The 45,327-nt window shown below is 50.0% G+C and carries 48 protein-coding genes, 1 tRNA gene and 4 pseudogenes; 25 read left to right on the top strand and 28 right to left on the bottom strand.

Going from position 1 to position 45,327, the window contains the following annotated elements; genetic code table 11:
• Positions 1–3 precede the first annotated feature (3 nt).
• The 7 genes from sufA (at position 4) to ldtE (ending at position 6,669) form a co-directional block, all read left to right on the top strand.
• Positions 4–372, top strand: coding sequence for a Fe-S cluster assembly scaffold SufA (gene sufA, locus A31E_RS15620; protein WP_000367150.1), 369 nt, complete (start codon positions 4–6; stop codon positions 370–372).
• Positions 373–380: 8 nt separating this feature from the next.
• Entirely contained in the window at positions 381–1,868 is a 1,488-nt protein-coding gene (gene sufB / locus A31E_RS15615) for a Fe-S cluster assembly protein SufB (RefSeq protein ID WP_001516322.1), read from the top strand.
• 9 nt (positions 1,869–1,877) lie between these two features.
• Positions 1,878–2,624, top strand: coding sequence for a Fe-S cluster assembly ATPase SufC (gene sufC, locus A31E_RS15610; protein WP_016248669.1), 747 nt, complete (start codon positions 1,878–1,880; stop codon positions 2,622–2,624).
• Positions 2,599–3,870, top strand: a complete 1,272-nt coding sequence (sufD, locus tag A31E_RS15605) for a Fe-S cluster assembly protein SufD (protein ID WP_000907679.1) — start codon at positions 2,599–2,601, stop codon at positions 3,868–3,870. The genes sufC and sufD overlap by 26 nt, the downstream gene beginning before the upstream one ends.
• Positions 3,867–5,087 (top strand): cysteine desulfurase SufS, encoded by a 1,221-nt coding sequence (gene sufS / locus A31E_RS15600; RefSeq protein WP_000144599.1) that lies wholly within the window; start codon positions 3,867–3,869, stop codon positions 5,085–5,087. The genes sufD and sufS overlap by 4 nt, the downstream gene beginning before the upstream one ends.
• A gap of 12 nt (positions 5,088–5,099) precedes the next feature.
• The gene (gene sufE / locus A31E_RS15595) at positions 5,100–5,516 is read left to right on the top strand and encodes a cysteine desulfuration protein SufE (protein WP_001516323.1); all 417 of its coding nucleotides are present in this window, start codon (positions 5,100–5,102) and stop codon (positions 5,514–5,516) included.
• A gap of 148 nt (positions 5,517–5,664) precedes the next feature.
• Positions 5,665–6,669 carry a L,D-transpeptidase LdtE gene (gene ldtE / locus A31E_RS15590; RefSeq protein WP_016248670.1) on the top strand — a complete coding sequence of 335 codons (1,005 nt, stop codon included), beginning with the start codon at positions 5,665–5,667 and terminating at the stop codon, positions 6,667–6,669.
• A 63-nt stretch (positions 6,670–6,732) separates the two neighbouring features.
• On the opposite strand, the gene lpp is transcribed toward ldtE, so the two are convergent.
• From lpp to A31E_RS26385, 3 genes are all read right to left on the bottom strand, one after another.
• A complete protein-coding gene (gene lpp, locus A31E_RS15585; RefSeq protein ID WP_000648420.1) occupies positions 6,733–6,969 on the bottom strand; it encodes a murein lipoprotein Lpp in 237 nt (78 codons plus the stop codon).
• A 310-nt stretch (positions 6,970–7,279) separates the two neighbouring features.
• Complete coding sequence (gene pykF / locus A31E_RS15580; RefSeq protein WP_000751442.1) at positions 7,280–8,692, bottom strand: pyruvate kinase PykF; 1,413 nt, start codon at positions 8,690–8,692, stop codon at positions 7,280–7,282.
• 7 nt (positions 8,693–8,699) lie between these two features.
• A complete protein-coding gene (locus tag A31E_RS26385) occupies positions 8,700–8,894 on the bottom strand; it encodes a protein YnhH (protein WP_242664678.1) in 195 nt (64 codons plus the stop codon).
• 338 nt (positions 8,895–9,232) lie between these two features.
• Between A31E_RS26385 and fumD the strand changes: the two genes are divergently transcribed.
• The 3 genes and pseudogenes from fumD to A31E_RS26060 form a co-directional block, all read left to right on the top strand.
• Positions 9,233–9,442 (top strand): fumarate hydratase FumD, encoded by a 210-nt coding sequence (fumD, locus tag A31E_RS15575; RefSeq protein ID WP_000528337.1) that lies wholly within the window; start codon positions 9,233–9,235, stop codon positions 9,440–9,442.
• 122 nt (positions 9,443–9,564) lie between these two features.
• Positions 9,565–9,633: pseudogene (locus A31E_RS26390) on the top strand (hypothetical protein); the annotation flags it as partial.
• A gap of 54 nt (positions 9,634–9,687) precedes the next feature.
• A pseudogene (locus A31E_RS26060) lies at positions 9,688–9,834 on the top strand (hypothetical protein); the annotation flags it as partial.
• An 11-nt stretch (positions 9,835–9,845) separates the two neighbouring features.
• On the opposite strand, the gene A31E_RS15570 reads toward A31E_RS26060, so the two are convergent.
• The 3 genes from A31E_RS15570 to A31E_RS15560 form a co-directional block, all read right to left on the bottom strand.
• Positions 9,846–11,450 (bottom strand): FAD-NAD(P)-binding protein, encoded by a 1,605-nt coding sequence (locus A31E_RS15570; protein WP_016248671.1) that lies wholly within the window; start codon positions 11,448–11,450, stop codon positions 9,846–9,848.
• A 125-nt stretch (positions 11,451–11,575) separates the two neighbouring features.
• On the bottom strand, positions 11,576–11,881 hold the full coding sequence (locus A31E_RS15565) for a monooxygenase (RefSeq protein ID WP_001516325.1): 306 nt from the start codon (positions 11,879–11,881) through the stop codon (positions 11,576–11,578).
• A gap of 109 nt (positions 11,882–11,990) precedes the next feature.
• Positions 11,991–12,067: transfer RNA gene (locus tag A31E_RS15560), tRNA-Val, on the bottom strand.
• A 307-nt stretch (positions 12,068–12,374) separates the two neighbouring features.
• Between A31E_RS15560 and A31E_RS15555 the strand changes: the two genes are divergently transcribed.
• Positions 12,375–13,631 (top strand): AIDA repeat-containing protein, encoded by a 1,257-nt coding sequence (locus A31E_RS15555; RefSeq protein ID WP_016248672.1) that lies wholly within the window; start codon positions 12,375–12,377, stop codon positions 13,629–13,631.
• 40 nt (positions 13,632–13,671) lie between these two features.
• On the opposite strand, the gene mdtK is transcribed toward A31E_RS15555, so the two are convergent.
• Entirely contained in the window at positions 13,672–15,045 is a 1,374-nt protein-coding gene (mdtK, locus tag A31E_RS15550) for a multidrug efflux MATE transporter MdtK (RefSeq protein WP_001174974.1), read from the bottom strand.
• Between the two features lie 215 nt (positions 15,046–15,260).
• On the opposite strand from mdtK, the gene A31E_RS15545 reads away from it, so the two are divergent.
• A complete protein-coding gene (locus tag A31E_RS15545) occupies positions 15,261–15,887 on the top strand; it encodes a riboflavin synthase (RefSeq protein ID WP_000493961.1) in 627 nt (208 codons plus the stop codon).
• A gap of 59 nt (positions 15,888–15,946) precedes the next feature.
• Here A31E_RS15545 and cfa read toward each other — a convergent pair whose 3' ends face one another.
• Both cfa and punC read right to left on the bottom strand, forming a co-directional pair.
• On the bottom strand, positions 15,947–17,095 hold the full coding sequence (gene cfa / locus A31E_RS15540; RefSeq protein WP_000098885.1) for a cyclopropane fatty acyl phospholipid synthase: 1,149 nt from the start codon (positions 17,093–17,095) through the stop codon (positions 15,947–15,949).
• A gap of 290 nt (positions 17,096–17,385) precedes the next feature.
• Positions 17,386–18,597: a purine nucleoside transporter PunC gene (gene punC / locus A31E_RS15535; protein WP_016248673.1), complete on the bottom strand. Its 1,212-nt coding sequence runs from the start codon at positions 18,595–18,597 to the stop codon at positions 17,386–17,388.
• 112 nt (positions 18,598–18,709) lie between these two features.
• On the opposite strand from punC, the gene punR reads away from it, so the two are divergent.
• Positions 18,710–19,642: a DNA-binding transcriptional activator PunR gene (gene punR / locus A31E_RS15530; protein WP_000269487.1), complete on the top strand. Its 933-nt coding sequence runs from the start codon at positions 18,710–18,712 to the stop codon at positions 19,640–19,642.
• Here the strand turns inward: punR and purR are convergent.
• Positions 19,639–20,664 carry an HTH-type transcriptional repressor PurR gene (gene purR, locus A31E_RS15525; protein WP_000190977.1) on the bottom strand — a complete coding sequence of 342 codons (1,026 nt, stop codon included), beginning with the start codon at positions 20,662–20,664 and terminating at the stop codon, positions 19,639–19,641. The two genes, punR and purR, sit on opposite strands and share 4 nt — an antisense overlap.
• 298 nt (positions 20,665–20,962) lie before the next feature.
• On the opposite strand from purR, the gene cydH reads away from it, so the two are divergent.
• Together cydH and A31E_RS15515 are read left to right on the top strand one after the other, a co-directional pair.
• Positions 20,963–21,052 (top strand): cytochrome bd-I accessory subunit CydH, encoded by a 90-nt coding sequence (gene cydH / locus A31E_RS15520; RefSeq protein ID WP_000102278.1) that lies wholly within the window; start codon positions 20,963–20,965, stop codon positions 21,050–21,052.
• A 165-nt stretch (positions 21,053–21,217) separates the two neighbouring features.
• Positions 21,218–22,387 carry an MFS transporter gene (locus A31E_RS15515; RefSeq protein WP_000701022.1) on the top strand — a complete coding sequence of 390 codons (1,170 nt, stop codon included), beginning with the start codon at positions 21,218–21,220 and terminating at the stop codon, positions 22,385–22,387.
• Positions 22,388–22,533: 146 nt separating this feature from the next.
• Here A31E_RS15515 and sodB read toward each other — a convergent pair whose 3' ends face one another.
• Together sodB and mepH are read right to left on the bottom strand one after the other, a co-directional pair.
• Positions 22,534–23,115 (bottom strand): superoxide dismutase [Fe], encoded by a 582-nt coding sequence (gene sodB / locus A31E_RS15510; RefSeq protein ID WP_000007276.1) that lies wholly within the window; start codon positions 23,113–23,115, stop codon positions 22,534–22,536.
• A 127-nt stretch (positions 23,116–23,242) separates the two neighbouring features.
• Positions 23,243–24,070 (bottom strand): peptidoglycan DD-endopeptidase MepH, encoded by an 828-nt coding sequence (gene mepH, locus A31E_RS15505; RefSeq protein WP_001516328.1) that lies wholly within the window; start codon positions 24,068–24,070, stop codon positions 23,243–23,245.
• A gap of 334 nt (positions 24,071–24,404) precedes the next feature.
• On the opposite strand from mepH, the gene grxD reads away from it, so the two are divergent.
• Positions 24,405–24,752 carry a monothiol glutaredoxin 4 gene (grxD, locus tag A31E_RS15500; RefSeq protein ID WP_000108172.1) on the top strand — a complete coding sequence of 116 codons (348 nt, stop codon included), beginning with the start codon at positions 24,405–24,407 and terminating at the stop codon, positions 24,750–24,752.
• A gap of 48 nt (positions 24,753–24,800) precedes the next feature.
• Here the strand turns inward: grxD and A31E_RS26395 are convergent.
• The 5 genes and pseudogenes from A31E_RS26395 to nemR all read right to left on the bottom strand — a co-directional run.
• Positions 24,801–25,172: pseudogene (locus tag A31E_RS26395) on the bottom strand (hypothetical protein); the annotation flags it as partial.
• 95 nt (positions 25,173–25,267) lie between these two features.
• On the bottom strand, positions 25,268–25,915 hold the full coding sequence (rnt, locus tag A31E_RS15495; protein ID WP_001282288.1) for a ribonuclease T: 648 nt from the start codon (positions 25,913–25,915) through the stop codon (positions 25,268–25,270).
• Between the two features lie 102 nt (positions 25,916–26,017).
• Complete coding sequence (gloA, locus tag A31E_RS15490; RefSeq protein ID WP_001237802.1) at positions 26,018–26,425, bottom strand: lactoylglutathione lyase; 408 nt, start codon at positions 26,423–26,425, stop codon at positions 26,018–26,020.
• Positions 26,426–26,505: 80 nt separating this feature from the next.
• A complete protein-coding gene (nemA, locus tag A31E_RS15485) occupies positions 26,506–27,603 on the bottom strand; it encodes an N-ethylmaleimide reductase (RefSeq protein WP_000093624.1) in 1,098 nt (365 codons plus the stop codon).
• Between the two features lie 41 nt (positions 27,604–27,644).
• Entirely contained in the window at positions 27,645–28,244 is a 600-nt protein-coding gene (gene nemR / locus A31E_RS15480; protein ID WP_001032896.1) for a DNA-binding transcriptional regulator NemR, read from the bottom strand.
• A gap of 102 nt (positions 28,245–28,346) precedes the next feature.
• On the opposite strand from nemR, the gene A31E_RS0122495 reads away from it, so the two are divergent.
• From A31E_RS0122495 to sodC, 3 genes are all read left to right on the top strand, one after another.
• Positions 28,347–28,586 (top strand): DUF1289 domain-containing protein, encoded by a 240-nt coding sequence (locus A31E_RS0122495; protein WP_024191872.1) that lies wholly within the window; start codon positions 28,347–28,349, stop codon positions 28,584–28,586.
• 48 nt (positions 28,587–28,634) lie between these two features.
• Positions 28,635–29,531, top strand: coding sequence for an aldo/keto reductase (locus A31E_RS15475; RefSeq protein ID WP_000250649.1), 897 nt, complete (start codon positions 28,635–28,637; stop codon positions 29,529–29,531).
• Between the two features lie 79 nt (positions 29,532–29,610).
• Positions 29,611–30,132, top strand: coding sequence for a superoxide dismutase [Cu-Zn] SodC (sodC, locus tag A31E_RS15470; RefSeq protein ID WP_000819798.1), 522 nt, complete (start codon positions 29,611–29,613; stop codon positions 30,130–30,132).
• Here sodC and A31E_RS15465 read toward each other — a convergent pair.
• Genes A31E_RS15465 through A31E_RS15455 form a run of 3 tightly spaced genes read right to left on the bottom strand, consistent with a single transcriptional unit; the run spans position 30,129 to position 33,237 of the window.
• The gene (locus A31E_RS15465) at positions 30,129–32,141 is read right to left on the bottom strand and encodes an FUSC family protein (protein WP_016248674.1); all 2,013 of its coding nucleotides are present in this window, start codon (positions 32,139–32,141) and stop codon (positions 30,129–30,131) included. The genes sodC and A31E_RS15465 overlap by 4 nt on opposite strands.
• Entirely contained in the window at positions 32,141–32,998 is an 858-nt protein-coding gene (locus A31E_RS15460) for an efflux RND transporter periplasmic adaptor subunit (RefSeq protein ID WP_000023825.1), read from the bottom strand. Before A31E_RS15460 ends, A31E_RS15465 begins: the two co-directional genes overlap by 1 nt.
• Before the next feature lie 2 nt (positions 32,999–33,000).
• The gene (locus tag A31E_RS15455; protein ID WP_000670973.1) at positions 33,001–33,237 is read right to left on the bottom strand and encodes a DUF1656 domain-containing protein; all 237 of its coding nucleotides are present in this window, start codon (positions 33,235–33,237) and stop codon (positions 33,001–33,003) included.
• Positions 33,238–33,437: 200 nt separating this feature from the next.
• Here A31E_RS15455 and slyA point away from each other — a divergent pair, with 200 nt between their 5' ends.
• The gene (gene slyA / locus A31E_RS15450) at positions 33,438–33,872 is read left to right on the top strand and encodes a transcriptional regulator SlyA (RefSeq protein ID WP_001516330.1); all 435 of its coding nucleotides are present in this window, start codon (positions 33,438–33,440) and stop codon (positions 33,870–33,872) included.
• A gap of 46 nt (positions 33,873–33,918) precedes the next feature.
• On the opposite strand, the gene slyB is transcribed toward slyA, so the two are convergent.
• Positions 33,919–34,386 (bottom strand): outer membrane lipoprotein SlyB, encoded by a 468-nt coding sequence (slyB, locus tag A31E_RS15445; RefSeq protein ID WP_000597202.1) that lies wholly within the window; start codon positions 34,384–34,386, stop codon positions 33,919–33,921.
• Positions 34,387–34,660: 274 nt separating this feature from the next.
• Between slyB and anmK the strand changes: the two genes are divergently transcribed.
• From anmK to pdxY, 5 genes are all read left to right on the top strand, one after another.
• The gene (gene anmK, locus A31E_RS15440) at positions 34,661–35,782 is read left to right on the top strand and encodes an anhydro-N-acetylmuramic acid kinase (protein ID WP_016248675.1); all 1,122 of its coding nucleotides are present in this window, start codon (positions 34,661–34,663) and stop codon (positions 35,780–35,782) included.
• A gap of 84 nt (positions 35,783–35,866) precedes the next feature.
• Complete coding sequence (mliC, locus tag A31E_RS15435; protein ID WP_000480882.1) at positions 35,867–36,196, top strand: C-type lysozyme inhibitor; 330 nt, start codon at positions 35,867–35,869, stop codon at positions 36,194–36,196.
• A 58-nt stretch (positions 36,197–36,254) separates the two neighbouring features.
• Positions 36,255–36,911 (top strand): pyridoxamine 5'-phosphate oxidase, encoded by a 657-nt coding sequence (gene pdxH, locus A31E_RS15430; RefSeq protein ID WP_016248676.1) that lies wholly within the window; start codon positions 36,255–36,257, stop codon positions 36,909–36,911.
• 128 nt (positions 36,912–37,039) lie between these two features.
• Positions 37,040–38,314 carry a tyrosine--tRNA ligase gene (tyrS, locus tag A31E_RS15425; protein WP_001516333.1) on the top strand — a complete coding sequence of 425 codons (1,275 nt, stop codon included), beginning with the start codon at positions 37,040–37,042 and terminating at the stop codon, positions 38,312–38,314.
• 60 nt (positions 38,315–38,374) lie between these two features.
• Positions 38,375–39,235: a pyridoxal kinase PdxY gene (pdxY, locus tag A31E_RS15420; RefSeq protein WP_000789755.1), complete on the top strand. Its 861-nt coding sequence runs from the start codon at positions 38,375–38,377 to the stop codon at positions 39,233–39,235.
• Positions 39,236–39,278: 43 nt separating this feature from the next.
• Here the strand turns inward: pdxY and gstA are convergent, their stop codons facing one another.
• The 7 genes and pseudogenes from gstA to A31E_RS15385 form a co-directional block, all read right to left on the bottom strand.
• Positions 39,279–39,884, bottom strand: a complete 606-nt coding sequence (gstA, locus tag A31E_RS15415) for a glutathione transferase GstA (RefSeq protein WP_000765734.1) — start codon at positions 39,882–39,884, stop codon at positions 39,279–39,281.
• 105 nt (positions 39,885–39,989) lie between these two features.
• Positions 39,990–41,492 (bottom strand): dipeptide/tripeptide permease DtpA, encoded by a 1,503-nt coding sequence (dtpA, locus tag A31E_RS15410; RefSeq protein ID WP_000100948.1) that lies wholly within the window; start codon positions 41,490–41,492, stop codon positions 39,990–39,992.
• A gap of 609 nt (positions 41,493–42,101) precedes the next feature.
• The gene (nth, locus tag A31E_RS15405) at positions 42,102–42,737 is read right to left on the bottom strand and encodes an endonuclease III (RefSeq protein ID WP_001030339.1); all 636 of its coding nucleotides are present in this window, start codon (positions 42,735–42,737) and stop codon (positions 42,102–42,104) included.
• Positions 42,737–43,432, bottom strand: a complete 696-nt coding sequence (rsxE, locus tag A31E_RS15400; RefSeq protein WP_001289639.1) for an electron transport complex subunit RsxE — start codon at positions 43,430–43,432, stop codon at positions 42,737–42,739. The genes nth and rsxE overlap by 1 nt, the downstream gene beginning before the upstream one ends.
• Positions 43,433–43,435: 3 nt before the next feature.
• On the bottom strand, positions 43,436–44,056 hold the full coding sequence (gene rsxG / locus A31E_RS15395) for an electron transport complex subunit RsxG (RefSeq protein WP_000920812.1): 621 nt from the start codon (positions 44,054–44,056) through the stop codon (positions 43,436–43,438).
• A 3-nt stretch (positions 44,057–44,059) separates the two neighbouring features.
• Positions 44,060–45,118: an electron transport complex subunit RsxD gene (gene rsxD, locus A31E_RS15390; RefSeq protein ID WP_016248677.1), complete on the bottom strand. Its 1,059-nt coding sequence runs from the start codon at positions 45,116–45,118 to the stop codon at positions 44,060–44,062.
• A pseudogene (locus A31E_RS15385) lies at positions 45,119–45,327 on the bottom strand (electron transport complex subunit RsxC); the annotation flags it as partial.

Raw genomic sequence — 45,327 nt, forward strand, 5'->3', positions numbered from 1 at the left:
TCGATGGACATGCATTCAGGAACGTTTAATCCAGAGGATTTCGCCTGGCAAGGCTTAACGCTAACACCGGCAGCGGCAGCACACATCCGTGAGTTGGTGGCGAAGCAGTCGGGCATGGTCGGCGTGCGATTAGGTGTTAAACAAACGGGCTGTGCGGGCTTTGGCTATGTACTCGACAGCGTCAGCGAGCCGGACAAAGACGATCTGCTGTTTGAACACGACGGCGCGAAGTTGTTCGTCCCGCTGCAAGCGATGCCGTTTATTGATGGCACGGAAGTCGATTTCGTTCACGAAGGACTTAATCAGATATTCAAATTTCACAACCCGAAAGCCCAGAATGAATGTGGCTGTGGCGAAAGCTTTGGGGTATAGGCGGTACTATGTCTCGTAATACTGAAGCAACTGACGATGTCAAAACCTGGACCGGCGGCCCACTGAATTATAAAGAAGGATTCTTCACCCAGTTAGCCACTGATGAGCTGGCTAAGGGCATAAACGAAGAAGTGGTGCGCGCAATTTCGGCTAAGCGTAATGAGCCAGAATGGATGCTGGAATTTCGGCTCAATGCCTACCGCGCATGGCTGGAGATGGAAGAACCGCACTGGCTGAAAGGCCACTATGACAAGCTGAATTATCAGGATTACAGCTATTACTCGGCACCATCGTGCGGTAACTGTGATGATACTTGTGCGTCGGAACCTGGTGCCGTGCAACAAACGGGTGCGAACGCTTTTTTAAGTAAAGAGGTGGAAGCGGCATTTGAGCAGTTGGGCGTACCGGTGCGTGAAGGCAAAGAGGTGGCGGTGGATGCCATTTTCGATTCTGTTTCGGTTGCCACCACCTACCGTGAAAAACTGGCAGAGCAAGGGATCATCTTCTGCTCCTTTGGCGAAGCGATTCATGAACACCCGGAACTGGTGAGGAAATATCTCGGCACTGTGGTGCCAGGTAATGACAATTTCTTTGCCGCACTCAATGCGGCAGTAGCTTCCGACGGTACGTTTATTTATGTACCTAAAGGTGTGCGCTGCCCAATGGAACTTTCGACCTATTTCCGTATTAACGCGGAAAAAACCGGGCAGTTTGAGCGCACTATTCTGATAGCCGACGAAGACAGTTATGTCAGCTACATCGAAGGCTGCTCCGCACCAGTGCGAGATAGCTATCAGCTACACGCGGCGGTGGTGGAAGTCATCATCCATAAAAACGCCGAGGTGAAATATTCCACGGTGCAAAACTGGTTCCCAGGCGATAACAATACTGGCGGTATTCTCAACTTCGTCACCAAGCGCGCCTTGTGTGAAGGAGAAAACAGTAAAATGTCGTGGACGCAATCGGAAACCGGTTCAGCGATTACCTGGAAATACCCAAGCTGCATTCTGCGCGGCGATAACTCAATCGGTGAGTTCTACTCGGTGGCGCTGACCAGTGGCCATCAGCAGGCTGATACCGGCACCAAGATGATCCACATCGGTAAGAACACCAAATCGACCATTATCTCGAAAGGGATCTCCGCAGGGCACAGCCAGAACAGTTATCGCGGCCTGGTGAAAATCATGCCAACGGCAACCAATGCGCGCAATTTCACTCAGTGCGACTCAATGCTGATTGGCGCTAACTGCGGGGCGCATACTTTCCCGTATGTCGAGTGTCGCAATAACAGCGCGCAACTGGAGCACGAGGCGACTACGTCGCGCATTGGCGAAGATCAGTTGTTTTATTGCCTGCAACGCGGGATCAGTGAAGAGGACGCCATCTCGATGATTGTTAACGGTTTCTGCAAAGATGTGTTCTCTGAACTGCCGCTGGAATTTGCCGTTGAAGCACAAAAACTCCTCGCCATCAGTCTTGAACATAGCGTCGGATAAGGAATAAATATGTTAAGTATTAAAGATTTACACGTCAGCGTGGAAGATAAAGCTATCCTGCGCGGATTAAGCCTCGACGTTCGTCCAGGTGAAGTTCACGCCATTATGGGGCCAAACGGTTCGGGGAAAAGTACCTTATCGGCAACGCTTGCCGGGCGCGAAGATTATGAAGTGACGGGGGGGACGGTTGAGTTTAAAGGCAAAGATTTGCTTGAGTTGTCACCGGAAGATCGTGCAGGTGAAGGTATCTTTATGGCCTTCCAGTATCCGGTGGAAATCCCTGGCGTCAGTAACCAGTTTTTCCTGCAAACGGCGCTCAATGCGGTGCGCAGCTATCGCGGCCAGGAAATACTCGACCGCTTCGATTTTCAGGATTTGATGGAAGAGAAAATCGCCCTGCTGAAAATGCCGGAAGATTTATTAACCCGTTCGGTTAACGTTGGGTTTTCCGGGGGCGAGAAAAAGCGCAACGATATTTTGCAAATGGCCGTGCTGGAGCCGGAACTGTGTATTCTTGATGAGTCGGACTCCGGGCTGGATATTGACGCATTAAAAGTGGTTGCTGATGGTGTGAACTCGCTGCGTGATGGCAAACGCTCGTTCATCATCGTTACGCATTACCAGCGCATTCTTGATTACATCAAACCTGATTATGTCCATGTTTTGTATCAGGGGCGAATTGTGAAATCCGGTGATTTCACGTTGGTCAAACAACTGGAGGAGCAGGGTTATGGCTGGCTTAGCGAACAGCAGTAACATGCTGCAACAGTGGCATCACTTGTTTGAGGTCGGAGGGGCGAAACGCTCCCCGCAAGCACAGCAGCATTTACAACAACTGCTGCGTACCGGACTGCCGACACGTAAACATGAGCACTGGAAATATACGCCACTGGAAGGACTGACCAATAGCCAGTTTGTCAGCATTGCGGGTGAGATATCCCCGCAACAGCGAGATGCTTTAGCACTCACTTTAGACGCCGTGCGGCTGGTGTTTGTCGATGGACGCTACGTGCCATCACTTAGCGATACGACCGAAGGCAGCGGCTATGAGGTGAGTATTAACGACGAACGTCAGGGACTGCCTGATGCCATACAGCCGGAAGTGTTTCTGCATCTGACGGAAAGCCTGGCACAAAGCGTGACACATATTGCCGTGAAGCGCGGTCAACGGCCCGCGAAGCCATTGCTGTTAATGCATATTACCCAGGGCGTGGCAGGTGAAGAAGTGAACACCGCCCACTATCGGCATCATCTGGATCTGGCGGAAGGTGCCGAAGCCACGGTGATTGAACATTTTGTCAGCCTGAATGACGCTCGTCATTTTACCGGAGCGCGGTTCACTATCAACGTTGCCGCGAACGCCCACTTGCAGCATATCAAGCTCGCGTTTGAAAATCCTGTAAGCCACCACTTTGCACATAACGATTTGCTGCTGGCGGGCGATGCCACCGCATTTAGCCACAGTTTCCTGCTTGGTGGCGCTGTTTTACGCCATAACACCAGTACGCAACTCAATGGCGAAAACAGCACGTTACGTATTAATAGCCTGGCGATGCCGGTGAAAAACGAGGTATGTGATACCCGCACCTGGCTTGAACATAATAAAGGGTTTTGTAACAGCCGTCAGTTGCACAAAACCATCGTCAGCGACAAAGGGCGCGCGGTATTTAATGGTTTGATTAACGTCGCGCAGCACGCCATTAAAACTGACGGCCAGATGACCAACAATAATCTGTTGATGGGCAAGCTGGCGGAAGTGGATACCAAACCGCAACTGGAAATCTATGCTGATGATGTGAAATGTAGCCACGGCGCAACGGTCGGGCGCATCAATGACGAACAGATGTTCTATCTGCGTTCGCGCGGGATCAATCAGCAGGATGCCCTGCAGATGATTATCTACGCCTTTGCTGCTGAACTGACAGAAGCATTGCGTGATGAGGGGCTTAAACAGCAGGTGCTGGCCCGTATCGGTCAACGGCTGCCGGGAGGTGCAAGATGACTTTTTCCGTCGACAAAGTGCGGGCTGACTTTCCGGTGCTTTCGCGTGAGGTGAACGGTCTGCCGCTGGCTTATCTCGACAGCGCCGCCAGCGCGCAGAAACCGAGCCAGGTGATTGACGCTGAAGCCGGGTTCTATCGTCACGGCTATGCGGCGGTGCATCGCGGTATTCATACGTTGAGCGCCCAGGCGACCGAGAAAATGGAGAACGTACGCAAGCGGGCGTCGCTGTTTATCAATGCCCGCTCGGCGGAAGAACTGGTGTTCGTTCGCGGTACAACGGAAGGCATCAATCTGGTGGCCAATAGCTGGGGCAACAGCAACGTGCGGGCGGGCGATAACATCATTATCAGTCAGATGGAGCACCACGCTAACATCGTTCCCTGGCAAATGCTTTGTGCGCGCGTTGGTGCAGAGTTGCGGGTGATCCCCCTCAACCCCGATGGTACGCTGCAACTGGAGACGCTGCCTAATCTGTTCGATGAGAAAACCCGCCTGCTGGCGATTACTCACGTGTCTAATGTGCTGGGGACGGAAAATCCGCTACCGGAAATGATTGCTCTTGCGCATCAGCATGGCGCAAAAGTGCTGGTGGATGGCGCTCAGGCAGTGATGCATCATCCGGTGGATATGCAGGCGCTGGATTGCGATTTCTACGTTTTCTCCGGGCATAAACTGTACGGTCCCACCGGGATTGGCATTCTTTATGTTAAAGAAGCCTTGTTGCAGGAGATGCCGCCGTGGGAAGGGGGCGGATCAATGATCGCCACCGTTAGTCTTAGCGAAGGCACCACCTGGGCCAAAGCGCCGTGGCGGTTTGAAGCAGGTACGCCCAATACCGGCGGCATTATTGGACTTGGCGCGGCGCTGGAATATGTTTCGGCGCTGGGGCTTAAGCACATTGCTGAGTATGAACAGAATCTGATGCATTACGCGCTGTCACAACTGGCAGCAGTGCCGGATCTTACTCTCTATGGCCCACAGAACAGACTTGGCGTTATTGCCTTTAATCTCGGTAAACATCATGCCTATGACGTCGGCAGTTTTCTTGATAACTATGGCATTGCTGTGCGTACCGGTCATCACTGCGCGATGCCATTAATGGCGTATTACAACGTACCCGCTATGTGTCGGGCATCGTTGGCTATGTATAACACCCATGAAGAAGTGGATCGTCTGGTAACAGGATTACAACGTATTCACCGTCTGCTGGGATAACAGGGAGGCTCTATGGCTGTGTTGCCAGATAAAGAAAAATTGCTGCGTAATTTTTTACGTTGCACCAACTGGGAAGAAAAATACCTCTACATTATTGAGCTGGGCCAGCGTCTGCCTGAATTACGTGACGAAGACAGAAGCCCGCAAAATAGCATTCAGGGCTGCCAGAGTCAGGTGTGGATTGTGATGCGTCAGAATGCGCAGGGAATTATTGAATTACAGGGCGACAGCGATGCCGCCATTGTGAAAGGGCTTATCGCGGTCGTCTTTATTCTCTACGACCAGATGACGCCGCAGGATATTATTAATTTTGACGTGCGTCCGTGGTTTGAAAAAATGGCGCTCACCCAACATCTCACCCCGTCTCGCTCACAAGGTCTGGAAGCGATGATTCGTGCAATTCGCGCCAAAGCCGCTGCACTTAGCTAAACTAAAAGAACAGCTTTCATCCGGATGACTCACATTGCCGGATGGTCGATGTTTACTCTGGCCAGCACAGGAGTGTTTTGGCTTCAGGTAAGCAAAAGCACCATCCGACGTCTCAGCGTGAGTCTCCGGCAAATACAGGAGGTTTACAATGAAACGCGCGTCTCTGCTTACACTGACTCTTATCGGTGCTTTTAGCGCCATCCACGCGGCCTGGGCGATAGATTATCCGCTTCCACCAACCGGAAGCCGACTGGTTGGGCAGAATCAAACCTATACGGTTCAAGAGGGGGATAAAAACCTTCAGGCTATCGCACGACGTTTTGATACTGCGGCAATGTTGATCCTTGAAGCCAATAACACCATTGCACCAGTACCAAAACCTGGCACGATGATAACCATCCCTTCGCAATTGTTATTACCTGATGCGCCGCGTCAGGGAATTATTGTTAACCTTGCTGAGCTGCGACTTTATTATTATCCGCCGGGAGAAAATATCGTACAGGTCTACCCGATAGGAATTGGTTTGCAGGGACTGGAAACGCCGGTGATGGAAACACGGGTAGGGCAAAAAATCCCGAATCCTACCTGGACGCCAACTGCAGGTATTCGTCAACGCTCACTGGAGCGAGGCATCAAATTACCGCCAGTTGTACCCGCCGGGCCAAATAACCCACTAGGACGCTACGCACTGCGCCTGGCGCATGGTAATGGCGAGTATCTCATTCATGGCACCAGCGCGCCGGACAGCGTTGGTTTGCGCGTCAGTTCGGGCTGTATTCGTATGAATGCGCCGGATATTAAAGCGTTGTTCTCCAGCGTGAGAACGGGAACGCCGGTTAAAGTGATCAATGAGCCGGTGAAATACTCCGTAGAACCGAACGGAATGCGTTATGTGGAAGTGCATCGACCGCTATCGGCAGAGGAACAGCAGAACGTTCAGACGATGCCGTATAAACTGCCCATTGGTTTTACACAATTCAAAGATAATAAGGCGGTAGATCAGACGCTAGTTGATAAAGCATTATATCGTCGGGCAGGGTATCCGGTTGCGGTGAGCAACGGAGCGACGCCCGCAGCCAGCAATGCGTCCGCAGTTGAGTCAGCGCAGAATGGCGAGCCTGAGCAGGGAAATATGTTACGCGCGATGCAATAGCAGTCATTAGCAGGCAAAAAAAATGGCGCACAATGTGCGCCATTTTTCACTTCACAGGTACTATTACTTGCGGTATTTAGTAGCCATGTTGTCCAGACGCTGGTTAGCACGAGCTGCGTCATCTTTAGCAGCCTGAACGTCGGAACGCATTGCGTTCACGTCGTTGCTCAGCTGGTCAACTTTAGCGTTCAGAGTCTGAACGTCAGAAGACAGCTGATCGATTTTAGCGTTGCTGGAGCAACCTGCCAGCAGAGTAGAACCCAGGATTACCGCGCCCAGTACCAGTTTAGTAGCTTTCATTATTAATACCCTCTAGATTGAGTTAATCTCCATGTAGCGTTACAAGTATTACACAAACTTTTTTATGTTGAGAATATTTTTTTGATGGGAAGGCACTTATTTTTGATCGTTCGCTCAAAGAAGCATCGAACGCTGGGTTTTAGATAAAAAAATTGAGAGAAAACAGGATGCTTCCATCGGATTCATCTTAGATAAAGTGAGATTATATAGTGAAATCCGATTTGATTTTTTATTGTTTCTGATTATCGATTAAATAAAAAAAGCGCCCATCAGGGCGCTTCGATATACAAATTAATTCACAAAAGCAATATTACAGGACGTGAACAGATGCAGTGTTGGTAGTGCCGCTCGGGACAAGTGCGCCAGAAACCATTACTACAACGTCGCCTTTGTGCGCCAGACCGCTCTGCAGAGCCAGTTCTTTACCCAGACGATAGAAATCATCAGTAGAGGTGATTTCTTTAACCAGTTGCGGTACAACGCCTTTGCTCAACACTAATTGATGTGCAGTTTTTTCATTAGTGGTCAGGGCCAGGATAGTTGCATCCGGGAAGTATTTACGCACTGCACGAGCAGATTTACCGCCCTGGGTTGCGACGACGATCAGCGGAGCATCCAGTTTTTCAGCCGTTTCAACCGCGCCACGGCAAACCGCTTCGGTAATGCGTAGTTTACGGTTATCGTTGTTGAACTCGAGACGGCTGTTCATCACGCGGTCAGTACGTTCGCAAATGGTTGCCATGATAGAAACAGCTTCCAGCGGGTATTTACCTTTTGCGGATTCACCAGACAGCATGACTGCGTCAGTACCGTCAAGGATGGCGTTCGCGACGTCACCGGCTTCTGCACGGGTAGGACGCGGGTTTTTGATCATAGAATCCAGCATCTGGGTCGCAGTAATAACGACTTTACGTGCACGGATACATTTTTCGATCATCATCTTCTGGGCGAAGATAACTTCTTCAACCGGGATTTCTACGCCCAGGTCACCACGTGCAACCATGATGCCGTCAGAGGCTTCGAGAATTTCGTCGAAGTTGTTGAGGCCTTCCTGGTTTTCGATTTTGGAGATGATTTGGATGTTTTCGCCACCGTGCGCTTTCAGATGTTCACGGATTTCGATAACGTCAGAACGCTTACGGATAAAGGAAGCTGCAACAAAGTCTACACCTTGTTCGCAACCGAAGATCAGATCCTGTTTGTCTTTTTCGGCCAGTGCCGGCAGGGCAATAGAAACACCCGGCAGGTTCACACCTTTGTTTTCGCCCAGGTCACCGTTGTTCAGTACTTTACAGATAACTTTGTTACCTTCGATAGCGGTAACTTCCATACCGATCAGACCATCGTCAACCAGCACGGTGTTGCCGACGGACAGGTCGGTAGTGAAACCTTCATAAGTTACCGCAACCATTTCGCTGTTGCCGATAACAGATTTGTCAGTGGTGAAAGTAAAGGTCTGGCCTGCTTTCAGAGAAACGTCATTACCGCCTTCCAGTTTCATGGTGCGGATTTCCGGACCTTTGGTATCGAGCAGGATAGCGGCAGTTTTGCCTGTTTTGCTCATCACGTTGCGCAGATTCTGAATGCGCTGACCGTGTTCTGCATAGTCACCATGAGAGAAGTTCAGACGCATGACGTTCATGCCTGCGTCCAGCATTTTAGCTAACATCTCTTCAGATTCGGTTTTTGGTCCGATGGTGCAAACAATTTTGGTCTTTTTCATGACAGTCTTAGTCTTTAAGTTGAGAAGGATAGGAGAAACTTGCTTTCTGGGCGCACTGCCGGAAAGCGAATCCGGTATTACGAAAGTGATGATGCCTCGCTCTAAGGATAGGTGACATCGAAAAAGCGTGCAGAGGAATGTGTGCTTGTGTCTCAGCCCAACGTGAGTGCCTGTTTTTGAGTCGTTGAGTTCTACAGTCCAAAGTGCTGAAACCATTCAAGAGTCAATTGGCGCGCATTATACGCTGAATTTAATCCAAAAGGAAAACAAAAACAGCGTTTCAAAAAACAATCATCCATATTCACAATAAATTGTTATCAAAGATTTAACGTCCTCAGAAAGAGATTACGCAAAAACATCACTGTTTGCGCAACGTGAAAACGATAGCTGGAGAGAGAAGGTCTGCTGGCGCAAAGTCATACCATTCAACTGATACAATTAAAATAATTTATCGGGTTATTTGTTTGATTTTGTTTGTTTTTTGTTTAATTGATGAGATTGATATATGCTGATGACTGGCATGATAAATGGGTATGAATAATGGGCAACCGGACAAAAGATGACGAGCTGTACCGCGAAATGTGCAGAGTGGTAGGGAAGGTGGTTCTGGAGATGCGCGATTTGGGGCAGGAGCCAAAGCACATAGTCATCGCTGGTGTGTTGCGTACAGCATTAGCAAATAAACGTATTCAGCGTAGCGAATTGGAAAAGCAAGCGATGGAAACAGTTATTAACGCACTGGTGAAATAATTGTTCGGGGATGGAGTGCAATACTTCATCCTCTATTATTTTATTGCTCTATGAGGATTTGTTTTAAGAAAGGTATAAAAGGGAATTATCATAATTTCGATATGTATTTTAATTTATAGCGTATTGGCTGTAGTGCCTGTACTACGGCATGTCCGTGGATGATGGCCACCGTAAATACCAAAAGTAAAAAATAACCGAGTGGAAAGATATTACTGTGTGAGTCTTGCAAAGGAAAAATCATGGCTAATATTCTCGGTCCAGGTTGCAGCGCCGTGCTGGCATATCATGACGGCGAAAGAGTGCGCTTTGCCGTCGCCGTTGAAGGCGAAAATAATATTTGTGCCGGAGTTCGCTATCGTCTCAATGAGCAACATCAGTTTGTTGAGTGCTGATAACTTTACCTTTAATCAAACGTAAGACGCCGGCGTGAACGGGAAGCAGGCTTTGCGATGGCCTGTGCCATAGCCTTGCCAATTTCTGCACAAGCCGTAAGCCCCTGAACGAAAGGCTGGTCGTGCATCAGCCAGGGTAACGCGCCGAATGCCACGCGCCCCCGTAATTCTTCAGGCTGCTGTAACGAATAATCTTCACCAACATCAGGGATTTCCTCGCCTGTTTTCTGCAACTGTTCGCGCAGCCCAGGGAAAGGAATATCTTGTACTTTGAGTGGACGTTGACCCCGGGCATCAATAAAAACATCAAACGAGTAGCTGTTGTCTGCTGTTTTCAGAACGGTGTGCGTTTCGTTGGTTTCCATCTCGTAGTCCTCACCAAGGGCGAGAATATGAATGATCCCCGCCTCGCGCAAGGCCAGCAGGCGACGAATAGATTCTGAAGGGATTGCCGCATAATTATCGATAAAGACTCTGGCAAGTCCTTTACTGAATCGTTTATGGTCGTGTTCATTCAGATGTGGCACAATTTCCTGTACGGCTTCATGCAAACGCAGAATGGCATAACGCCAGGGGACAGTATGTTTTTCCCGTTTATTTTGCTCGACTTCGGCTAAGTTCTCTTCCGCCCAGCCAAAAGGATCATGTTGTTTACGCTCGGCAAACCAGGCTTGAGCAAAGGTATCTACATTGAGGCTCTCTAACGCTATACGTTGACTCCAGTCAGGATCGGCAGAACTAATTTCTTGTTGTATCAATTTGAATACCCGATCCAACAGACCGTCTGCACCTTTTTCTATTTCTCTATTTAAAGCCTGTTCTGTGACGATGCGTAATGGTTTGTAGGGGATAGGGCAATAGAAATCGGCTTCCGGCAAAATACCTGTACGGGACATCAACGTAATATGCAGATTTTCACTGTTACTATCGCGTTGAAAGCTAACGTGTTGATTATCTTCTTCAATAAACGAACCGTGCTGAATGGCAACCGCCATTGCTGCATCCAGTCCGCTCAAGGATGTGCCTATAATGCCGACGTTACAGGCATCAATTTTCGCTTCCAGTAATCCTGACCACGGGCTGGGGAAATACTTTCGGGTGGCTTCTTCTTCATCAGGCCAGACGTGACCGGTAGCTATCAGCGCTAAATCAAACGTCTCTGTGAGTAGATCCTGATTTGTGGCAAGAATGACACCGGAGTCTGTGACCTGCAGATCGGTCACCTGACATGATTCATACACGTTTATCTCAAAATTCAACTGCCGGGCTTGTTCAACTAATTGTAAAAAGCAATTGCGAAAATACTCACCCAGCAGAATACGCGGTAAAAACTGGCGATCGTGCAAGGTATCTTTTTTAACGCCGTAACGTTGCAGGTGACTGGCCTCTTGCCTTTGTAACCATTCCAGATAAGTACAATAAATCGGTGGTATTTCAATACTGGCAATATTTGCCAGCATAATTTTAGAATTTTCTTCATCGCTGTACGGCATACCGACACCGGCTTCGTCGGCCTGCTCGAAGATGGAAATAGAAAGCGGCGTTTGTTGTTGTAAAAGTGAGAAGAAAGTATAAATCCCTGTTGGTCCGGCACCCACAATGGCGATTTTTTTCATTGTTACTTACCTGTGTGCATTCTTTCGAATTTAGCGTTATCAGATAAGTTTGGTTGAAATCTATATAAAATGAGAAATTTCAGACAGGGATGAAAAGGGCGCTAACCGCCCTTCATTAAGATCTGTCAGGCGAGTTTTGCCTGATTGATGTGACTCAGTGGCTCATTGACATCGAAAACTTTGGCAATAACTTCATCGACACCGAGATTTTTCAGGCGAGCTGTATGTTTGTCCAGATAGGCAAGAGCGCTTTTTTCATCAGCAAAGAGATAGATGCCACCGGCTTCGTGGTTCTTTTCACTTTCCGTCCACACCTTCCACAGAAAACCGGGTTCCTGATTAATCGACTCGGCAAGCGGTTTAAGCTGTTCGGCCATTTCATTGCCAAAGGGACCATTAAATGAAAAGTGAAGCTGTAACAAAGTCGCCATCGTTATTCTCCTTCTGATAACACATACGAAAATAGTGTAAATCTTTTAACGTATTGGATACAGAGAATAAATAAGGGAATAAAAATGAGGAGACCAGACTAAGAAAATCTGGTGCGTCCGAGTGGACTCGAACCACCGACCCCCACCATGTCAAGGTGGTGCTCTAACCAACTGAGCTATGAACGCAACGTTGTAGGTGACAACGGGGACGAATATTAGCGGCAGAGTGGAAAGGTGGCAAGAGGTAAAACGTAATTTTCTGCATCATTTCGACCGTTTGCAGAGCTTTTAAGCAAATTGTCTATATTTTGTTGATTTTAAAGGGCGGTTTTTGTTCAGAGTCATATTTACATCTGACACAGTCAATGGCCTCGCGCATCAGGATGTAAACCGTGCCGTTTGCCTCCATATCAATTCTGGCGTGGATAAATCCTTCGTAGCCTTTACACTTAGGTGGTGATAAGGGCACACAGATGCAGCAAAGGAATAAATCATGGGATCTGATGAAAAAAATTTGATGAGCGACGGGAACGTGCAAATTGTTAAGACAGGCGAGGTCGTCGGTGCGACTCAACTTACGGACGGTGAGTTGATTATTGAGGCTGGCGGAAGGGCAGAAAACACCATAGTGACTGGTGCGGGCTGGCTGAAAGTGGAAGCAGGCGGGATCGCCAGGGGGGCACAGTACGGCAACAATGGCACGTTATCAGTCAGTGACGGGGCCATTGCCACAGATATTGTTCAGTCCGACGGTGGAGCAATTAGCCTTTCAACGCTCGCCACTGTTAATGGCCGCCATCCTGAAGGTGAATTTAGCGTTGATCAGGGCTATGCCTGCGGTTTGTTGCTGGAGAACGGCGGTAACTTGCGCGTACTGGAAGGTCATCGGGCAGAAAAAATCATTCTCGATCAGGCTGGTGGTTTGTTGGTTAACGGAACAACTTCATCTGCAATAGTGGATGAAGGCGGTGAATTGTTGGTTTACCCAGGTGGAGAAGCTTCCAACAGTATGATTAACCAGGGCGGTGTCTTTATGCTGGCGGGGAAAGCCAGCGATACGACACTTGTGGGCGGTGCCATGAATAATCTTGGTGGAGAAGACATCCACACCCTGGTTGAGAATAGCGCCGTTTATCGCCTGGGGACGGACGGTCTACAGCTCTACAGTTCCGGTAAGGCTAAAGATTTGGCGGTGAATACGGGAGGACGGGCTGAAATTCATGCGGGGACGGTGGAAAATGTGGTGGTGAAAGGTGGCACGATGATTGTTATGTCTCCCACCAGCGCGGACGATAAATTTGTAGTGGAAGAGGATTGTGCGCCAGTTGAACTGATGGGTAACGTCGCCGTACAAGAAAGTAGCTCTTTGATTATTGGTTATGGTGCCGATTTACAGCAGTCAACGGTTACGGTACAGCAGGGGGGCGTGTTAATCCTCGATGGTAGCACGGTGAAGGGTGACGGTGTCACTTTTCGTATTGGAGAGTTAAAGCTTGACGGTGGAAAAGTGTGGCTGATCACGGCGGCAGCAACGCATGTACAACTGAAAGCGAAAAGCCTGCGCGGAGAAGGAACGATCTGCCTGCAAACCAGTGCGAAAGAGATTTCGCCTGACTCTATCAGTGTGAAAGGGGAAGTTAGCGGTGATATTCACGTTGAGATAACGGATGCCAGTCGGCAACCTGTCTGTAGCGCGCTTAAACTTCAGCCAGACGAAGACGGGATTGGCGCAACGCTCCGGCCTGCATGAAAACAAAGGCGCAACCCGCGAAGGTTGCGCCTTGTCTTTATTAACGAGCGGCTCGTTGCAGAATAATGGCTGACGGTAAACGTTGCAGAAAACGCATACGCAGCATCATCATAATGGCAGCAGAAGTCAGGCCGATAATAAAACCGATCCAGAAGCCTGCTGGCCCCATTGGTTCAACCACCAGATCGGTCAGAGCCAGAATGTAGCCGCTCGGCAAACCCAGCACCCAGTAAGCCGTAAAGGTGATATAGAAAATGGAACGCGTATCTTTATAACCACGCAAAATCCCACTGCCGATCACCTGTATGGAGTCAGAAATCTGATACACTGCTGCCAGTAACATCAAGTGAGCAGCCAGCGTCACAACCTCTGGGTTATCGTTATACAACAGGGCGATTTGCTCCCGCAGTGAAATCGTGAAAATTGCGGTCAGAGTCGCCATACAAACGCCAACCATAAGCCCTGTCCGTGCGGCTGTTTGTGCATCCAGCGTCGAACCCTGGCCCAGACGATAACCTACGCGGATGGTTACCGCTGCAGCCAGTGACATTGGAAGAACGAACATCAACGAACTGAAGTTCAGTGCAATCTGGTGGCCTGCCACATCGACAATACCGAGTGGGGATACCAACAGCGCCACCACAGCAAACAGCGTCACTTCAAAGAACAGCGCCAGCGCGATAGGAAGACCAAGTTGCACCAGGCGTTTCATGGCGGCTGGATCCGGTTTAGCGGTGCCTTTTTCGTTGCGGATATCGCGCATGGAGCGGGCACGTTTAATATAAGAAACCATAGCGAGGAACATCACCCAATACACAGCCGCAGTCGCCACACCACAGCCGACGCCACCGAGTTCTGGCATCCCAAAATGACCATAAATAAAGATATAGTTCACTGGAATGTTCACCAACAGGCCAATAAAACCCATCACCATCCCAGGTTTGGTTTTTGCCAGACCTTCACACTGGTTACGTGCGACCTGGAAGAATAGATAGCCCGGTGCGCCCCACAACAGTGCTCGCAGATAACCTACCGCTTTATCAGCGAGCGCCGGATCGATATTTTGCATGGAGCGGATGATATAACCCGCATTCCACAGTACCACCATAATGAGCACTGAAACGAAACCGGCAAGCCAGAAACCTTGTCGCACCTGGTGCGCAATGCGCTCACGGCGACCAGAACCATTTAATTGCGCGATAACCGGCGTTAATGCCAGTAGCAGTCCGTGGCCAAAGAGGATGGCCGGAAGCCAGATTGACGTACCGATAGCCACCGCCGCCATGTCGGTGGCACTATAGCCGCCCGCCATCACGGTATCGACAAAACCCATTGCGGTTTGGGCGATTTGCGCGAGAATCACCGGGATTGCTAATGCTAATAACAGACGCGCTTCACTGATATACTTCTGCACGTGAACACCTTTTATATTGTTGTTATATGAGAGACTAAAAAGCCGCCTGAATGGGCAGCAAAAAGAAGAAGCAGGGGAAATTCAGTCTATTGTAGCGAGGATTTATTAATTCTCCAGTGAAAAAATAACCATTCAGCCCCCTTTACTGGCAAGGGTGTTTCCCACCTGCTATTGTGCTGAACAGAATGCCTTAACTGATTTCAGGAGTTGTAAGTATGTTTACGGGGATAGTGCAGGGCACTGCAAAACTGGTGTCGATTGACGAGAAACCAAATTTTCGTACTCATGTGGTTGAGTTACCTGACTACATGCTTGATGGTCTGGAGACCGGTGCGTCTGTAGCACACAACGGTTGTTGCCTGACCGTGACGGAAATCAACGGTAACCATATCAGTTTTGACCTGATGAAAGAGACGTTACGCATTACCAATCTTGGCGATTTACAGGTTGGGGATTGGGTAAATGTAGAACGTGCGGCGAAATTCAGTGATGAAATAGGTGGGCATTTAATGTCGGGTCATATTATGACCACCGCCGAAGTCGCGAAAATATTAACCTCTGAAAATAATCGCCAGATCTGGTTTAAAGTGCAGGATAGTCAGTTGATGAAATATATCCTGTATAAAGGATTTATCGGAATCGACGGTATTAGCCTGACCGTAGGCGAAGTAACGTCGACCCGTTTCTGTGTGCATTTAATTCCGGAAACGCTGGAACGTACCACCCTCGGTAAGAAAAAACTCGGCGCGCGTGTCAATATCGAAATCGATCCACAAACTCAGGCAGTGGTAGATACGGTAGAACGTGTGCTGGCAATGCGTGAGCAGGCCTTGAATCAATAAGATACTGAAGCCTGATTTGAAATGACATCGCCCCCAAAACGGGGGCGATAGAATGACATTTAGCGTGCAACCCGAAGACCGCTTTCGATCCCACGTGAGAACACCACTTGCCAGAGCTGAATATCGCGGGCGCGGAAAGCACCAGCGCAAGCATTCAGATAATAGGTAAACATCCGTTTAAAGCGCTCACTGTAGTTATCAGCAATTTCTGGCCATGCGGCGAGGAATCGCTCATACCAGGCCATTAACGTGGTGTCGTAATCGGCACCAAAGTTATGCCAGTCTTCCATCACGAAATGCGGTTCGCTGGAGCGAGCAATTTGCCGAACAGAGGGCAGACAACCGTTCGGAAAAATATATTTATTTATCCACGGGTCAACATTCAGGTCGGTTTTTTTCGAGCCGATAGTATGCAACAGGAAAATACCTTCCGGTTTCAGATTACGATCCACCACTTCGAAATAGGTATCGTAATTTTTCGGCCCGACATGTTCGAACATTCCAACCGAAACAATACGGTCAAACTGGTCGTTCAGGTCCCGGTAATCTTGCAGCAAGATGGTGACATCCAGACCTGCGCAGCGCTCCTGAGCCATTTTTTGCTGTTCGGCAGAAATCGTGACACCCACCACACTTACGTCATAATTAGACGCCATGTAATGTGCCAGACCGCCCCAACCACAGCCAATATCCAGTACGCGCATACCCGGTTTTAACTGCAATTTTTCACAGATCATTTTGAGCTTCGCTTGCTGGGCTGATTCCAGATTATCGGCATCTTTCCAGTAAGCGCAGGAGTATTGCATGAAGGGATCAAGCATGCGGCTAAACAAGTCATTACCGAGATCGTAATGCTCTTTGCCAACTATCCAGGCACGTTTTTTACTTTGTAGATTGAAAAGGCGTGCACCAGCAATGCGCAGTGTGTCTTTGAAATGATGGGGGAGTTGGTTTTCGAGACCTGCGCGCAAGACCTTGCTAAAAAACATATCCAGTCGGTCACATTCCCACCAACCATCCATATAACTTTCGCCTAACCCTAACGATCCTTCTTGCAGGACGCGTTTAAAAAAATCGGGGTTTTTAACACGAATATCTGCCGGAGCAGGGCCATTAATAGCAATGCCAGCACGGCTAAGTAATTCGTTGGCGATACGATACCAGTTGTCATCCGGTACACTGACTTCTTCTATACACGATGAACTCATAGTTTCTCCATCACTGGTCGGTGATCAGAACCTTAAAACAGCGTAGACGCTTTTTGGGCTTTGTGAGAAATCTCGCAGAAAAAACCGCGAGTCTATAATCCGACGTAGAACAGAGGGAAAGGAGGAACCCTTGCCGAAATGACCATCCATAGTAAACCGGGAACACTCCTGTCCCCGTAGAAACATAATATTTATCGTAATCTTAACAACTGAAAATTAGTATAGGCCGCTAATTTCAATCATACAACAAAATTTTGTTAGCGGCCTAAGTATAAAGATATCGATATATATCAATGCGATTCACTATGAGCGACTTCGGCATTGCTTTGATTCTGGCAGTCTCGTTCTTTACAACGTTGCATCATGTAACCCAGAGCGGCCAGCACCACAGTTGATAACATCACGCTAGTGGTGGTGAACAGAGGTGTGCTAACGCTGATAAGCCAGGAAACCACCAGGCTTGCGAGGAAGCACAGTCCCAGTTGCAGAGTGTTCTGCAAGGCTGCGGCGCGTCCGGTTGCATGTGGGAAGGGCCGCAACGCCTGTGCGACAACAATCGGGTAGATTGCGCCGTTGGCAATCGCCATCACACAGAATGGGACCAGAATTTCGACCAGTGAAACATGGCTAATGAATCCTGCCGCCCAGGTTGCCACGACGCTGATAGCAAACAGCATCAGTAGCCACGGCAACAACTGCTTACCTTGCCATTTCTGCAACGCGGCGCGACAGCCATAACCACCAATCAGAAACGCAATAGTTTGCGGGACATAACTTAAACCAATGACGGCCGGGCTGTAACCCATTTCGCTAAGGATGAACGGAGAACCGGTCAGCCAGGCAAAGAAACTGGCTGAACAGGCAGCATAAATCAGTACGTTTCCGCGATAGATTTTTGAACGCAGCAGATCGGTAAAGGTCAGACCATCCTGGCTATCATTACGTGCTTTAGTCGTGGGTTTAAGCCAGAAAATGGGCAGAATCAGTACTACGGTAATGGCAAACAGGGTGGCGAAAATCGCCTGCCAGGAAAAATGGACCAGCAGCCAGCTACCTAAAAGAGGAGCAAGCGCCGGAGACAGTCCCACTAACGGCATGATAGTGGCGAAAATACGATTCACTTTTTGTGAAGGGTAGTAGTCCGTCACCAACGCCTGCCAGATAACTGCCGCGGCGCAGACCCCCACAGCTTGCACGAACCGCAATACCAGCAGAGTGACGGCGTTTTCCACCCATAACATCCCCAGACTACCCAGAGCAAAAATTGTCAGGCCGATCAATAACACCGGTTTACGACCATATCGGTCGGAGAGCGGCCCCCACAAGAGCTGGGCTGCGGCAAAACCGGCAAGGAACAGACTAAGGCTGGCACTGACAGCAGACGCAGGCGTTTGCAGATCGGCCTGAATGGCGGCGAAAGCAGGCAGATACATATCGGTTGCCAGAAAACCGAGTACGCTCAAACCCGCCAGCCAGACTAAAAATCTTTTCCCAGGTTGCATGTATATTCTCTAAATCTCTCAATTAAACACCGTCGCAAAGTGTAGGGAGTGAAATTCGTGTTGTGAAACGGTAATATTTGATGACTGGTTTCAAAAATTTTGCAGGCAAACTATGTGGTCTGAGTATTCTCTCGAAGTGGTTGATGCGGTGGCGCGTAATGGTAGTTTTAGCGCCGCGGCCCAGGAGTTGCATCGCGTTCCTTCTGCGGTCAGCTATACCGTTCGTCAGTTGGAAGAGTGGCTGGCAGTGCCGCTTTTTGAAAGGCGTCATCGTGACGTGGAACTGACCGCTGCCGGGGCGTGGTTTCTCAAAGAAGGGCGTTCTGTTGTCAAAAAAATGCAGATCACTCGCCAGCAATGTCAGCAAATAGCGAACGGTTGGCGCGGTCAGTTAGCCATCGCGGTAGATAATATTGTCAGGCCAGAACGCACGCGGCAGATGATTGTTGATTTCTATCGCCATTTTGATGACGTCGAACTTCTGGTTTTTCAGGAGGTGTTTAACGGTGTCTGGGATGCGCTTTCCGACGGACGTGTGGAACTGGCGATTGGTGCGACACGGGCGATTCCGGTAGGTGGGCGTTACGCCTTCCGTGATATGGGAATGTTGAGCTGGAGTTGTGTTGTTGCCCGCCACCATCCGCTTGCGTCGATGAATGGGCCGTTCAGCGATGATACGTTGCGCAACTGGCCGTCACTGGTGCGCGAAGACACGTCACGGACGCTGCCCAAACGTATTACCTGGCTGCTCGATAACCAAAAGCGCCTGGTTGTCCCGGACTGGGAATCATCGGCAACCTGTATCTCGGCCGGGTTATGCATTGGCATGGTGCCGACCCATTTCGCTAAACCGTGGCTGAACGAGGGGAAGTGGGTAGCATTAGAACTGGAAAATCCATTCCCTGATTCGGCATGTTGTCTGACCTGGCAGCAGAATGATATGTCGCCTGCGTTAACCTGGCTGCTGGAGTATCTCGGTGATAGCGAGACGCTGAATAAGGAATGGCTGCGGGAGCCGGAAGAGACTCCCGCAACGGATGATTAACGACGATAGTCGCGGAACGGGCCGTCAGCCACGGAGCGGCGTTCAATAAGCCGCGGATGAACTTCAATTGACTGCGGTTCTTCGCGTTTGTTGACGATACGATCCAACAGCATGTTGAACGCCGTTTCGCCCAGCGAATCTTTTGGCTGATGGATAGTCGTCAGCGCCGGAGTAAAATAACGGGCGTTGCGCACGTTATCATAACCGATCAGCGAAATATCTTGCGGTACGCGCAGACCCATTTCATCAGCGGCGCAAAGTGCGCCCATAGCCATGATATCGCCGCCACAGAAGACAGCAGTAGGGCGGTGCGGTTGCGACAGGATTTGCTGCATGGCGCGATAACCCGATTCAGGCTCAAAGTCACCCTGCACAATCCAGTTTTCCGGCACCTTGATCATGGCTTCTTCCATCGCTTTCATAAAACCCGCCAGACGGCCAGCGCCGGTGTTGCGCTCCAGCGGACCAGGAATAACGCCAATTTCGCGATGACCGCGTTCAATCAGATAGCGCCCGGCCATGTAGCCGCCTTCAAAAGCGTTATCGATAACTGCATCGGTAAAGTCCGCTTTTGCTTCGCCCCAGTCCATCACCACCATCGGGATATGGCGATACTCTTCCAGCATCGCCAGCAATGGTTCCGGATACTCAGAACACATGACCAGCAGGCCATCGACGCGTTTTTGCGCCATCATCGACAGATAGGCCCGCTGTTTCTCAAGATTGTTCCACGCATTGCCCAGAATCAGTGTGTAGCCTTTCTGGAAGCAATTTTTTTCTACCGCTTCAATGATCTCGGCAAAATAGGCCGCTTCGCTGCTGGTCGCCAGCAAACCGATAGACTTGGTGTGGTTAACCTTCAGGCTACGCGCCACCGCGCTAGGAGAGTAGTGTAATTCTTTAATCGCTGCCCACACAGCGTTACGAGTCTCTTCCGCGACAAAACGCGTTTTGTTTATAACGTGTGACACAGTTGTAGTGGAAACGTTTGCTCGTTTCGCTACATCTTTTATTGTTGCCATTCCATTTCACTCCAGACCCTAACTTCAGCTCCTGCAAAATCGCAAGGTAAACGTTTGCCTTTACACACCTTACGCACAACGAAAGTGTTGCGGTACGCCGGAAAAATGACACGGAGCGTCAGGAAGGGGTCAATGGCCAGTACGCAAATAGTGTAAGCGTGGAATTTTGGCCGATCTTGATGAAAAGGGGAAGTAGTAAAAACACTTATCATTATAAATGCCGGGAGATTTTTTCATCACACTGTGTAAAAATGAGTAATATCATTTTTTGTGTGGTAATAAAAAAGGAGAAAACTTGATGAGCACCGACCTTAAATTTTCATTGGTAACAACCATTATCGTTCTTGGTTTGATCGTGGCAGTGGGTTTGACTGCCGCGCTGCACTGATTTCCCCTCGAGGGAGCGCGTTCTCCCTCGCATCTCTCTCCTCTTTGTTAGCAAAATGGCAAAAGTGTTTTCTCTTTTTGTTATTTTCATTCTTTTGTGATTGATGTCATGCTTTCGCCACTTTGATGAACATCGCGTGATGACGCGAAGAGGTGGAGATTAGGCATGAAAATTAACTATCCGTTGCTGGCGCTGGCGATTGGCGCGTTTGGTATCGGGACAACGGAGTTCTCGCCAATGGGTCTGTTGCCCGTCATTGCGCGCGGTGTGGATGTCTCGATCCCTGCTGCCGGAATGTTAATCAGTGCCTATGCGGTTGGTGTGATGGTTGGCGCGCCGCTGATGACATTATTACTTTCTCATCGTGCCCGCCGCAGCGCGCTGATTTTCCTGATGGCGATTTTTACCCTTGGTAATGTACTTTCTGCCATTGCCCCGGATTACATGACACTGCTGCTTTCACGTATTTTGACCAGTCTGAATCACGGTGCATTTTTTGGCCTGGGGTCAGTTGTGGCCGCAAGCGTTGTGCCAAAACATAAACAGGCCAGCGCAGTTGCGACCATGTTTATGGGCTTAACTTTGGCGAATATCGGCGGTGTTCCGGCGGCGACCTGGCTGGGTGAAACTATTGGCTGGCGAATGTCGTTCCTGGCAACGGCGGGGTTGGGCGTGATTTCGATGATTAGCCTGTACTTCTCTTTACCGAAAGGTGGCGCAGGGGCGCGACCAGAAGTGAAAAAAGAGCTGGCGGTGCTGCTGCGTCCGCAGGTGTTATCGGCTTTACTGACGACGGTGCTGGGGGCTGGCGCAATGTTTACGCTCTACACTTATATTTCTCCGGTGCTGCAAAGTATCACCCACGCGACGCCGGTGTTTGTTACAGCCATGCTGGTGCTGATTGGTGTCGGATTCTCTATCGGTAACTATCTCGGCGGTAAACTGGCAGATCGTTCGGTCAACGGCACGCTGAAGGGATTTTTGTTGCTGCTGATGGTGATTATGCTGGCAATCCCGTTCCTGGCCCGTAATGAGTTCGGTGCGGCAATCAGCATGGTAGTGTGGGGCGCGGCAACCTTTGCGGTCGTACCGCCCTTGCAGATGCGAGTGATGCGAGTCGCCAGCGAAGCGCCGGGTCTGTCATCATCGGTGAATATTGGTGCCTTTAACCTTGGAAATGCATTGGGAGCGGCTGCTGGTGGTGCGGTGATTTCCGGTGGTCTGGGGTACAGTTTTGTGCCGGTGATGGGGGCGATTGTCGCGGGACTGGCATTATTGTTGGTGTTTATGTCAGCCAGAAAACAACCTGAAGCAGTTTGCGTTGCCAACAGCTAATAAAACAAAAACGCAGAAGGATAACCTTCTGCGTTACAGTTTGCAGGCAAAGTGCGATTTATCTTGCCAGATGTGGTGTTAACGCCTCATCCGCGTAGGTCTGATAAGCGCAACGCATCAGGCAATGTTGCATTTGCCATCAGTTATTATGCAGCGAGATTTTTCGCCACGAACTCCCAGTTCACCAGCGCCCAGAAGTGTTCCAGGTAGCCAGGACGCGCATTGCGATAGTCGATGTAGTAAGCGTGTTCCCAGACATCAACGGTCAGCAGCGGGGTCGCATCGGTGGTCAGCGGAGTACCGGCATTAGAAGTAGAAACGATAGCCAGTTTGCCATCGCTGTTTTTCACCAGCCAGGTCCAGCCAGAACCAAAGTTTTTGATCGCAGCATCAGTAAACTGCGCTTTAAAATCGGCAAAGCTACCAAAAGAAGCGGCGATAGCGTCAGCCAGTTCACCAGTCGGTTCGCCACCGGCGTTCGGTGCCAGGCAGTTCCAGTAGAAAGTATGGTTCCAGACCTGAGCAGCGTTGTTGAATACGCCACCTTCAGAGCTACGAATAATCTCTTCCAGTGATTTACCTTCAAACGCAGTACCTTTGATCAGGTTGTTCAGGTTAGTGACATAAGTTTGATGATGTTTGCCGTAGTGATACTCGATAGTTTCCGCAGAAATGTGCGGTGCCAGAGCATCTTTAGCATATGGTAGTGCAGGTAATTCAAATGACATTGCTACTCTCCTTTATTATTAATTGGCATACGTACAATAGCCTTATTGTGCGTGAGGATAGGGTAGCAAAATAAAAGGTGAGACAAAAGATGAACTTACCCTGTTGCTGTAACAACAGGGTAAAGTTTTAGCGAAGTGTTTTTGGGGTCATTACCCGACGAGCACCTACATAGTGGCGCTGCCAGTAATCTTCGCTTAAAGAAGTGATTTTAATTTCCTGTCCACTGCGCGGAGACTGAATAAATTTGCCGTTGCCAACATACACGCCAACGTGATCGGCGGTTCCGCGACCCTGAGTGCGGAAGAAGACCAGGTCGCCATTTTTCAATTCACTGCGATCGATCGGTGCGGCGTCACGCAGGTGATACATTTCGTTAGCTGTACGTGGAATACGGATCTTCACCAGATCTTTATAGGCGTAATAAACCAGCCCGCTACAATCGAAACCGGTACGCGGTGAGCTGCCGCCCCAGCGATATGGCTTGCCAATTTGTTGCATCAGTTTATTCATTGCCACGGTAGTGGCTTTCTGTACTTTGGCTTTATGTGCGTCAGCGAGGGTTCCTGGTGCGGCATTTTTAACTTTCACGCAATGTGTTTTATAACCCTTACGTTTAGTGCACTTTTCCGTAAAGCTGGCTGCCGCTGTTTTATTCACAACTTGTTTGCTGCGGTTTTTGGCGTTTTTAGAAGCGGTAATGGAGGATTTTTTTACGGAAGAAGCAGTTTTACTTTTAGTGGTACTTTTACTGGCGGCTTTTTTCGCTGTTTTCTGGCTGGCTTTATTGGTCTTTTTGGTGGTTGCCGTGCTTTTCTTTTTATCTGCTTTTTTGGTGATGTGAGTAGTAGCAGAACTCTCCCTGGCTTGCTTTGAAGCATGGGCCATAGGCGTTAAAGGCAGGGTGGTAAAAAGTAAAGCACAGAGCGTGATCGAAATACGGTTTATCCGCGCCACTGAGCGTCCCTCTGTTAAGGCAGGTCTATCATGCCTGCGTCTGATTTACAAAACTTGATGATTCTAATGCATAGAAGAAGAGAAAGTTAATAGCTTTTATTGTTAAAAAATATATTTCGTCGGTGAGCGTAAAAAAATGCAGCAGTGAAAGCTGGAAATGGTCATAAATACGCCAGTTTGCAGCGCAACAGCGAAGAAACGAATATTTGAAATGCAACAAATAGAGCAAAGGGATAAAATAGCAAAAGCGTGATGAAAATGTTATTTTCCGTTGCCGCACTGACCCGCTACAATGTCAGATTACTGCCGTAAAGAAGTTTGAGGAAGCAAGACAATGAGCACCACTATCGAAAAAATCCAACGCCAGATTGCTGAAAATCCGATCCTGCTGTACATGAAAGGTTCACCGAAACTGCCAAGCTGCGGTTTTTCTGCCCAGGCAGTTCAGGCGCTTGCCGCATGTGGCGAACGTTTTGCCTACGTTGATATCCTGCAGAATCCGGACATTCGCGCGGAACTGCCGAAATACGCTAACTGGCCGACTTTCCCACAGTTGTGGGTGGACGGCGAGCTGGTAGGTGGCTGTGATATCGTGATCGAAATGTATCAGCGTGGCGAACTGCAGCAGCTAATCAAAGAAACCGCCGCTAAATACAAGTCTGAAGAGCCGGACGCGGAATAATCCGTCCCGCAATACTGACGGAGGCTAACGGGCATCCGTCAGTGTTTTTTATCCCCAATCCAGCCCTTGTGGCGAACTGGAAAATCCCGCCTCACGCAGCAGCGTAAACATCGGCGTTTGCCGTACCGGTTGATCATTCACTTCTGTCAATGTAAAGCGTAGCCGTGGTTCGCGGCGTAGTGCGGTTGCCAGTGCGTGGAATACTTCTGGGGGGAGCAGTTCATCTTTTTCTTACCATACCAGCATCTTCTTGCCGCCTTGTGCCAGGTAGAGCAACAATTTTCCGCCAGCAATGACTACCAGCGCCCCCGCCCACGGTTCATGCACTCGTCGCCCATAAGGGGAGTGTAAAATAATACGCCAGTCGCCAATTTCATCGTGACAGCGTTCGAGAACCAGGTGGCGACTTCCCGGAACAACAATTAACGCTATTCCCCGTGAATATCATGCATGATTCGTGGAATAGCCTCACTATAGATGCCTGAGTCATTACATGTCATCAGGCATCGACTCGATTACACCTCTTCAGCGGCAGGGAGCGGCCAGCCGCCCAGTCGTTTCCAGCGGTTGACGATTTCACAAAACAGCACGGCGGTGCGTTCAGTGTCGTACAGCGCGGAATGCGCCTGGGTGCTGTCAAAATCCATGCCAGCGGTCTGGCAGGCTTTTGATAATACGGTTTGTCCGAGAGCCAGCCCGGCCAGTGCCGCGGTGTCGAAAGTGACAAAAGGGTGGAACGGGTTACGTTTCAGTGAGGCGCGTTCTGCGGCTGCCATCATAAAACTGTGGTCGAAATTGGCATTGTGCGCCACCATAATGGCGCGGTTACAGCCGCTCGCTTTAATGCCTTTACGGACAACTTTGAAAATCTCATGCAACGCCTCATATTCGCTGACTGCACCGCGATCGGGATCGTTCGGGTCAATACCATTGAAGGCGAGGGCTTCTGGTTGCAAATTAGCGCCGACAAACGGCTCGACGTGAAAATGTAATGTGGTGTCCGGCATCAGCCAGCCTTGTTCATCCATTTTCAGGGTGATGGCGGCGATCTCAAGCAGTGCATCGGTTTTGGCGTTAAATCCGGCGGTTTCGACATCGATCACAACAGGATAAAAACCACGAAAACGGTCGCACAGACCGGTAAGTTGAGCGTTATCGGACATCTGATTCTCTTAATACGGAAAAATTGCAGCGTGCATTATGACAAATATTACCCGCTGATGCAGTAAAGATGCGGGCGCGATGAGTTCACGCCCGGCAGGAGATTAGTTGCCCAGACCGCGACCGGCGTCTTTCTCTTCAATCAATTCAATTTTGTAACCGTCTGGATCTTCCACAAAAGCGATAACCGTAGTACCGCCTTTTACCGGACCCGCTTCACGGGTAACGTTACCGCCGTTCTGACGGATTTTTTCGCAAGCTTCTGCGGCGTTATCGACGCTAAGGGCGATGTGACCATAAGCGGTGCCAAGTTCGTATTTATCCACGCCCCAGTTATAGGTCAGTTCAATTACCGCTTCTTCTGTTTCCGGGCCGTAGCCAACAAACGCCAGCGAGTATTTGTATTCCGGATTTTCGCTGGTACGCAGCAGTTTCATGCCCAGCACGTTGGTATAAAAATCGATGGAGCGTTGCAGATCGCCAACGCGCAGCATGGTGTGAAGAAGACGCATCTTTATATCCTCAAAATGGCTAACAGATTCAAAATGTTGTTTTAGTATAGCGGCGGTTTTGCGCCGCTCGCAATGTTGGATTACAGCGTAGGGTAGTCGGTATAACCTTCCGCACCGCCGCCGTAAAAACTTTCGGCACGCTGTGGGTTAAGCTCAGCTTTGCGCTGCAATCGAGCGACCAGATCCGGGTTTGCAATCCAGTCACGACCAAACGCCACCGCATCAATTAACCCTTTGCCGATCAGCGTTTCTGCTTTTTCTACCGTATATGCACCAGCCCCGATAATCGGGCCGTGGAAACGGGCGCGTACTTTTTCGCGGAACGCCTCGGTATATGGTTTGCCGCCTGCCCAGTCTGGTTCGGACATATGCAGATAAGCAATGCCGCGTTTACCCAGTTGTTCAATCAGATACAGCGCATCGGCTTCTTCATTCGGGCCGTTATCGGTGTTCTGGAAAGTACCAATTGGCGAAACGCGAATACCAATGCGATCGGCACCCCATTCTTTAATCCCGGCATCAACAACTTCCAGCACCAGACGAGCGCGATTTTCCACGCTGCCGCCGTACTGATCGGTACGATGGTTGGAGGATGGAGAGAGGAACTGATGCAGTAAATAACCGTGAGCGGAGTGGAGTTCCACCAGATCAAAACCGGCTTCACGGGCGTTGGCGATAGCCTGGCGGAAATCGTTGACAATACCCGGGATTTCTTCCAGCTCCAGCGCACGCGGCATGGTGGTTTCGACGCGGATCGCCTGACCATTTTCATCGCGCAGAGAAGTTCGTGTACCCGCACTAAGTGCAGAAGGCGCTACCGGTGCCTGGCCACCAGGTTGCAGGCTGGCGTGAGAAATGCGCCCCGTGTGCCAAAGTTGCACGGCGATATGACCATTTTCAGCATGAACACCGGCGGTAATTTTCTTCCACGCGGCGATTTGCTCCGGACTATGAATGCCTGGCGCGCCCGCATACCCTTTTGCCTGGGCGGAAACCTGGGTGGCTTCGCTAATGATCAAACCTGCACTGGCGCGTTGGCGATAATATTCCGCCATCAACGGAGTAGGGATATCACCCGGTTCAATGCTACGCAGGCGCGTCAGAGGAGCCATAAAGATACGGTTTGCCGCCGTGATTGCGCCCACTTTCAGTGGGGAATACAGTTTTTCAGATGACATAAAGACTCCCGGTCGTCTGGTGATAAAATAAAAAATGCCTGCTAAACGGCAGGCGTCGCAATAATGGTTTTGACATGTGTTAGCGCGTTTTCCAGAGGCCCGGAGCTGCGCGAAATTTTGGCTTGCAGATTGGCCCCCAGCCACAGCGCATAGAGAACTTGCGCCTGTTGCAGCGGTTCTCCGCAAAAGGTTAAACAGTGGCTATCGCGGCCATTTTCCAGCGCCTGGGCGAGCAGAGCGATTACCTGGCGCGCACCTTTATCCATCGCGCTGCGCATATCTTCTGACAGGTCGCACACTTCAGCAGAAAGTTTTACTGTCAGACAGCCGCTGATCGTCCCATGCTGGCAGAACTGGTTCAGCGTTTGCTGGTAATAGGCCAGAATACGGTCGCGGTAATTTCCCTCGCCAGATTGCAGCAACTCCGTCAGTCGTTGGTGGTATGCCGCGTAATGGCGTTCAAGCATGGCAACACCAAACGCCTCTTTAGAACGAAAGTAGTGGTAGAAAGACCCTTTTGGCACTTCGGCGGTCTTCAGTAATTCGCTTAACCCCATTCCGGTAAACCCACGCTGCAGGCAGAGTTGCTCTCCGGTTGCCAGGAGGTGTTCGCGAGTATCGTGTTCAGGATGTTTGTTCATGCGCTTGAGTGTAGTAGACCGGTCGGTCTAGTGCAAGCAAAGTTGCTACTTTGGGCATTAACAGCTTCAATAGTGGTAATAATCTTATATAAGGAGGGCGAGGTGGCGGAGCAATTAGAGTTCTTTCCCGTCCAGAGCCCATGCCGGGGAATTTGCCAGTCTGACGAACGCGGATTTTGCCGTGGCTGTTTTCGTAGCCGGGATGAGCGTTTTAACTGGAATAAAATGAGTGATGGTGAAAAACAGGAGGTTCTGCGACTTTGCCGACAACGGCTTATGCGTAAATTACGCGCGAACAGGCCAACGTCATCAGACGAACCAGAGCAACCATCACTCTTTTGAGAGCAATCTTGCGTATACTCCTCTCATATCTGATAAGAGGAAGCGATTATGGTTCAGCGTATTACTATTGCGCCGCAAGGCCCGGAGTTTTCCCGTTTTGTGATGGGCTACTGGCGACTGATGGACTGGAATATGTCCGCACGCCAGTTAGTTAGTTTTATTGAAGAGCATCTGGATCTCGGTGTGACCACCGTGGATCACGCTGATATTTATGGCGGCTATCAGTGCGAAGCGGCATTTGGCGAGGCGCTGAAACTGGCACCGCATTTGCGTGAACGGATGGAAATTGTCAGCAAATGCGGCATCGCGACGACTGCGCGTGAAGAAAACGTTATTGGTCATTACATCACCGATCGCGACCATATTATTAAAAGTGCCGAACAGTCGCTAATTAATCTCGCGACCGATCATCTGGATTTACTGTTAATCCACCGTCCCGACCCGTTAATGGATGCCGATGAAGTGGCGGATGCGTTTAAACATTTGCATCAGAGCGGCAAAGTGCGCCATTTTGGCGTATCGAACTTCACGCCTGCGCAATTTGCCCTGCTGCAATCGCGTTTGCCATTTACTCTTGCCACTAATCAGGTGGAAATTTCTCCGGTGCATCAGCCGTTGTTGCTGGATGGTACGCTCGATCAACTACAACAACTGCGTATTCGCCCGATGGCCTGGTCTTGTCTTGGCGGTGGCCGTTTATTTAATGATGATTATTTCAGGCCGCTACGTGATGAACTTGCTGTGGTGGCGGAAGAATTAAACGCGGGTTCTATCGAGCAGGTGGTTTATGCCTGGATATTGCGTCTGCCATCGCAGCCGCTGCCGATTATTGGCTCCGGTAAAATTGAGCGTGTGCGTGCCGCCGTTGAAGCGGAATCCCTGAAAATGACACGCCAGCAGTGGTTCCGTATCCGTAAAGCGGCATTAGGTTACGACGTCCCGTAAGCACTTTCGGAATCGCCTCCGTTCAAATATGTGTCACTGGTTTACACTTATTCAGGTATGCACATTGAGCGGAGGTCTTATGAAACGTTTTAGTCTGGCTATTCTGACGCTGGTTGTTGCGACCGGCGCGCAAGCCGCCAGTGAAAAAGTCGAGATGAACCTCGTCACATCACAGGGGATTGGGCAGTCAATTGGCAGCATAACGATTACTGAAACCGATAAAGGTCTGGAATTTTCGCCCGATCTGAAAGCATTACCGCCCGGTGAGCATGGCTTCCATGTTCATGCCAAAGGAAGCTGCCAGCCAGCAACGAAAGATGGCAAAGCTACTGCGGCGCAATCTGCAGGCGGACATCTTGATCCCAAAAATACCGGTAAACATGAAGGGCCAGAAGGTGCAGGGCATTTAGGCGATCTGCCTGCGCTGGTGGTCAACAATGACGGTAAAGCAACCGATGCCGTCATTGCGCCTCGTCTGAAATCACTCGACGAAGTTAAAGACAAGGCGCTGATGATCCACGTTGGCGGCGATAATATGTCCGATCAACCAAAACCGCTGGGCGGCGGCGGTGAACGCTATGCCTGTGGTGTTATTAATTAAGAGGCTAGCGTACCCTGTGGTGGTGCCTGCTCAAGTTGCGAAAGCGAGCAGTACAGTCGCCAGACAATCGCCGCCAGCTCACGGGCAGCGGGTTGATGATGGCGGGCAAGGCTGTCGCAGATTCGCTGTAACTCTTCAAGTGTGGCCGCCAGTGATTTTTGCTGAACGCCACGCTCGCTCATCACTCCTCGCAACAATGAAATACAGTTATCTCGCACCTGCGATAAAGGATCGGAACGTGATTCCCAGTCGCGCAATTGCCAGACAACATGTGAACAGTTCAGCAGCACCACGCCCCAGCGTAATAACCAACGGCGAGCCAGCGCGTCCTGGCTGTTACTCAACTGGCTGACGTGATGATAAGTGAGCGATTCAAATTCGCTTTCACTCAGGGTTGGGTGACGGCTAAGTTGATCGACAAAATCCCGTCGCAGTGCGCGAATATGACGGCGGCTTTTGCGGGCATCGGACCCCGGTCGCAAAATGGCGAATGCTAACCATGCCAGCGCCACGCCAACGATTTTTGCCAGGTTATCGTTAAGAAAATCAGCAAAATCATACACCGGAGGATTAGTGACAGCGATAAACGACCCCATAAATACAATCAGTTGTCCCCACAGCGCGGCCAGTTTTGGCATCTGCAACTTGAGAAGCTGCATTGTCGCCAGTAGCGGGAAGAGAAACAGCAAAAATTGCCACAGATCGCTAATCTGAACCATCAGGCCAAACTTAACCACAAAACTGAATAGCGAAAGTAATACCAGCGTGCGCATCAGTAGCGACAACGACTTAAACGGTGCCGCGACTGCGGAGTAAAGTACGCAACTAATTGCTGCCAGCGTTAATGCATTGGCACCAGCATCCCATTGCGAGGCAATACTCCATGCGCCAATCATCATCAATGTACAAAATGTACGCAGTCCGCTCCACATAGCTTCGGCATTATCGGTATGACGTGCCAGACCAGATGCGCGAGGGAGCCTGGTATGATCATCTGAGCTGCTTTCCAGGCGATGCAATTCTTGACTACTTTGCAGATAAAGGTGGCAAAAATAACGTAATCGGTGCCAGAAGGCGACGTGCCGGTAGTCGGCTAAGTTGGTTGGGCGTAGCGGGGCAATAATGCGCGCAACGGTGTAAAAATTTGTTTGCGAGTTGGCGAGCACCGTCAGTAACTGTTCGATAATTTCCCGTGTGGCACCGGGCGCTGAGGGCCAGTTGAGCAACATACGTCGCAGGCTGGAGATGACGCTGGTCATACGTAATTGCTGGTGGAGTAGTGCATTCAGGCGTGCATTTTGCTGGCGGAAACGATAGTGGCTCCAGAACGCCTGAATACGCAGCAAATTCATGGTCAGTATTTGCCCAATTACCGATTCATGTGCTGTGCGAATGGCATCGGTCGTTTCGGGCTGCCAAAGCAAACTGGCATGCTCCAGTAAACGAGCATGCATGTTTTTCAGTGCGGTTAAAAGAGCGGTGGCATCAGAACTGCTCGGCAGGATCATCATCATCATGCCGCCGCAAAGAATACCGACAATCACTTCACAAACACGTGCCTGAGCGATATCCCATAGCTGGCTGGCTTCAGTAATATTGACCATCGGAAAGGCGATAATGGCCGCAGTATAGCCCGCCAGTTGAAATGCATAGGCCACGTTATTCGTGAAATGCGCGCAGGCCCAGGTACAAAAGCCAAGCCACGCAGACATGCTCAACAGAAAAAACCACGGCTCGTTGAGAGTATGTCCGGCAAGAATCAGTGCCGCGATAGCTCCGAGCAAACTGCCAGCAATACGTCCCATGCTTTTGCTGATGACACCGCCAACGGTGGGGAAGCTGACCACCGCCGCCGAGGTCATTGCCCAGTAAGGTTCATCAAGATTTAAATAATAGGCAACCGTCAGCGCCAGACACATGGCAATGGTGTTGCGTAACGCATAACGCCATTGCGCCAGCGTGGCTCTGAACCAGGGGAAATTGTGCAGCGACCATGGCGGTACGTTCATTACGGGCCTACAGCGATACTACAGGTGGTGCCGGATACCAGCGTGACATCGCCGGGGACGTTATCGAGAGCAAAACGAACAGGAACACGTTGGGCGAGACGAACCCAGGGAACGTTAGGTTTAACGTCGGGAATCAGGCTGGAATCATTTTCCACACTCTGATCATAAATCGCCCGACCAATACTGGAAACGTGACCCTGTAACGTTTTATTGTCGCTGTAGAGTGTAATTTGTGCTGGCGCACCGCCCCGGATATGGCGCAATTTGGTTTCTTCAAAATAACCAATGGCGTAAAACGAGTGGCTGTCCACCAGAGCAAACAGTGGTTTTCCGGTGTCGGCGTAGTCACCGATGCGGGTGGTGAGATTAGTGACCCATCCACTCACCGGGGCGCGAATTTCTGTTTGCGCCAGTTGCCATTGTGCCTGTTTCAGCGTTGCTTGTGCGGCATCGACACTTGCCTGCATCGCTTTAACATTGAGGTTAGCGGTATCCAGCTCTTCGGCAGAGATAAAGTTTTGTGAGAGATGGCGGCGACGGTTAGCTTCATTATTGGCTTTGGCGAGGTCAGATTGCGCTTTTGCCAACTGAGCCTGGGCATTAAGCACAGCAATCTGAAAGGGCGTTTTATCGATAGAGAACAGAATATCACCCGCGTTAACCAACTGGTTGTCTTTTATATTCAGCTCAACAATACGTCCAGACACCTGTGGCGTGATAGAAACCTGTTCTGCGCGTATTTTTCCGTCGCGTGTCCAGGGGGACTGCATGTAGTAGTTCCATAGCCACCATCCGGCAAGAACTGCAAAAACCGCCACAATAATTGTTGAGAAATATTTAATGGTTTTAATTGACATAGTTACCACGCAATCAGTATTGCCAGGGCAAAGCAAACGCAAATCGCAAACAGCGACAAATCCATTAACAAGGGATGCCAGATGTCTCCGGCGTAGATTTTGTCGCGAAGCAGGCGGTGTATAACGAGCCAGATGACAAATCCAAGCGCGAACGCTTTGAAAAACGGAGGAAAGTAGATGGATGCACCGAACACCAGATCTTGTAAGGGTAATCCTGTTGCACTATGCATAAACTTCACAAAATAGATTCCTTTACGGCTGAATATATTGCTTTAGATTAATAAATATTCTTTATGTGCGAGAAAGTTACTCGCTATTTCTGAAAAGCATGTCTGATGGTAAGCAAATGCAGCAATACATTTGTTTTAGCAATACAATTGCTGCACACTATTCTAAAAGCTGTATAATATCTTAGCAAGCTAATTATAAGGAGATGAAATTGGAATCGCCACTAGGTTCTGATCTGGCACGGTTGGTGCGCATATGGCGTGCTCTGATAGACCATCGCCTGAAACCGCTGGAGTTAACGCAAACCCATTGGGTAACGTTGCACAATATCCATCAGTTACCTCCAGACCAGTCGCAAATTCAACTGGCAAAAGCGATCGGCATTGAGCAGCCTTCACTGGTTCGTACGTTGGACCAACTGGAAGAAAAAGGGTTAATTTCGCGTCAAACTTGTGCCAGTGATCGTCGGGCCAAACGCATTAAACTGACGGAAAAGGCGGAGCCGCTGATTAGCGAAATGGAAGCTGTGATTAACAAAACCCGGGCGGAAATCTTGCATGGGATTTCCGCAGAGGAGCTGGAACAATTGATTAAGCTCATTGTAAAAATTGAGCATAACATCATAGAGTTACAGGCCAAAGGGTGAAATGAAGGAGGCGTGTGGCCAGTTACCTGACCACACGTTAACGTGTTTAGCGCGGGGAAACAGTCACCTGGCTGCCGTTGCTGGCCAGAATGACACGTTGTCCCGGAGAGAAGTGGGTATTGCCCTGTTTCTGTACCACCATGATGGTGTTGCCATCATCTTTACGAATTTCCAACTCCACACCTTGGGTTTTGTTTATTGCGCTCTGCACGCCCTGACCGGCTACACCGCCTGCGATAGCACCTGCCGCGGTAGCCAGAGAACGCCCGGTTCCGCCGCCAACGGTATTTCCAAGGAAGCCACCGAGAACCGCACCGCCAATTGCGCCGATAACGTTGGAATCATCACCGCCCTGAATTTGTACCTGTCGTACATTAACGATTGTGCCATAGCTGACATTCTGCACTTGCTTCGCTTCAGAGGCGGTATAGACATCACCAGAAAGGGTATCGTTGTTGACACAACCGACAAGAGACAGACCGACCATTGATACAACCAGTACGCGCTTAATCATTGAAAAATCTCCTGATTACCATGAAACGCCTCACAAGCATCCCTCATGGCCAAAGTAAATGGCATTGGTATAACTATGATTACATGTTCCACTAAAACATGATGGAATCATAATTAGAATACGGTTAACCAAGTATAAACAAAACATTCATAGTAGTTATTGATATAAATATAATGTTTTCCTACCAACGGTAAAAATCGGCACTCATGCATGGAATTCGCGAGAGGTTTGTGTTTGAGTGGAGCGCAAACGTCAGGTTGAAAAAGGATGAACTATGAAATCAGGCCGCTTTATTGGCGTAATGTCAGGCACTAGTCTGGATGGTGTCGATGTTGTGCTGGCGACAATCGATGAACACAGGGTGGCGCAGTTGGCAAGTTTGAGTTGGCCGATCCCTCCATCACTTAAACAAGCGGTGCTGGATATTTGCCAGGGACAGCAGCTTACACTTTCGCAGTTTGGTCAACTGGATACTCAACTTGGTCGCCTGTTTGCCGATGCCGTTAACGCATTGCTCAAAGAAGAAAATTTGCAGCCGAAAGATATCGTTGCTATTGGTTGTCACGGTCAGACTGTATGGCACGAACCCACGGGCGTCGCGCCGCATACTCTACAGATTGGGGATAACAACCAAATTGTGGCGCGCACTGGAATTACTGTCGTCGGGGATTTTCGCCGTCGCGATATCGCCCTGGGTGGACAGGGCGCACCGCTGGTGCCAGCGTTTCATCATGCATTGCTGGCTCATCCTACTGAGCGGCGTATGGTGCTCAACATTGGTGGTATTGCCAATTTGTCACTGCTCATTCCTGGGCAACCGGTGGGTGGCTACGATACCGGACCGGGTAACATGCTGATGGATGCGTGGATCTGGCGTCAGGCGGGTAAACCTTACGATAAAGACGCTGAGTGGGCACGCGCGGGCAAGGTCATTCTCCCTCTGCTGCAAAATATGCTTAGTGATGCGTATTTTTCCCAGTCTGCGCCAAAAAGCACCGGGCGTGAATACTTTAACTACGGTTGGCTGGAGCGTCACCTGCGTCAATTCCCGGGCGTTGATGCGCGCGATGTCCAGGCGACGCTGGTGGAACTGACAGCAGTGACCATTTCTGAACAGGTGTTATTGAGTGGTGGTTGTGATCGTTTGATGGTATGTGGTGGCGGAAGCCGTAATCCATTAGTGATGACGCGACTTGCTGCCTTGCTGCCAGGAACGGAAGTGACCACCACTGATGCTGTCGGCATTAGCGGTGATGACATGGAAGCATTGGCCTTCGCCTGGCTTGCCTGGCGGACGCTGGCGGGGCTGCCTGGCAATCTGCCCTCGGTCACTGGCGCAAGCGAGGCGACGGTATTGGGCGCAATTTTTCCCGCAAACCCGCGATATCAGAGTTAACTGAATTTTTCCTACTGCGTCTGCCGTTACACTTGGATGTTGAGGAGAGCGTTTTGCTCTCCGGACCAGGAAAGTCTTCGGGATATGTTTATGAAAAAACTGTTACTGATCTGTTTACCGGTGCTTCTCACCGGCTGTAGCGCGTTCAATCAACTGGTTGAGCGCATGCAAACCGATACGCTGGAATACCAGTGTGATGAAAAACCGTTGACGGTAAAACTGAATAATCCACGTCAGGAAGTCAGTTTTGTCTACGACAATCAATTACTGCACCTTAAACAGGGCATTTCAGCATCAGGCGCGCGTTATACCGACGGTATCTACGTTTTCTGGTCGAAAGGCAATGAGGCGACGGTCTATAAGCGTGACCGCATTGTCTTGAATAACTGTCAGTTACAAAATCCACAGCGTTGAGATTTTTCCAGGGGCGGCGCACAATAGCGTCACCCACTGACAATCCGTAAAGAAAACCATGTCTGATAACGACGAATTGCAGCAAATCGCGCATCTGCGGCGTGAATACACCAAAGGCGGTTTACGCCGCCGCGATCTTCCCGCCGATCCATTAACCCTTTTCGAACGCTGGCTCTCCCAGGCGTGTGAAGCTAAGTTGGCTGATCCTACAGCGATGGTCGTCGCGACCGTTGATGAACATGGTCAGCCTTATCAGCGCATCGTTTTACTCAAACATTACGACGAAAAAGGTATGGTGTTTTACACTAACCTTGGCAGTCGCAAAGCGCATCAAATCGAACAAAATCCGCGCGTTAGCCTGCTTTTCCCCTGGCATACTCTTGAGCGCCAGGTGATGGTTATCGGTAAAGCGGAACGTCTTTCGCCTCTCGAAGTGATGAAATATTTTCATAGCCGTCCCCGTGACAGCCAGATTGGCGCGTGGGTATCGAAGCAGTCCAGCCGTATTTCCGCGCGCGGGATCCTTGAGAGTAAATTCCTTGAGCTGAAGCAGAAGTTTCAGCAGGGCGAAGTCCCTTTACCGAGTTTCTGGGGCGGTTTCCGCGTCAGTCTTGAGCAGGTTGAGTTCTGGCAGGGTGGTGAGCATCGTCTGCATGACCGCTTTTTGTACCAGCGTGAAAATGAGGCGTGGAAAATCGATCGTCTCGCACCCTGAAAAGATGCAAAAATCTTGCTTTAATCGCTGGCACTCCTGATTCCGGCACTTTATTCTATGTCTCTTTCGCATCTGGCGAAAAGTCGTGTACCGGCAAAGGTGCAGTCGTTATATACATGGAGATTTTGATGGCAAGCAGTAACTTGATTAAACAATTGCAAGAGCGGGGGCTGGTGGCCCAGGTGACGGACGAAGAAGCGTTAGCAGAGCGACTGGCGCAAGGCCCGATCGCGCTCTATTGCGGCTTCGATCCTACCGCTGACAGCTTGCATTTGGGGCATCTTGTTCCATTGTTATGCCTGAAACGCTTCCAGCAAGCGGGCCACAAGCCGGTTGCGCTGGTAGGCGGCGCGACGGGTCTGATTGGCGACCCGAGCTTCAAAGCTGCCGAGCGTAAGCTGAACACCGAAGAAACTGTTCAGGAGTGGGTGGACAAAATCCGCAAGCAGGTTGCCCCGTTCCTCGATTTCGACTGTGGAGAAAATTCTGCTATCGCCGCGAACAACTATGACTGGTTCGGCAATATGAACGTGCTGACCTTCCTGCGCGATATCGGTAAGCACTTCTCCGTTAACCAGATGATCAACAAAGAAGCGGTTAAGCAGCGTCTCAACCGTGAAGATCAAGGTATTTCGTTCACCGAGTTTTCTTATAACCTGTTGCAGGGCTATGACTTCGCCTGCCTGAATAAACAGTATGGTGTGACGTTGCAGATTGGCGGTTCTGACCAGTGGGGGAACATCACCTCTGGTATCGATCTGACTCGCCGTCTGCATCAGAATCAGGTGTTTGGCCTGACCGTACCTTTGATCACCAAGGCTGACGGCACTAAGTTTGGTAAAACTGAAGGCGGAGCCGTATGGCTGGATCCGAAGAAAACCAGTCCGTACAAGTTCTACCAGTTCTGGATCAATACCGCTGATGCCGACGTTTACCGCTTCCTGAAGTTCTTCACCTTCATGAGCATTGAAGAGATCAATGCCCTCGAAGAGGAAGATAAGAACAGTGGTAAAGCACCACGCGCCCAGTATGTACTGGCGGAGCAGGTGACGCGTCTGGTTCACGGTGAAGAGGGTTTGCAAGCCGCGAAACGTATTACCGAATGCCTGTTCAGCGGTTCTTTGAGTGCGCTTAGTGAAGCGGACTTCGAACAGCTAGCGCAGGACGGCGTACCGATGGTTGAGATGGAAAAAGGCGCTGATCTGATGCAGGCACTGGTCGATTCTGAGCTCCAACCGTCCCGTGGTCAGGCGCGTAAAACTATCGCGTCCAATGCCATCACCATTAACGGTGAAAAACAGTCCGATCCTGAATACTTCTTTAAAGAAGAAGATCGTCTGTTTGGTCGTTATACCTTACTGCGTCGTGGCAAAAAGAATTACTGTCTGATTTGCTGGAAATAATGCACTAAGTGGAAAAGGGGAGTGAGAAATCACTCCCCTGGTTTTTATACAGGGAACACGATGAAAAATATTCTCGCTATCCAGTCTCACGTTGTCTATGGTCATGCGGGTAACAGTGCGGCAGAGTTTCCGATGCGCCGCCTGGGCGCGAATGTCTGGCCGTTGAATACCGTTCAATTTTCTAATCACACCCAATACGGCAAATGGACTGGCTGCGTAATGCCGCCCAGCCATTTAACCGAAATTGTTCAGGGCATTGCCGCCATCGATAAATTACATACCTGTGATGCTGTACTCAGTGGTTATCTGGGGTCGGCGGAACAGGGGGAACATATCCTCGGTATTGTCCGTCAGGTGAAAGCGGCGAATCCACAGGCGAAATATTTTTGCGATCCGGTAATGGGGCATCCTGAAAAAGGTTGCATCGTCGCGCCGGGTGTGGCGGAGTTTCATGTGCGTCACGGTCTGCCTGCCAGCGATATCATCGCGCCGAATCTGGTGGAGCTGGAAATCCTCTGTGAGCATCCGGTACATACCGTCGAAGAAGCCGTTAAAGCTGCGCGCGAACTCATTACGCAAGGGCCACAAATTGTGTTGGTTAAACACCTGGCGCGTGCGGGTTACAGCCGCGATCGTTTTGAAATGCTGCTGGTTACTGCCGATGAAGCCTGGCATATCAGCCGTCCGCTGGTAGATTTTGGTATGCGTCAGCCGGTCGGTGTTGGTGATGTGACGAGCGGTTTACTGTTGGTGAAACTGTTGCAGGGCGCAACGTTGCAACAGGCGCTGGAACATGTGACTGCCGCAGTATACGAAATTATGGTGACCACCAAAGCAATGCAGGAATATGAGCTGCAGGTGGTTGCAGCACAAGATCGTATAGCCAAACCGGAACATTATTTCAGCGCAACGAAACTCTGAAATACCTCTTTTCGGCCCACAGTTTCCTGTGGGCCGATGACTATTACTGCAATCCTTCCGCCGTCAACGCAGCTTTCACCGCCGGACGTTCAGCCATACGTTGCATAAATGCCGCAATGTGCTCTAAACCCTCCAGATTCAGTTTCACCGCGTATGCCCAGCGCAGAACCGTAAACAGGTAGGCATCAGCAATAGTAAAACGTTGCCCACAGATCCAGTGCTCATCTTTCAGCGCGTCGTTAACATACTGCAGTTTTTTCTCCAGTTGTGCGCGCGCAATCGGTTTGAACTCTTCTGGTGTAGCCGGGTGAAACAGCGGGGTAAAGCCTTTATGTAGTTCGGTGGCAATATAGTTCAGCCATTCGATGGTTTTATAGCGCGAAATACTATTTACCGGAGCCAGTAATTGACGGTCGGGTACGCTATCGGCAAGGTATTGCATAATCGCCACGCCTTCTGTCAGTAGCGTGGCATCATCGAGCAGTAACGCAGGAACCTGTCCCTTAGGGTTAATGGCAAAGTAATCATCACCATTTTCGAGGCGTTTTTTCATCAAATCCACACTGACGAGCGTAAAATCCTTTCCGCTCTCACGCAGGGTGATATGGGAAGCAAGAGAGCAGGCGCCCGGTTTATAGAACAGTTTCATCGGTAACTCCTTTTGGCTGTGGTTTAAAGAATGGTAGTGCGTTGTTGAATAAAAAAAAAGCCGCTAACGAAAAGTTAGCGGCTTGTAAAAGAGTTTCCCTGAAATTTATGCTACGGCAGCTTTCGCTGCTTTGTCTGCAGCATCGTCCTGAGTCATGCGATGCAGTTTCGGTGCGGTCAGCAGCATCAGCACTGCGATAACGGCAGTGGCGACACCAATCTGCAAGAACACGCGGCCATACACATCCAGCGACATCAGCGGATCGGTTACGTTATCCGGAACAGCCATCATGCCCGCAACATAACCACCAATCAGGTTTGCACCGGCAGTGGTCAGGAACCAGCTACCCATAATGAAGCCCATCAGACGCTGAGGAACGAGCTGAGCAACCATTGCCAGACCCAGACCGGAGATCATCAGTTCACCGATACTCTGCAGGCCATAGCTTGCTACCAGCCAGCCTACAGAAACGATACCGGCGTCAGAAGCGAATTTCGCGCCCACTGGCAGGATCAGGAATGCGCCGGAACACATCACCATACCGATTGCAAATTTGGTCGGCATCGGCAGAGTGTCGCCCATCTTGTTATAGATAGCGGCCAGAATCGGGCTACCAATGATGATCCAGAATGGGTTCAGCGCCTGATACTGTTCAGGTTCAACCGCCATCCCCAGAATGGAGTGTTCAACGTTACGAATCGCAAAGAAGTTCAGCGACGTCGGCATCTGGCTGTACAGCACGAAGAAGATGATTGCTTCAAGCATCAGAATGAAGGCAACGATCATTTTACGACGCGCAGCACCTTTCATGGCGAACGCTTCTTTACCGAAGATAACAACGATACCGAAGGCAACAACGCCCAGCGCCATACGCGCAACTTCCTGGTTGTGCAGCAGCCAGGTTGCAACCGCGATCAGTGCCACAACGCCAATAATGGTCAGCAGCAGGTTACGGTAGTTGACTGGTTCAAAGTCAGGTTTCGAACCGTACTGTTTAACCCAGCGCTGGCAGAAGGCAAAGTTAACAATGGTGATCAACAGACCGACTACGCTAAGCGCAAACGCGACGCTCCAGCCGTATTTAACCGCCAGCCACGGGGTTGCAATCATAGAGAAGAAAGAACCGATGTTGACGGACATGTAGTACATGGTAAATGCACCGTCCAGACGCGGGTCGTTTTTCTCATAGCAAGTCGAGAGCAGCGAAGACGGGTTGGCTTTAAACAGGCCGTTACCGACAGCAATTGCCGCCATACCCATATAGACGATACCTGCGTCGTGACCAGACCACGCAACCAGCGCATAGCCAATCGCCAGCACGATAGCGCCAAGCATAATGACGCGTTTAGTACCCAGTACCTTGTCACCTAACCAGCCGCCGATAGCGACCAGACCATAAACCAGGGCACTAAAGGAAGAGAAAAGTGTGATTGAATCCGCTTCAGACATACCCAGTTGTTTAACCAGGTAGACAGCCATAATTCCTTGTAGGCCGTAATAACCAAAACGTTCCCATAACTCAATCGAGAAGATGAGATAGAACGCCTTCGGTTGTTTGAAAGCGTTCAAACTAACGCTTTCTGTTGGTTTTTGGTTTGCAGTGGACACTTTTACCTCTTTTTTTACATCCCATATTAACGGGGGTGCATTCTCGCGTGATGTCTAAAAAACATACGCGCAATTGTTATAGTGGGAGGGGAAACGGCAGGTAATGTTCACCATCTTGCACTTTCAGACAAGTCCTTTGTAATAATCTGTTACATATAACTGGCCTGGAGAATTCATCGGCTTTGGGAAATGTTATCCAGCGTTAAATTTTTCAAAAAACGTAACGGCAGATTTTTTCACTACTGGAGCCGGGTAATAATTCCTCTTTGGCGATATGTTCTGCTATAAGGTGTTTCATGTAGTGGGATAGTCCATTATCTGAAAAATAGCCAGTGTAATGTTTTGTAGGTTTCAGGTCGGATTGAATCAATGCTTTGTCAAATTTAACTTTTGAGGTGCATTATTTTTACATTTGTGTATCAGTGTGATTTCGATCACAAATGAATAGAAAATTTCGCTATTAAAAAAACAATTAACCTGCATTTTTGGTTATTCACAAACGGATTGCCTAATGATGCCGCAGCGAGGCGGCATCATTAACGTTAGAAAGTTGTTTTTGAAGAGGATGAGTAGCGGTAATGGATGAAGAAACGGCAGTACCTGTTTGTGTCAGATGTCAACTTTCTCTTTGTATTCACAAAGATCTTCAATAATGCAGGAGCCACAGCGCGGTTTGCGGGCAATGCAGGTATAACGCCCGTGAAGGATTAACCAGTGATGGCAGTCGACTTTAAATTCTGCAGGAACTACTTTTAGCAGTTTTTCCTCAACTTGTTCGACGTTTTTCCCGGGAGCAAATTGGGTGCGGTTGCAGACACGGAAAATGTGGGTATCTACAGCAATGGTCGGCCAGCCGAAAGCGGTATTCAACACCACGTTAGCTGTTTTGCGTCCAACGCCGGGCAATGCTTCCAGCGCAGCGCGATCTTCCGGAACTTCGCCATTATGCTGCTCCAGTAAGATACGGCAGGTCTTGATGATATTTTCCGCTTTGCTGTTATATAACCCAATGGTTTTGATATACGTTTTCACGCCTTCAACACCCAGTTCGAGCATCGCGGCAGGCGTATTGGCTACCGGGTAGAGCTTCGCTGTTGCTTTATTAACGCTGACATCAGTGGCCTGGGCAGAAAGTAGTACAGCAATCAGCAATTCAAAAGGCGAACTGAAATTAAGCTCGGTTGTGGGATGAGGATTGTTCTCACGCAGGCGGGTGAGGATCTCCAGTCGTTTTGCTTTGTTCATCAGACATTCCCTGTTTCACCGTTTTGCAACTCGCGTTCAGCGGCTGCTTCAGTGCGGCGCTTTTTCATTTTTTCATCAATCAGGTATTTTCCTGCCAGCATCAGTCCCAGGCCAATAAATGCCCCTGGTGGTAACATTGCGAGCAGGAAAGGGGAATCAGTGTGGAAGATCTCCACGCGCAATACTTTTGCCCAGTTACCCAACAGCGCATCGGCACCGTCAAATAACGTTCCGTTGCCGATAATTTCGCGCAGTGAACCCAGCACGAACATTGCGCAGGTTGCACCCATGCCAATCGAAAATCCGTCCAGCGCCGAAAGCGCCGGACCTTTTTTTGCAGCGAAGGCTTCAGCGCGACCAACAACGATACAGTTAGTGACAATCAGCGGAATAAAAATTCCTAACGATTGATACAGACCAAAGGCGTAGGCGTTGATCAGCATTTGTACGGCACTGACCACCGAGGCGATGATCATCACGTAAATAGGGATACGGATCTCGGCTGGCGTCCAGTGACGCAGCGTCGAGATAGTCAGGTTGGTGAGAGTCAACACCAGCGTAGTCGCAAGCCCTAAACCCAGTGCGTTGGTGGCAGTTGACGTGACTGCCAGCAGCGGGCAGAGACCGAGCAACTGAACCAGTGCGGAGTTGTTCTTCCATAACCCCTGAACAATAACGTCTTTAATTTCGCTCACGGTCTATTCTCCACAGGCAGGAAGTTGAGAAAGTTGTTCTGGTAACGTTTGGGCGTACAACCCGGCGCGTTTTACCGCATTCACCACCGCGCGAGGCGTAATGGTCGCGCCGGTGAACTGGTCGAAATCACCGCCATCTTTCTTTACCGCCCAGTGAGCGTCATTTGCGGTGCTGATTTTTTTACCCGCAAAATGAGTGATCCAGTCAGAGAGGCGCAGTTCGATTTTATCGCCAAGCCCTGGCGTTTCGTGATGTTCTGTCACGCGTGTGCCAAGTACAGTGCCGTTAAAATCGGCTCCGACCAGTAGCTGAATCGCGCCTGAATAGCCATCCGGCGCAGTCGCTTCCAGAACGGCAGCTACCGGCTGGCCATCCTGTTTAGCGATGTAAACCCGATGTTCACCTTTACCCAGCTCAGGCGCATTCACTAAATAGCAACTTTGTGCCAGCTCATTGTTATAGCGTTCGGCTGGCAACACCTGATCAAATAACGTCTTTTGTTGCAGGCTGGCCTGTTCAGCAATCGTCGTTTTGGTCATCTGGTTGATGGCCGCCGTTAAACCTGTTGAACCGGCGGCAAACAGTGCCAGCGTAATACCGTGTTTTCGGATAGTTTTCAGCATGGTTTATCCTTTGCGATGGCCGTAAACGCGCGGACGCGTATAGTAATCGATCAGAGGAACCGTGATGTTCGCCAGCAGGACAGCAAAAGCCACGCCGTCAGGATAGCCGCCGAAACTGCGGATCAACCAGACTAATAAGCCCGCCAGTGCGCCAAAAATCAGACGACCACGATTAGTCGTAGAAGCGGTCACCGGATCGGTCAGAATAAAGAATGCGCCAAGCATGGTCGCGCCAGACAGCAGATGAATTTGCGGTGATGCCAGCGTCTCAGGTGAGAACAACCAGCCCAGCGTTGCGCATAGCGCCAGCGTCACTAAGAAGCTGACGGGAATATGCCAGCGAATCGCTTTCTGCCATAGCAACCACACGCCGCTAACCAGCCAGGCGAGGTTTACCCATTGCCAGCCAGCGCCTGCCAGAATACCGCTGTAGATCGGATACTGCATAATTTGCTCAACCGAATGACCGGCGCGGACAGAGGTTTTGAACGTATCCAGCGGCGTCGCCTGGCTGATACCATCAATGCCTAAGCGTAGCGTGTTCATATCACCGCCGCTGACGGTATGGCCGCTGAAGATAACCTGCACAGCGTCGATAAATCCAGGGATGTTGACCGCAATCTCATGCGGCGGCAACCAACTGGTCATCTGTACCGGGAAGGAGATCAGTAATACTACATAACCAATCATTGCCGGGTTGAATGGGTTTTGCCCCAGACCGCCATACAACTGTTTAGCGATGATCACCGCAAACACCGTACCCAGCACGACCATCCACCACGGCGCGAGAGGTGGAATACTTACCGCCAACAATAAGCCTGTTAGTAATGCTGAGTTATCTTTTAACGTTGCGGCTACTGACTGCTTGCGCAGCTTAAGCACAAGCGCTTCGGCTAACAATGCACTGACCGATGCCAGCAGGATCTGAACGAGAGTGCCCCAGCCAAAAAACCACAGTTGTGCCGCGATTCCAGGCACGGCTGCGAGCAGTACCAGCAGCATAATGCGCGATGTCTGGCGCTGGTTATGGGTATATGGAGAGCTAGCTATTCTGAATACCATTTAGTCCTCGTTTACAACCTTTTGCTGGGCGGCTTTTTTTGCCTGAACGCGGGCAATAGCCGCGGCAACTGCCGCTTTGCGCGGATCAACCTGTTCTTCTGACTCGGCGTTAGCCTGCTGTTGTTCCAGTTTACGCGCTTTGGCGCGGGCAATAGCGGCCTCGACGGCAGCCTTGCGCGGATCAACCTGTTCTTCCGGCTCGGCGTTAG

The sequence above is a fragment of the Escherichia sp. KTE159 genome (assembly GCF_000408805.1).
GTDB lineage: Bacteria > Pseudomonadota > Gammaproteobacteria > Enterobacterales > Enterobacteriaceae > Escherichia > Escherichia marmotae.

Bases quoted from the DNA above. Each gene is read 5' to 3' on its own strand.
- sufA (WP_000367150.1), top strand. From the start codon at position 4: ATGGACATGCATTCAGGAACGTTTAATCCAGAGGATTTCGCCTGGCAA.
- sufB (WP_001516322.1), top strand. From the start codon at position 381: ATGTCTCGTAATACTGAAGCAACTGACGATGTCAAAACCTGGACCGGC.
- sufC (WP_016248669.1), top strand. From the start codon at position 1,878: ATGTTAAGTATTAAAGATTTACACGTCAGCGTGGAAGATAAAGCTATC.
- sufD (WP_000907679.1), top strand. From the start codon at position 2,599: ATGGCTGGCTTAGCGAACAGCAGTAACATGCTGCAACAGTGGCATCAC.
- sufS (WP_000144599.1), top strand. From the start codon at position 3,867: ATGACTTTTTCCGTCGACAAAGTGCGGGCTGACTTTCCGGTGCTTTCG.
- sufE (WP_001516323.1), top strand. From the start codon at position 5,100: ATGGCTGTGTTGCCAGATAAAGAAAAATTGCTGCGTAATTTTTTACGT.
- ldtE (WP_016248670.1), top strand. From the start codon at position 5,665: ATGAAACGCGCGTCTCTGCTTACACTGACTCTTATCGGTGCTTTTAGC.
- lpp (WP_000648420.1), bottom strand. From the start codon at position 6,969: ATGAAAGCTACTAAACTGGTACTGGGCGCGGTAATCCTGGGTTCTACT.
- pykF (WP_000751442.1), bottom strand. From the start codon at position 8,692: ATGAAAAAGACCAAAATTGTTTGCACCATCGGACCAAAAACCGAATCT.
- fumD (WP_000528337.1), top strand. From the start codon at position 9,233: ATGGGCAACCGGACAAAAGATGACGAGCTGTACCGCGAAATGTGCAGA.
- A31E_RS15570 (WP_016248671.1), bottom strand. From the start codon at position 11,450: ATGAAAAAAATCGCCATTGTGGGTGCCGGACCAACAGGGATTTATACT.
- A31E_RS15565 (WP_001516325.1), bottom strand. From the start codon at position 11,881: ATGGCGACTTTGTTACAGCTTCACTTTTCATTTAATGGTCCCTTTGGC.
- A31E_RS15555 (WP_016248672.1), top strand. From the start codon at position 12,375: ATGGGATCTGATGAAAAAAATTTGATGAGCGACGGGAACGTGCAAATT.
- A31E_RS15545 (WP_000493961.1), top strand. From the start codon at position 15,261: ATGTTTACGGGGATAGTGCAGGGCACTGCAAAACTGGTGTCGATTGAC.
- cfa (WP_000098885.1), bottom strand. From the start codon at position 17,095: ATGAGTTCATCGTGTATAGAAGAAGTCAGTGTACCGGATGACAACTGG.
- punC (WP_016248673.1), bottom strand. From the start codon at position 18,597: ATGCAACCTGGGAAAAGATTTTTAGTCTGGCTGGCGGGTTTGAGCGTA.
- punR (WP_000269487.1), top strand. From the start codon at position 18,710: ATGTGGTCTGAGTATTCTCTCGAAGTGGTTGATGCGGTGGCGCGTAAT.
- purR (WP_000190977.1), bottom strand. From the start codon at position 20,664: ATGGCAACAATAAAAGATGTAGCGAAACGAGCAAACGTTTCCACTACA.
- cydH (WP_000102278.1), top strand. From the start codon at position 20,963: ATGAGCACCGACCTTAAATTTTCATTGGTAACAACCATTATCGTTCTT.
- A31E_RS15515 (WP_000701022.1), top strand. From the start codon at position 21,218: ATGAAAATTAACTATCCGTTGCTGGCGCTGGCGATTGGCGCGTTTGGT.
- sodB (WP_000007276.1), bottom strand. From the start codon at position 23,115: ATGTCATTTGAATTACCTGCACTACCATATGCTAAAGATGCTCTGGCA.
- grxD (WP_000108172.1), top strand. From the start codon at position 24,405: ATGAGCACCACTATCGAAAAAATCCAACGCCAGATTGCTGAAAATCCG.
- rnt (WP_001282288.1), bottom strand. From the start codon at position 25,915: ATGTCCGATAACGCTCAACTTACCGGTCTGTGCGACCGTTTTCGTGGT.
- gloA (WP_001237802.1), bottom strand. From the start codon at position 26,425: ATGCGTCTTCTTCACACCATGCTGCGCGTTGGCGATCTGCAACGCTCC.
- nemA (WP_000093624.1), bottom strand. From the start codon at position 27,603: ATGTCATCTGAAAAACTGTATTCCCCACTGAAAGTGGGCGCAATCACG.
- nemR (WP_001032896.1), bottom strand. From the start codon at position 28,244: ATGAACAAACATCCTGAACACGATACTCGCGAACACCTCCTGGCAACC.
- A31E_RS15475 (WP_000250649.1), top strand. From the start codon at position 28,635: ATGGTTCAGCGTATTACTATTGCGCCGCAAGGCCCGGAGTTTTCCCGT.
- sodC (WP_000819798.1), top strand. From the start codon at position 29,611: ATGAAACGTTTTAGTCTGGCTATTCTGACGCTGGTTGTTGCGACCGGC.
- A31E_RS15465 (WP_016248674.1), bottom strand. From the start codon at position 32,141: ATGAACGTACCGCCATGGTCGCTGCACAATTTCCCCTGGTTCAGAGCC.
- A31E_RS15460 (WP_000023825.1), bottom strand. From the start codon at position 32,998: ATGTCAATTAAAACCATTAAATATTTCTCAACAATTATTGTGGCGGTT.
- slyB (WP_000597202.1), bottom strand. From the start codon at position 34,386: ATGATTAAGCGCGTACTGGTTGTATCAATGGTCGGTCTGTCTCTTGTC.
- anmK (WP_016248675.1), top strand. From the start codon at position 34,661: ATGAAATCAGGCCGCTTTATTGGCGTAATGTCAGGCACTAGTCTGGAT.
- mliC (WP_000480882.1), top strand. From the start codon at position 35,867: ATGTTTATGAAAAAACTGTTACTGATCTGTTTACCGGTGCTTCTCACC.
- pdxH (WP_016248676.1), top strand. From the start codon at position 36,255: ATGTCTGATAACGACGAATTGCAGCAAATCGCGCATCTGCGGCGTGAA.
- tyrS (WP_001516333.1), top strand. From the start codon at position 37,040: ATGGCAAGCAGTAACTTGATTAAACAATTGCAAGAGCGGGGGCTGGTG.
- pdxY (WP_000789755.1), top strand. From the start codon at position 38,375: ATGAAAAATATTCTCGCTATCCAGTCTCACGTTGTCTATGGTCATGCG.
- gstA (WP_000765734.1), bottom strand. From the start codon at position 39,884: ATGAAACTGTTCTATAAACCGGGCGCCTGCTCTCTTGCTTCCCATATC.
- nth (WP_001030339.1), bottom strand. From the start codon at position 42,737: ATGAACAAAGCAAAACGACTGGAGATCCTCACCCGCCTGCGTGAGAAC.
- rsxG (WP_000920812.1), bottom strand. From the start codon at position 44,056: ATGCTGAAAACTATCCGAAAACACGGTATTACGCTGGCACTGTTTGCC.
- rsxD (WP_016248677.1), bottom strand. From the start codon at position 45,118: ATGGTATTCAGAATAGCTAGCTCTCCATATACCCATAACCAGCGCCAG.